Origin of the sequence: Streptomyces fradiae (assembly GCF_041270065.1) — a bacterium.
In the GTDB taxonomy this organism is placed as follows: Bacteria; Actinomycetota; Actinomycetes; order Streptomycetales; family Streptomycetaceae; genus Streptomyces.
Genome location: NZ_CP065958.1, coordinates 6877734 through 6933184, shown reverse-complemented (window position 1 = coordinate 6933184; position 55451 = coordinate 6877734). Strand labels below are relative to the sequence as shown.

The window sequence follows — 55451 nt, the reverse complement described above, 5'->3', positions numbered from 1 at the left end:
GGCAGCCGTACCGGTCGGCGACCGCCCGGACGTGCCCGTTGTAGGTGGCGATCTTGCCCCGCAGGTGCTTGAGCAGGGTCACGTCGCGGGTGTCGAAGCCGGTGGTCACCATGACGGTGCCGACGGCGGAGGTGAGGTCGGCCACGGCGCGCTCGAAGCGCTCGGCGACGTCGTCGGGGTCGGTGCCGGGGCGGATGATGTCGTTCCCGCCGGCGCAGAAGGTCACGAGGTCGGGGGCGAGTTCCTTCGCCCGCGGGACCTGTTCCGCGACGATCTGGTCCAGGAGGCGCCCCCGTACGGCGAGATTGGCGTACCGGAAGTCGTCGTGCTCCGGCATCTCGTCGGCGAGCAGGACCGCGAACCGGTCCGCCCAGCCGACGAACGACCCGTCGGGCCCGGGATCTCCGACGCCCTCGGTGAAGCTGTCACCGATCGCCGCGTACGACCCGAATGAGTTGTTTTCTGTAGATCTCGAATCGTCTGCCACGGGACCACATCTTTCCCCTCCCCGTGTGACCTACGCGACCGTAAGGAGGGGTTGACGCCGGGTGACATATGCCACCGATAAAGATTCCACCAAGCCGGAATACGCCGGAGGCCCGGCACGCAGGTGCCGGGCCTCCGGGTGCTGTCCGAACGCGTCGGATTGCCGACGTGGCGTCAGATGCTCACGCCGTGCTGGCGCAGGACGGCCAGCGGGTCGATGTCGGAGCCGTAGTCCGGCCCGGTGCGGATCTCGAAGTGCAGGTGCGGACCGGTGACGTTGCCGGTGGCGCCGGAGAGGCCGATCTGCTGGCCGCCGCTCACGGTCTGGCCGGCGGAGACGGACAGCGAGGAGAGGTGGCCGTACTGCGAGAAGGTGCCGTCGGCGTGCTGGATGACGACCTGGTTGCCGTAGGCACCGCCCCAGCCGGCGGAGTAGACGGTGCCGGGGCCGACCGCGCGGACGGTGGTGCCGGTGGAGGCGATGAAGTCGACACCGGTGTGGTAGCCGGAGGACCACATGGAGCCGGAGGCGCGGTACGGGGTGGAGATGCCGCCGCTGACCGGGGCGACCCAGCCGGAGGAGGAGGTCGCGCCGACCGAGGCGGACTCGGCGGAGGACGAGGAGGAGTCGGCGGCGGCCGGGGCCGCGGTGCGCTCGCTGCCGCGGGAGGCGCGGCTCGGCGCGGTGTCGCCGTTCTTGGCGGAGCTCTTCGGCGCGGCCTTCGGCGCGGGGGCGGCCTGGTGAGCGGGCGCGGCCTTGGCGGTGTTCTTGGCGCCGAGGGTGAGCTTCATGCCGGGCAGGATCAGCGAGGGGTTCTCGCCGACGACCTGGCGGTTGTCGCGGTAGAGCTTCTGCCAGCCGCCGGCCAGGTGGTGCTCGGTGGCGATCTTCGACAGGTAGTCGCCGCGCACGACGGTGTAGCTCGTGCCCTTGGCGGCCGGGGCCTTGGCGGGGGTGACGGCGGCGGGCGCCACGGCGGCGACGGCCGGGCGGGCGGCGGGGGCGGCCTGCTCGGCGGCGTGCGCGCCGGTCGCGCCGATCAGCGGGAGGGCGACGACGGCGCCTCCGGCGCCGGCGGCCACGAACCCGCGGGTGATCGGGTTGGCCTTGGTACGGCGGTGCTTACCCTTCGCGGGCATGGCGGTTTCCTCTCCGTCGCCTGCGAGGTGAGCTGTCGGGTTCGGACTGGAGATGTCCGGCCGCGCGGTCGCGCGGCTTCACCCCGAGCCGTCCTTCTCTCCGAGGGATCGGCGACTTACCTGGGTCCCCCGCTCCTGCCGTCTACGGGTGAGTGCGGATTCCGGTCGGCGGCAGGATTAGGCGGTCCGTCCGGAGTGAGCGCGACGCTAGACGAGCGGGGACGAGCGGAACAAGCCGCCGGTTCCATTCGATCTCGAATTCCGTGATATCCGTCCGGAATTCCGGTGACCCTCCGTCGATGACGGTCCCTCGATTTCCCTTTGCCGGGGGGAATTTGGAAAAGACGATCAGGCACGGTCCGTCACGTCTATGACGCTGCTCACGCCGCGGATCCCATCTCCCCTGCAACCAGGGCGCGTTATATCCAATCGCTCAATACGGACAGATCGCCCATTCCATCCCGATGGGGTGCCCACGCGGCCCGCCAGCCATGATGATTGCCGCAGGAACCGATCTCGAGAGCAGGAGCAACCGTGACGCGAGCGACGACCGAGCCCGAACTCACCGGCGTACGCAACTTCCGCGATCTGGGCGGACTGCCGACCGTGGACGGCCGGTCCGTGCGCCCCGGGCACCTCTTCCGCAGCGGTCACCTGGCGCACGCCACCGCCGAGGACGCGGCCTTCCTCACCACGCTGGGGCTGCACACGGTCTTCGACTTCCGCAACGAGGCCGACCGGCGGATCGAGGGCGCGGACGTCGAGCTCCCGGGCGTGCGAAATGTGAACATACCGCTCAACGACCCGGCCGACGGCAAGGAGTTCTGGAAGCTGGTCCGCGACGGCGACCTGGACCAGCTGCGCGGGATCCTGGGCGACGGCAAGGCCGCGGCCCGGATGTCCGACTCGTACCGGAAGATGATCGTCGAGCGGACCGCCGAGCACAGCCGGATCCTGCACGCGATGGCCGAGGACAGCGTCCCCGCCCTGATGCACTGCGCGGCCGGCAAGGACCGGGCCGGTCTGGCGATCGCGATCTCGCTGCTCGCGGTCGGCGTCGAGCACGAGGCGATCGAGGCGGACTACGTGAAGTCCAACGCCCCGCACCGCCGCTACAAGGTGCAGCGCAGCTCCACCGCCCCGGACGGGATGTCGCCGGAGGTGATGGAGCTGCTGGCGCCGCTGTTCGACGCGCGGGTGGAGTATCTGCGGGCCGCGTTCGGGACCATCGAGGAGAGCTGGGGCTCGGTCGACGTCTATCTGGCGGAGGGGCTGCGGCTCGCCCCGGAGACCCGGGAGCGGCTGCGCGGGCGGCTGCTCACCGAGGCGTAACCCCTCAGGTCGGGGCTACTTCCCGCCCATGGAGAAGAGCAGATAGAGGAACGCGGCGAAGACGTGGCCGGCGACCAGATAGGCGAAGAGCCGGAGCACCAGACCCTTGGGGAACTTGCCCTCACCGCGCTCCTCGCCGGTGACCGGTACGGACTTCTCGGACATGTCGGTCCTTTCTAGACCTCAGCGTCGATGCGGGGTCCCGCCGCCGAGGCACAGCTCGGCGGCGGGGCTCTGCATCAGGGTGTGGACGAACAGCAGCTCGGCCCCGGCCTGCGTCGCGGCGCCGATCCGGTGCGGGGTAAGCGAGTCGAAGTGCGCGCTGTCCCCGGGATCGAGCACGTGCACGGCGTCGCCGAGCGCGAGCCTGACCCGCCCCTCCAGGACATGGATCCACTCCTCGCCGGGATGGACCCGCACGATGTCCGCGCTGGTGGCGTACGGGACGTGGACGCGCAGCGCCTGCATGGCGCGGCCCGCGCCGCCGGCCTGCCGGTAGATCCAGCCGTCGGCCTCGACCGGCTCGGAGCGACCGGCCCGCACGACCGGGTCGCGCTCCGGTGGTGCCTCGCCGAGCAGCTCGGAGACCGTCGTACCGTAGATACGGGCGAGCGCGAGCAGCATCGGCAGCGAGGGCTGCCGGTTCCCCGTCTCCAGGCGCGACAGATGGGCGGGCGAGAGCCCGGCGCGCTGGGCGGCCGCCTCCAGGGTGAGCCCGCGCCGGCGGCGCAGGGCCCGCAGCTGCGGAGCGACGTCCGGCACGACGTCGGTGACGTGGTCCATGCGTCCATTGCGCCAGGATTGTGCCTCTGAGGCAACTTTCTTGCCTCAGAGGCAAATCCCGCGCCCCGGGGGACGCCGGAATCCGGTCAGCGCTGTGCGACCGCCTGCTTGACCAGCGTCTTTCCGAAGTCCCACATCAGTCCGCCGCCCGCGTGGGCGTCGTCCATCACCGCCGTGAAGGCGGTCACGAAGCGCTCCACGTCCGCTTCGTCGACGACCAGTGGCGGGATCAGCTTGATCACCTCCAGATGGTCCCCCGACACCTGGGTCAGGATGTGGTGGCGCTGGAGCAGCGGCACCACGACCATCTGGGCGAAGAGCCCCTTGCGGGCCGCCTGGAGCATGGTCCAGCGGCTGCGCAGGCCGAGCGAGGTCGGGCGGCCGAACTCGATGCCGATCATCAGCCCGCGGCCGCGGATCTCCTTCAGGAGCTCGTAGCGCGGGACCAGCTCGCGCAGCCGGCCGGCGAGCAGGTCGCCGGTCCGGCGCACGTGCGCCACGGTGTCCTCGGCCTCCATGACCGAGAGCACCGCGAGCCCGGCGGTCATGGCCTGCGCGTTCGCGCCGAAGCTGGCCGAGTGGACGAGGACCCGGTCCATCGAGGAGTAGACCTTCTTGAAGATCCAGTCCTTGCCCAGGGTGGCCCCCACCGGCACATAGCCGCCGGAGAGCGCCTTGGCGACGCACACCAGGTCGGGTTCGACCCCGTCCTCGTGCTGGTACGCGTAGAAGTCGCCGGTCCGCCCGAGGCCGGTCTGCACCTCGTCGGCGATCAGCAGCGCGCCGTGCCGGTGAAGCAGCTCCTGGGCGGCGCGCAGGAAGCCGGGCGGGGTCTCGTGCACGCCCTTGCCCTGGATGGGCTCGACGACGAAGCCCGCCACGTCGCCCTTGCGCAGCTCCCGCTCCAGGGCGTCGAGGTCGCCGAGCTCGATCGCCGTGTCGGGGAGCAGCGGCGCGAAGCCGTCCCGGAAGCCCTTCTCGCCGTTGACGGAGAGGGAGCCGGTGGTGAGGCCGTGGAAGGCGTGCGCGCAGTACACGATCCTGGGCCGGCCGGTGGCGTACCGGGCGAACTTGAGGGCGGTCTCGACGGCCTCGGTGCCGCTGTTGCCGAAGAAGACCCGGTCGAGGTGGGGGCTGTGCGCGAGCAGCCGCTCGGCGAGCAGTCCGGGCAGCGGCTGGCAGTCGAAGCGGGTGAGGTCGGCGAGCTGGGCGTCGAGCACGTCGTGCAGGGCCTGCCGCACGACGGGGTGGTGCCGGCCCAGGCCCATGACGCCGAAGCCGGCGAGCATGTCGAGGTAGTCGTTGCCGTCGGCGTCCCAGAAGTGGGCGCCCTCGGCCCGCTCGTAGACCCGGTCGAAGCCGATGGTGTGAAGCATCCGCGGGAGCTGGTGGTTGAGGTGGCGGGCGTGCAGCTCGTAGCGCTCGCCGCCGCGCTCGGCGAGCAGCGCCTTCAGGTCGAACTCACCGGTCATGGCGCGCTCGCTCACCCGTGGTTCCCGTTGACGGTCTCGCGGACCGCGCGGAGGGACTCCTTGAGCGAGCCCATGGTGGCGAGGACGGCGGTGGGCTCGTAGCCGCAGTGCGCCATGCAGTTGGCGCAGCGCGGGTCCCGGCCGCGGCCGTACTTGTCCCAGTCCGTCTCCTCGATGAGCTCGCGGTACGTCGGGACGTAGCCGTCGCTCATCAGATAGCAGGGGCGCTGCCACCCGAAGAGCGAGTAGTTGGGGATCGCCCACGCGGTGCACGGGAAGTCGGCCTTGCCCTCCAGGAAGTCCAGGAAGAGCGGCGAGTGGTTCAGCCGCCAGCGGCGCCGGTTTCCACCCGCGAACGCCTTCTTGAAGAGTTCCCTGGTCTGCTCGACACCCAGGAAGTGTTCCTGGTCGGGAGCCTTCTCGTAGGCATAGGCGGGCGAGATCATCATTTCGTCGACCTGCAGGTCGTCGTTGAGGAAGTTGAGCACCTCGATGATCGTCTGCGGGGTGTCGGTGTTGAAGAAGGTCGAATTCGTGGTGACCCGGAAGCCGCGCCGCTTGGCCTCCTTGATCGCCGCCACGGCCTCGTCGAAGACCCCCTCCTTCGCCACCGATTCGTCGTGCCGCTCGCGCAGCCCGTCGATGTGCACCGCGAAGGCGAAATACGGGGAGGGCGTGAACTTGTCCAGTTTCTTGCGCAGCAGCATGGCGTTGGTGCACAGGAAGACGTACTTCCGCTTGGCCACCAGCTGGCGCACGATCTCGTCGATCTGAGGGTGCATCAGCGGCTCGCCGCCGGCGATCGACACCATCGGCGCCCCGGACTCCAGGACGGCGCCGACCGCCTGGGCCACCGGCATGCGCTGCTTGAGCACACCGGCCGGGTGCTGGATCTTTCCGCAGCCCTCGCACTTGAGGTTGCACGCGAAGAGCGGCTCCAGCTCGACGATCAGCGGGAACTTGTCCCGCTTGCGGAGCTTCTGTTCGAAGAGATAGGTCCCGACCCGGATGGACTGACGGAGCGGCATGGCCATAACTCGTTCACCTCCTGGGGAGCAGCAAAGAACGGTGCCATTCGAAGAATGCGGGCAGGACCGCACGCAGCACACGGAAGGCCGATATTCCCCCGCGCACCGTGCCGATCCGGACCAGTTCATGTTCTGGAGCGTCCACGACCACCCGTACGGCCGCAACCGGGCGTGCTCCGGCGGCCATGGCGGTGCTCAGGGTGGCGGCCGACTCCATGTCGACGGCGATCGCGCCGCCGGCCCGCAGCGCGGCCCGCTCGGGGCCGCGCACCACGTGGTCGGAGCCGGTGAGCGGGCCGGTGTGGACGGTGCGGCCGGGCAGCGCCCGGCTGAGCGCCTTGACGAGCAGGTCGGTGCCGACGCACGGGGTGGTGCCGTCGGGGCCGCGGGTCTCCTCGGCGACGATCAGGTCGCCGGGGTGCATGCCGGGCGCGAGCCCCGCGCAGAAGCCGGAGGCGATGACGGCGGCGTCCCGCCAGGGCTCCCGGCCGAGGGTGCGCGCGACGGTCCGCCGGGCGTGCGCCGGGCCCATGCCGGTGCGCACCACCGTGACCGGGGCGGGCGCCCCGCCCCGGTCACCGCTGCGCAGCGCCAGCTTCTCGATGCCGAGCGCGCAGGCGACGACGAGCGGCGGCACGGCGGCTGCCGTGTCCCCGGCGGCTCCGGCGGCCGGTTCGCCGCCCATCAGCGGGCCTCCCGGCCGGGCAGGGCCGGCTCCCCGTTCACATAGCGGCCGAGCGCGGTGAGCGGGAAGACCTGGCGGTAGAGGTGGTAGTTGATGGAGAAGTCCCAGGGGAAGCCGGTGCCGGTGAACTGGGGCTCGTCCCAGGAGCCGTCCTCGCGCTGGGTGGCGGCCAGCCAGGCGATGCCGCGCCGGACCGCCTCGGACTCGCGCTCGCCGGCCGCGAGCAGTGCGATCAGCGCCCAGGCGGTCTGCGAGGCGGTGGACTCGCCGTGCCCGATCCAGCGCTCCTCGCGGTACGAGCGGAGGTCCTCGCCCCAACCGCCGTCGTCGTTCTGCACGGACCGCAGCCAGTCGACGGCCCGCCGGATCGCGGGGTGGCTGCGGGCGAGCCCGGCGGCGGTGAGCGCGGGCAGCACCGAGCCCGTACCGTAGATGTAGTTGACGCCCCAGCGCCCGAACCAGGCGCCGCCGGGCTCCTGTTCGGCGAGCAGCCACTCGATGCCCCGGCGGGCGCGAGGCTCGTCGGCGCGGCCCTCCCAGGCGAGCATCTCCACGACGTGGGCGGTGACGTCGGCCGAGGGCGGGTCGATGACCTCGCCGAAGTCGCAGAACGGCAGCCGGTTGGGGAAGGGGCTGGTGTTGTCGGCGTCGAAGGCCGCCCAGGCGCCGTTCCTCGACTGCATGCCCGCGGTCCACCGGGCGGCGCGGCGGACGGCCGCGTCCACCCGGGCCGGCTCGGGGTGCGCGACGCGGCGCAGCGCGAGGATCACCTCGGCGGTGTCGTCGATGTCCGGGTAGTTGTCGTTGTGGAACTCGAAGGCCCAGCCGCCCGGCGGGAGTTCGGGCCGGCGCACGGCCCAGTCGCCCTTGCGGACGATCTCCTCGCCGAGCATCCAGTCGGCGGCCTTCACCAGGGCCGGGTGGTCGGGCCGTACGCCCGCGTCGGCGAGCGCGATGGTGGCGAGGCAGGTGTCCCAGACCGGGGACTGGCAGGCCTCGATCATCCGGGCACCGTCCTCGCGCCACACGGCGAAGCGGTCGAGGGACTCCAGACCGGCCTTCATCACCGGGTGCTGCAGGTCGTAGCCGAGCAGATGCAGGGCGATGACCGAGTAGACGGCGGGCGGCTGGATGCCGCCCCAGCAGCCGTCGTTCTCCTGCCGCTCGACGATCCAGCGGGCGGCGACGTTCATGGCGATCTTCCGCAGCCGGCGCGGGGCCACCTTGCGGTAGAGGTGCAGTCCCTTGTCGACGCGCTGGAAGAAGCCGTCCCAACTGGCCGCCGGGGCGAGGGGCTTGCCGGGGTTGGGGCGGGCCGGGTCGGTGTGCAGCTCGTCCAGCGGGAACGGCGCGGGCCGCACCGGGCGCTGGGCGGAGACGACGGTGAGCGGCACGATCGTCTGGCGGGCCCAGCAGCCGAAGTCGTAGATGTTGAGCGGGAACCAGCTCGGCAGGAAGACCAGCTCGGGCGGGAGCTCCGGCAGGTCGTCCCAGCTCCACCAGCCGAAGAGGGCGAGCCAGATGCGGGTGAAGACGCGGGCCCGGGCGATGCCGCCCTGCTCGCGGACCCAGGCCGCGGCGCGGGCCATGTGCGGATCCTCGGGGGCGTCCCCGGCGAGCCGCAGGGCGACGTAGGCCTCGATGGTGGCGGAGAGTTCGGCGGGCCCGCCGTGGAAGGTGGCCCAGGTGCCGTCGGCGCGCTGCTCGCCGCGGATGTGCAGGGCGGCGGCGCGGGCGGTCTCCGGTTCGAGGATGCCCAGGAACCGGCGAAGGAGCAGGTCCTCGGCGTCCATGGTGACGTTGGTCTCCAGGTCGCCCTTCCACCAGCCCTCGGGGTCCTGGCGGCCGAGGAGGTGGGCGACGGAGCGTTCGGCCGCGCGGGCGGCGGCCTCGTCGAGGGCGCCCTGCGAGGTGAACGCGGGCGCGGTGGTGGTCGTGGTGGTGGTGCTGGCCGCGGCCGCTCGGGGTCCCATGGCCCCGGCGCTTCCGTCGGTCGTCGCTGTCATGGCTTCCCCTTCGTGCAGGCGGTGTACTCGGGCGTACTTTCTGCTTCTTCGGGTCTGCCGTCGGCCGGTGCCGGGTGGCACCGGCCGGCGACTGCGCACTCATATCAGAGCGATGGTGATCATCTCTTCCGTACGACGACGAAATCGGCCAGTGCCGTCAGCTGGTCCCGCACGTGGGCCGGGAGGTCCACGTCGTGCAGGGCGCCGATGGCGATCTCGTGCTGGCGGCGGGCCTCCTGGGAGGTCCACTCCCGGCCGCCGGCCTCCTCGATGAGGGCGGCGCGGGCGGCGAACTCGGCCTCCGAGAACGAGTCGAAGTCGGTGCTCTTGGCGTCGGCGGCGAGCAGGTCGCCGAGCCGCTCGGAGGCCGGGCCGCCGGCCGCGAGGGCGGCGACGACGGGCAGCGACTTCTTGCGCTGGCGCAGGTCGGACCAGGTCTGCTTGCCGGTGGAGTCCGGGTCGCCCCAGATGCCGAGGAGGTCGTCCACGGCCTGGAAGGCGAGGCCGAGGTGGTAGCCGTACTCCTCCAGCTTGTCGGCGGTGCGGTCGTCGGCGCCCGCGAGGACGGCGCCGATGGAGGCGGCGCAGGCGAGCAGGGCGCCGGTCTTGTTGCCCTCCATCTCCAGGCACTCCTCGACGGTAACCCGCTCGCGGTGCTCGTAGGAGATGTCCTGTGCCTGGCCGTCGATGAGCTTGCGGTTGGCGGTGGTCAGCCGGCGGGTGGCGCGGCCGGCCTCGACGGTGCCGAGTTCGAGCAGCACCTCGTTGGCCAGGGCGGACAGCGCGTCGCCGACCAGGATGGCCTGGGCGGGGCCGTACACCTTCCACACGGTGTCGCGGTGGCGGCGCTGCTCGTCGCCGTCCATGAGGTCGTCGTGGAGCAGCGAGAAGTTGTGCACGAGCTCCACGGCGACGGCGCCGGGGATGCCGACCTCGGGGGCGGCGCCGGCGGCCTCGGCGGAGATCAGGGCGAGCGCGGGGCGCACGGCCTTGCCGCTGTCGCCCTCGGTCGGGCGGCCCAGGGCGTCGATCCAGCCGAAGTGGTAGGCGGCCACGGTGTCCATGGGCGGCGCGAGGCGGTCGACGGCCGCCCGCATGACGGGCGTGGACAGGGCGCGGCCCCGCTCCAGCAGTGCGGCGACGTCCGCGGTGTCGACAGCCGGATTCCCCGGTGGCACGGTCGGCACGGTCTCTCCTCTGGTTCCGGTACTCACACTCATGCCGCCTCCTGCAGCGGATGGTCGTAGTGGCGGCCGAGTGCGGAGAGTGCGGCGCCCGCGGCGCTGAAGCCGCTGCGGACGGCACCCTCCATGGTCGCGGGCCAGCCGGTGGCGGTCCATGCGCCGGCCAGACAGAGGCCGGGCGCGCGGGTGCGGGCGCCGGGGCGGAGCCGGCCGACGCCAGGGGTGGGGGCGAACGTGGCGGTCCGCTCCCGGGTCACGAAGAAGTCGCGGATGCCGGCGCCGCGGGCGGCGGGCAGCAGCCGCTCCAGCTCCGGGAGGTAGCGCTCGCGGAGCACGGCAACGGGCTCGTCGATCTCGTCCTGGGCGGCGGACTGGGAGACCGCCAGGTACTGGCCGGGGCCGGTGAGTCCGGAGGACTCGGTGCGGTCGAAGACCCACTGGACGGGGCTGCCGATCGCGGTGAAGAAGGGCCGGCGCAGCACCTTGCGGTCGTAGATCACGTGCACGTTGAGGATGGGCGCGGTGCCGATGTCGAGGAGCCGGTCGGGGTCGTCGAGGGCGCCCTCGGGCAGCAGTTCGTGGGCCTCGCGCTGGGGGACGGCGAGGACGACGGCGTCGGCCTCCAGGGTCTCCCCCGGCAGCGTCACGGTCCAGCGGCCGTCGTCGGTGCGGGTGATGCGCTCGGCCTTGGCGCGCAGTTCGGTGCGGACGCCGAGGGCGTCGAGGGCCTTGCGGGCGAGGGTGTCGTGCAGTTCGCCGAGCGGGACGTGGGCCCAGCCGATGTCGGCGGCGCCGTTCTCGGACAGCAGGCCGGTCTTGAAGACCTTGGCGGCCAGACCCATGGAGGCGTCGGGCGCGACGGCGTTGAGGGTGGCCACGCCGACTAGGTCCCACAGCGCCTCGACGGCGCGGGCGGACTGGCCGTGCCGGCCGAGCCAGGTGCCGAAGTCGATGCCGTCCAGGGCCGGGTCGGCGGGGTCGAGCTTCTGCAGCGCGAGCGCCGCCCGGGCCACGCCGGCCCGCTCGCCGAGCGACAGATGCGGATACGTGGCGAGGCTGCGCGCCAGATGCAGCGGTACGGGCAGCGCGTCGCGCCGCAGCCGCCCGAGCCGCGGTCCGGCCTGCCGCCCGACGTCGAGCACGGGCACGTCGAGCCGCCGCTGCACGGGCGCCAGGTGCGCGCCGCCCACCCGGTCCAGGAACCAGCGGTAGGCGGTGCAGCAGCGCAGATACACGTGCTGCCCGTTGTCGACGGTGAGGTCCCCGCGCTTGAACGAGAACGCGAGCCCGCCGAGCCGCGGCCGGCCTTCCAGCAGCGTCACCCGCACCCCGGCCTCGGCCAGCTGCAGCGCACTGGTCACCCCGGCCAGCCCACCCCCGACCACAACGGCCCGCGCCGGCCGCCCCCCGTGCCCGCGCACGGCGGCGGTGGCTCCCCCGGTGACCCTGATGTCATCGGCGGTCATACGGCCTCCCCTCGGAACGTCGTGATCGGTGACGCGGTACGGGTACCGCGGGTTGTCCGGGACGCGCGGCCGGCCCTTGCTCCGTCGCTCACGCCGGCCTCCTGACCGTGCGCCGGGAGATGTGGCGGGCGTCCAGGCCGGAGAGGCCGCGGACCGCGACGTAGGCCTTCTCGCGGCCGGGGAGGGAGACGCGGCCGCGGAGGACGGCCTCGGGGTCGCGTTCGATGCGGTCGAGGAGGCGGCGGTAGATGCCGGCCATGGCGGCGACGCAGGCGCCGCTGCGGCGGTCGAGCATGGGGAGGAGGCGGTAGCCCTCGGCGAAGAGGGCGCGGGCGCGGCGGACCTCGAAGTGGACCAGGCCGGCGAAGTCGGCGCCGGGCGGCGGGGTGTCGGCGGCGAAGCCGGCGGAGCAGCCGAACTTGGCGAGGTCGTCGGCCGGCAGGTAGGTGCGCCCGTTGCCGGCGTCCTCGCGGACGTCGCGCAGGATGTTGGTCAGCTGCAGCGCGAGCCCGAGGGTGTCGGCGTACTCGGGCGCGCGGTCGGCCCCGGCGGCGCCGGGCTGGGTGCCGAAGACGCCGAGCGAGAGCCGGCCGATGGCGCCGGCCACGCACCGGCAGTAGACCTTGAGGTCGTCCCAGGTCTCGTAGGTCTCGCCGCGCACGTCCATGAGGACGCCGTCGATGAGCTCGTCGAGGCCTTCGAGCGGGACCGGGAAGCGGCGGGCGGTGTCGGCGAGGGCGACGGCCACCGGGTCGGTGTCGTCCTCCTCGATCTCGCCGGCGCGGATCCGGGCGAGGATCGCGCGGGTGCCCTCCAGGCGCTCCTTCTTGTCGGGGGGCGCGAGCGGCCCGTCGCCGATGTCGTCGACCCGCCGCGAGAAGGCGTACAGCGCGGACATGGCCTGGCGCTTCTCGGTCGGCAGCAGCCGGATCCCGTACGCGAAGTTGCGTGCCTGCTGTCCGGTCACGGCCTCGCAGTAGCTGTACGCGGCCTGGACCGGCGCGGACGGCTGGGACTGTACCTCCACGGTGCGGCTCACCCCTCTTTCCGCGCCGTGAGCAGGACGGCGCCCGCCCGGCGGATCAGACTCGGTTTGGCGGCCTTGGGCGGCCCGGGCAGGACGTCGAAGCCCGCGGCGGCGATCGCGTCGAGTGCCGCGTACCCGCCGCCGGTGAAGCCCGCGAGCAGCAGCCGGAGCCGGCCGCGGACGCTGCCGACGAGCGGGGCTCCGGAGTCGAGCAGGTCGCGGGCCCGGCCGGCCTCGAAGGCGATCAGGGCGCGCACGGAGGCCCCGGCGGTGGGGGCGGCGAGGTCGTCGGCCGTGACGTGGAACCGCTTGAGGTCCTCGGCCGGCAGATAGACCCGGTCGCGGGCCAGGTCCTCGGCGACGTCCTGGAGGTGCTCGACGATCTGGAGCGCGGTGCAGATCTCGTCGGAGCGGCGGATCCGCTCGGGCGTGGCGGTGCCGGTGATGCCGAGCACGAGCCGGCCGACCGGGTTCGCGGAGAGCTCGCAGTAGGCGAGCAGGTCGTCGTAGGTCTCGTACCGGCTGACCAGCTGGTCCTGCCGGTTGGCGGCGACCAGGCCGAGGAACGGCTCGGGGGGCAGCCCGCAGCGCTCGACGGTGGGGACGAGGGCGCGCAGCAGCGGGTGGTGCGGGCCGTCGCCGGCGGGGTCGAAGACGCGCCGGAGGTCGGTCTCGAAGGCGTCGAGGAGGGCGAGCCGGTCGCCGGCCCGCTCGGGGGCGACGCCGAGCAGCCGGGCGTCCGCGCCGCCGGGGGCGAGGTCGCCGTCGCCGATGTCGTCGACGAGCCGGGCGAAGCCGTACACGGCCATCAGGTCGTCGCGCCAGGCGCGCGGCAGGAAGAAGGGCGCCACGGGGAAGTTCTCGTCCGCGGCCTTGCCGAGAGTGGCGTGCGAGGTGTCCTGGTCTCGCACCTGCCGGATTCCGGTCACCGGCCGCTGCCCGACGCGGGGACGGCGACACCCTCGTGGAGCTGGAGATTCTGCGTCATGGCCGTCACATCTCCCGTTCTACACCGCGGATCGAATCCATCCTATTTCGGACACGCCGCCGAGCCCTGCCCGTGGCCCTCCGCCCGGGGCCCGGACGCCGCGGGGTATCGCCCCACTTGCCGCGAAACGGACCGGTACAGCTTACGTTGTACGGGGCCGGATGCCGCGTCGGGGGCCCGGGCGCCTGTGGACAACGCCGGGCGCGACGTCAACCTTCCCCGTACGGGCGGAAGTTCACCCGTTCTTGACCTTGTTGACCATGACTTGGGCGCGCCCTGGGGCGGCCCGTGGGCAGCCCGGGCGTCAGGGTACGCGGGTGCCGGAGACGACCATGGCGAGGGTGGAGTCGACGACGTCGTCCCGGCGCTGGGCGGGCAGCCGGCGCAGCGGCCCTTCGAGCAGCAGCAGCGACAGTCCGTGCACGGCCGACCACGCGGCGGCGTCGGCGGCCGGCCGGGCGGCGCGCGGCGGGCGCGCGGTGGCGCCGAGGGCGGTCAGGGCGTCGGTGAGCAGGGTGAAGGCGCGTACCTCGCCGGCCGGGGCCTCCGGCTCCGCGGCCTCGGTACGGGGGGTGCCGAAGGCGGAACGGTAGAGGCCGGGCTGCTCGACGGCGAAGGCCACGTAGCCGCGGCAGAGGGCGGCGAGCCGGGCCTCGGCGGCGAGGGCGGGGTCGTCGGCGCCGGGCATCCGGGCCGCGGCCCGTTCCATGGAGTCGGCGAGGGCCCGCCGGGCGTGGTCGCGGACGGCGGCGAGGAGCTCGCCGCGGCCCTCGAAGTGCCGGTAGGCGGCGGTGGGCGAGACGCCCACCCGGCGGGCGGCCTCGCGCAGGACGACGCGTTCGGGCCCCCCTTCGCCGGCGAGTCCGACGGCGGCGCAGATGAGGGCGTTGCGCAGGTCGCCGTGGTGATACGTCTTTCCTCCCGGGATCGCTGCCATGCGCTCATCCTGCCCGATGTTGACCGCATGAACATTCCGGGTGGCCGCGCGACGCGCGAAAACCGGACGTCCGTGAACGCACCGCCGCCCCCGCCGATCGGTTCGGCGGGGGCGGCGGTGGTGGCGCGGGGCGCGCGCAGGGGCGCCGGCCGTGCTACTTGCCGGTCTCGCGCTCGTAGGCGGCGATGACCTCGTCGGTCGGGCCGTCCATGAGCAGCTCGCCCTTCTCCAGCCAGAGCACGCGGTCGCAGGTGTCGCGGATCGACTTGTTGTTGTGGCTCACCAGGAAGACCGTGCCGGCCTCCTTGCGCAGCTCGCGGATGCGGGCCTCGGAGCGGTTCTGGAACTTGCGGTCGCCGGTCGCCAGGGCCTCGTCGATCATGAGGACGTCGTGCTGCTTGGCGGCGGCGATGGCGAAGCGGAGCCGGGCGCCCATGCCGGACGAGTAGGTCCGCATCGGCAGCGAGATGAAGTCGCCCTTCTCGTTGATGCCGGAGAAGTCGACGATGTCCTGATAGCGGTTCTTGATCTGCTCGCGGCTCATGCCCATGGCGAGGCCGCCGAGGATCACGTTGCGCTCACCGGTGAGGTCGCTCATGAGCGCGGCGTTGACGCCGAGCAGCGAGGGCTGGCCGTCGGTGTAGACCTTGCCGCTCTCGGTGGGCAGCAGGCCGGCGATGGCGCGCAGCAGGGTCGACTTGCCGGAGCCGTTGCTGCCGATGAGGCCGATGGCCTCGCCGCGGTAGGCGGTGAAGGACACGCCGCGGACGGCGTGCACCTTGCGCACCCCGCGCTCGGTCTGGCCCTTGCGGCGCCGGATGATGCGGCTGAGGGCCGCGGTGGCGCTGCCCTTGCCGCCGGCGCCGCCGTTGACCCGGTAGACGATGTGGACGTTGTCCGCGATGACGGTGGGGATCCGGCCCCGGTCGCTGTCAGCCACGGCCGTACCTCTCCTCGGCCTTCCAGAAGTAGACGAAGCCGCCCAGGCCGATCACGAGGGACCAGGCGAGGGTGACGAACCAGACGTGCGGCGGCAGGTTGGACGCGCCGTAGCCGTCGATCAGCGCGAACCGGATGAGGTCCATGTGCAGCGCGGCCGGGTTGTACTGGAGCAGGTCCGCGATCCAGGCCGGCTTGTCCTCCAGCATCACCGGGATCGAGAACATGACGCCCGACGCGTACATCCAGGTGCGCATGATGAACGGCATCAGCTGCGCGAGGTCGGGCGTCTTGGCACCCATCCGCGCCACGATCAGGGCGAGGCCCGCGTTGAACACGAACTGCAGCAGCAGCGCCGGGAGGACCAGCAGCCAGCTGAGCGAGGGGTAGCTGCCGAAGGCCACGGCGACGGCGACGAGCACCACCATCGAGAACAGCAGCTGCTGGAGCTGCTGGAGCGCGAAGGAGATGGGCAGCGAGGCCCGGGGGAAGTGCAGGGCCCGCACCAGGCCCAGGTTGCCGGAGATGGCGCGGACGCCGGCCATCACGGAGCTCTGGGTGAAGGTGAACACGAACACGCCCGTCACCAGGAACGGGATGTACACCGACCGTGACATGCCGCGGTCCGCGCCGATGATCACACCGAAGATCAGGAAGTAGACACCGGCGTTCAGGAGCGGGGTCACCACCTGCCACAGCTGGCCGAGCTTGGCCTGGCTGTACTGGGCGGTGAGCTTCGCCTGCGAGAAGGCCAGGATGAAGTGGCGCCGGCCCCACAGCTGGCGGACGTACTCCACGAGGCCCGGCCGGGCCCCGCTGACGGAGAGTCCGTACTTCGCCGCCAGCTCGGCCGGGCTCAGGCCGCTGTCGGCGGACGGTCGGGCGCTCGTCACGACCCCACCGTCCTGGGATGTGTCACTCACAGTCGAAACTTTCGTGTTCGGGATGCGCGGCAAGTCGGGTACCACGATGTCAGACGACGGGCGGGCGTCCCAGTCGGGTCAGCCGCCACACCGTACGCCACCTCATGGGGTGCCGCGGACCGCAAGGGATCCGCCAGCCCGCCCGGAATCCGCCGAACCACGCCTTGAGGGCCGGTACGGAGGGCCGCCGCGCCAGCGTGAGCAGCAGCCAGACGCCGAGATAGACCGGCACCAGGGGTGCGGGAAGATTGCGGCGGGCCAGCCACACTCGGTTGCGGGCCACGTTGAAGTGGTACGTCGCGTGCCGGGACGGCGGGGTGGTGGGGTGCAGCAGCACCATGTCGGAACGGTAATCGATCATCCAGTCGGCGTCGAGGGCCCGCCAGGCGAGATCGGTCTCCTCGTGCGCGTAGAAGAACGCGTCCGGCAGTCCGCCGACCTCGGCGAAGACCTTGGTGCGCACCGCGTTGGCGCCGCCGAGGAAGGTGGTGACGCGCGAGGAGCGCATCGGGTCCGAGGCGCGCAGCCGCGGCACGTGCCGGCGCTGGGTGCGGCCGGTCTCCGGGTCGGCGATCCGGAAGCTGATGATGCCGAGCCGCGGGTCGGCCGTGAAGGCCTGGCGGATCAGCTCCGCGGTGTCGTCGTTGGCGAGCAGGCCGTCGTCGTCCAGGAACAGCAGGGCGTCCACGTCGCTGCCGCCGGGCCCGAAGGCCTCGATGCCGATGTTGCGGCCGGCCGGGATGCCGACGTTCTCCGGGAGGGTCACCGAGCGGACGCCCGCGGGCAGCCCGGTGACCTCCACGCCCTGGCCCACCACGACCACCTCGACCGGTTCGCCCTGCTGCCGGGCGACCGAGTCGAGGAGGGCGCGCAGGTCGTCCGGGCGGTTGCCCATGGTGATGACGACCGCGCCCAGCTTCATCGGCCTGGTCATGGTGGCCGTCCTCACTTGAGCCTGCTGGAGGCCAGGATCGAGACCAGGTGCAGCACGGTCTGCAGCAGCGCGATGCCGGCGAGCACGGCGACGCCGAGCCGGGAGAAGAACAGGTCGCCCCGGACCTGGTCCGCGATCGCGAGGACCAGGATGAGGAGGGAGGCCTCGATCCCCAGGATCAGCCGGTGGAACTTGAGCGCGCCGGCGGCCCGGCGGGCCAGCGCCATGCCGGAGGAGCGCGGCTCGGACGCCGCCTCCTTGACCGGCGGCATCCCGTTCTGGTGGCGGGCGACGCCGACCAGGTCGGTCTCCGCCTTGATCAGGATGGCGCCGAGGGCGGCCAGGGTGCCGAGGAAGGCCCACAGCCAGTCGATCCGGCCGCTCCCCCACGGGTCGGCGGCGCGCAGGCCGAAGCCGACGAGCACGGCCGCGTCGCACAGGTAGGCGCCGACCCGGTCCAGGTAGACGCCGGCCAGCGAGTACTGCTTCTTCCAGCGGGCCAGCTCGCCGTCGACGCAGTCGAGCAGCAGATAGCCCTGGACGGCGAGGACGCCGAGCACGGCGCCCCAGATCCCGGGGATGAGCAGCGCGGGGGCGGCGAGGACGCCGGACAGCGTCATCAGATAGGTCAGCTGGTTGGGCGTGACCCGGGTGTTCGCCAGGTGGCGGGTGATCCGCAGCGAGATCTCCCGCATGTACAGGCGGCCGCCCCAGTGTTCGCCGCTCCGCCGGTCCTTCACACCCGGGGGGTGGACGACCGGTCGGAGCTCAGCTACCGATGGTTTTTGCATAGTCGGCGTACGCGTCCCTGATCTGGTCTGTGGACAGGTCGAGGTGCTCGAGGATGGTGAAGCGGCCCGGCCGGGTCTGCGGGGCGAACTCGACGGCCCGGACGAACTCGTCGACGGTGAAGCCCATCTCCTCGGGCAGCACCGGCAGGCCGTGCCGGCGCAGGGTGTCGACCATCTGCGCGGACTCCTCGCGGGCCCCGCGCAGGTGCATGGCGAAGGCCGCGCCGAGGCCGCACTGCTCGCCGTGGCTGGCCGCCCGGGTGGGGAAGAGCAGGTCGAAGGCGTGGCTGATCTCGTGGCAGGCGCCCGAGGAGGGGCGGCTGTCGCCGCTGATCGACATGGCGATGCCGGACATCACCAGGCCCTCGGAGAGGGTGACGAGGAAGTCGTCGTCACCGACGCCGCCGGGGTGGCGGAGCACGGCCTCGCCGGCGCTGCGTGCCATGGCGGCGGCCAGGCCGTCGACCTTCTCGCCGGTCTCGCGGTGGGACAGCTCCCAGTCGGCGATCGCGGAGAGGTTGGAGATGGCGTCGCCGATGCCGGAGCGGACGAAGCGGACCGGTGCGTCCCGGATCACGTCGAGGTCGATGACCAGCGCGATCGGGGTGGGCACGCCGTAGGAGCCGCGCCCGTTGTCGTTGTCCAGGGTGGAGATCGGCGAGCAGATGCCGTCGTGCGACAGGTTGGTGGCGATGGCCACCAGCGGCAGCCCGACCCGGGCCGCCGCGTACTTGGTCACGTCGATGATCTTGCCGCCGCCGAGCGCCACGACCGCGTCGTAGCGCTTGCCGCGCATGGCGTCGGCGAGCCGGACGGCCTCGTCGATGGTGCCGCCGGCCACCGGGTACCAGTCGGCGTCCGGCAGCTCGGGGGCGAAGCGGTCACGCAGCTTCAGGCCGGAGCCGCCGCTGATGGCGATGGCGATCCGGCCGTTGCTGGAGATCCGCTGGTCCGCGAGGAGCGCGGACAGGTCGTCCAGCGCTCCGCCGCGGATGTCGACGACGACCGGCGAGGGGATGAGCCGGGTCAGTACTGGCACGCGATCTCACGGCCCTTCGCGAGGTCGTCGTGGTTGTCGATCTCGACCCACGTGACGTCGCCGATGGGGGCCACGTCGACGGTGAAGCCGCGGTTGACCAGTTCCTGGTAGCCGTCCTCGTAGTAGAGGTCGGGGTCGCGCTCGAAGGTGGCCTTCAGCGCGTCGGCGAGCTCCTCGGCGGCCTCGGCCTCGATGAGGGTGACGCCGATGTACTCGCCGGTGGCGTCGGCCGGGTCCATCAGCTTGGTGATCTTCTGGACGCCCTTGCCGTCGGCGGTGACGACCTTCATCTCCTCGTCGGCGAGGTTCTTCACCGTGTCGAGGGCGAGGATGATCTTCTGGCCGTTCCCGCGGGCGGCGAGCAGGGTCTGCTCGACGGAGACCGGGTGGACGGTGTCGCCGTTGGCGAGGATCACACCGCGCTTGAGGACCTCACGCGCGCACCACAGGGAGTAGGCGTTGTTCCACTCCTCGGCCTTGTCGTTGTCGACGAGGGTGATCTGAAGGCCGTACTTGGCCTCCAGGGCGTCCTTGCGGTCGTAGACGGCCTCCTTGCGGTAGCCGACGACGATGGCGACCTCGGTGAGGCCGATCTCGGCGAAGTTCTTGAGCGTGCCGTCGAGGATGGTCAGCTCGTTCTCGGTGCCCTCGCCGGACACGGGCACGAGGGCCTTCGGAAGCGTCTCGGTGTAGGGGCGCAGACGCCGTCCGGCACCGGCTGCCAGTACGAGGCCGATCATGCTGTTTCTCCTTCGTCATGTACGGCGGGTGCTCCGGAGGAGACCCAGAAGCGGATGGACTCCGCGAGCACCACGAGACCCACGGCGACCGCGAGTGCGGTGAGGGCCCGGGTGAAGTCGTCGCCACGGTCCGCGAGGAGTGCGGCGAGCGCGGCCACCACGAGCGTGCGTCCCTCGTGGCCGCCGACGGTGCGCACCAGCCAGGCGGGCGGCGCGCCGGTGCCGCCGCGAATGCGGTACACCGTGTCGTAGTGATGGTAGGCGACCGCCGCGACCAGCCCGAACGCCGCGGGAAGGGCCTGAGCGGCGTCCGCCTGGGCCGCGAGGACGAGCACGGTGCCGTACTCGGCGGCGCGGAAGACCGGGGGGACGAGCCAGTCGAGCGCGCCCTTGAGGGGGGCGGCGACGGCCTGCCCGGCCAAGAAGGCGTACGCGACGGCGGCGCCCACCGTCGCCCAGCCGGGGCCGGTCACGGCGGCGCAGACAAGCACGCAGGCCGCGCCGAGCAGCGCGAACGCCGGCGCGACGAGGCCCCGGGCGCGACTGCGGCGGAACAGCCGGGCGACGCCCGAGGCGAGCGGCCCGGAGTCGGCGAGGTCGGCCAGGGCCTGGGCGGCCCGGTCGGTGCGCCTGGCCTTGCGGGTCACGGAACGCAGCACCCGGCCGGCCGTGGTGTAGCAGGCGCCGAAGGCGCAGCCGATGATCAGCGCCCAGAAGACGATCCGGGGGCTGGTGACGGCGGTGAGCACGGCGATCATCGCCCAGCGCTCGCCGATCGGCAGGATGATCATGCGCCGGGCCCAGACGGTCCAGCCGGCGCTGTCGAGCCGGGTGGAGAGGGCGGCGGTGGGGCTGGTGTTGGCGGTGGCGTCGTGGTTGGCCTCGTTGAAGGAGAAGTCCACGACGTGCCGGCAGGTCATGAGGATCATGGCGCCGAGCGCGAGCGCCCAGACGTCGTCGCCGTTGCGGGCCGCGCCGAGCGCGAGGCCCGCGTAGAAGGCGTACTCCTTGGCGCGGTCGAAGGTGGCGTCGAGCCAGGCGCCCATCGTCGAGTACTGCAGGGAGTAGCGGGCGAGCTGCCCGTCGGTGCAGTCGAGGACGAAGGAGACCAGGAGCAGCACGCCGGCCGCGATGTAGCCGGCGCGGTCGCCGGTGGCGGCGCAGCCGGCCGCGAGCAGCGCGGTGAGCAGGGAGGCGGTGGTGACCTGGTTGGGGGTCAGACCGCGGCGCGCGCACCAGCGGGCGATGTAGCGCGAGTACGGGCTGATGAAGAAGGTGGTGAAGAAGCCGTCGTGGGCCTTGACGGCCGACTTCAGGCGTACGGCTTCGTCGTCGACGGCCTCGACGGCGGCCCGGGCCTCGTGGCGGGCCTCCGGTCCTTCGGGCACGGTGGCGACGAGGGTGCCGAACAGGGGCCGGTGCACGGCCACGCCGTCGGCGTCGAGCGCGTCGGCGAGGGTGTCGGGGAGGCTGACGGCGAGCGCCTGGTCGCCGCCGGCGGCGGGCCCGGCGGGCGCGGCCTCGGGGCCCGTCTCCCGGTCGAGGGCGCGGGCCAGGGCCTGGCGGGCCTCGGGCTGCGCGGTGAGCGCGCCGGGCGCGGCGGCGGCCGGGAAGCGGGGGTCGGTCAGCGCGAGCCGCAGCGCGTGGAGGTGCCCGACGAAGCGGGGGTCCACGAGGGCGACGCGCTGTCCGGCGGGGACACGGGCCAGCAGGGCGCCGGTCTCGTGGGGGCCGGACGCGGTCTCGACGGTGAAGCCGAGGGACCGCAGATCGGCGTCGAGCGACGATCCGGGTACCGGCGGACCGGTGAGGATGGCGGTCGACAGGGCGAACTCACTCCTTGGAGCTGGCGGACGGGCCGGCGGGGCCCCGGCACGGCTGCGGACGCGGCGAGGCGGCCCGGCACCGGCGGCGGCACGTCGGCTGAGGCTATCGGATGACGGAAGCACGAGTTCACCGAGGTTTCGCGGGACGGTCTCCCCCATGCCGCCCCGTGTCCGCGCGGGTACGCCAGGTGCTGGAGAGATCATCATGGGCGATCCCCCGTCCGGGCGACAAACCGCGACCGCGCTCCCTCCTGGGGGTGGTTTCGGCCACTCGCAGTCCGGTTCACATAACCGCAGGTCAGAGCAGTTGACAACGGTGTTCAGTACCGTGTTGCACATACCCCCCACCCGTAGTTCACTGGCGAATCGGAGACATCACCGAGCAGGTAGCCGACACGACCCGGGAGGCCTTGTCATGGGGGCTGGACACGACCACGGACACAGCCACGGCGGGCCGCCGCCGACCGGCACCGCGGCCCTGGCCTACAGGAACCGACTGCGGATCGCACTCGGCATCACGCTCTCCGTGATGGTGGTGGAGATCGTCGGCGGCATGGTCGCCGACTCGCTCGCGCTGATCGCGGACGCGGCGCACATGGCGACCGACGCCCTCGGCCTCGGGATGGCGCTGCTCGCCATCCACTTCGCCAACCGGCCGCCCACCGGAAACCGCACCTTCGGCTTCGCGCGGGCCGAGATCCTCGCCGCGCTCGCCAACTGTCTGCTCCTGCTCGGCGTCGGCGGCTACGTCCTCTACGAGGCGATCCAGCGGTTCATCGAGCCGGCCGACACCCGCGGCGGACTGGCCATCGCCTTCGCCGTGATCGGCCTGGTGGCCAACATCGTCTCCCTGTCGCTGCTGATGCGCGGCCAGCAGGAGAGCCTGAACGTGCGCGGCGCCTATCTGGAGGTGCTCGCCGACGCCCTCGGCTCGGTGACGGTGATCGTCGCCGCCAGCATCATCCTGCTCACCGGCTGGCAGTACGCGGACCCGATCGCCTCGATCGTGATCGGCCTGATGATCGTGCCCCGCACGGTCAAGCTGCTGCGGGAGACCCTGGACGTGCTCCTGGAGTCCGCCCCCAAGGGCGTCGACATGGCGGAGGTACGGGCGCACATCCTGGCCCTGCCGGGCGTCGAGGACGTGCACGACCTGCACGCCTGGACGATCACCTCGGGGATGCCGGTGCTCTCGGCGCACGTGGTCGTCAGCCAGGACACCCTGGACGCGATCGGGCACGAGAAGCTGCTGCACGATCTGCAGGGCTGCCTGGGCTCGCACTTCGACGTCGAGCACTGCACCTTCCAGCTGGAGCCGGCCGGTCATGCCGAGCACGAGGCCAGGCTCTGCCTGTGAGTTGTTGCTAGGCTCATGGCGTACGTCGTACGTGTGCGGTGAGAGGAGCTGAGGTTGATGACCGTCGCGATGAAGGCTGCCCGCAGCGGCAGCGCCCGGTCGTCCCTCAACCTCCGGGTCTCCGGCTGACCTGACGCCTCACCTCGTCCTGTCGTCGGCCGGGACCCTCACACCCAAGGGTTTCCCACGTTGTCCGACAACGACATCACCGACTCCACCGACATCAACGACAACACCGTCTCCACCGAGGCGCTGCACGACGCCTTCTTCGCCCTGCACCACGGTCTCCCGCGGCAGGGCCCCGGCTCCGACGCCACCACCCGCCGGCTGCTCGCGCTCGCGGGCCCGCTGCCCGAGCGCCCGCGCGTGCTCGACCTGGGCTGCGGCCCCGGCCGCTCCGCCCTGCTGCTCGCCGCCGAGGCGGGCGCCGAGGTGACCGCGGTCGATCTGCACGAGCCGTTCCTGGCCGAACTGCGGGCGGCCGCCGCCGTACGCGGGCTCGACGACCGCGTCCGTACCCTCCGCGCCGACATGGGCGCGCCGGCCGAACTGCCCGACGGGTCCTTCGACCTGGTCTGGGCCGAGAGCTCGGTCTTCGTGCTCGGCTTCGACCGGGCGCTCGCCGAGTGGCGCCGGCTGCTCGCGCCCGGCGGCACGCTCGTGCTCACCGAGTGCGTGTGGACGAGCTCGGAGCCGGCGCCCGAGGCCCGGGCCTTCTGGGAGGAGCACTACCCGCTCCGTAGCGTCACCGCGAACGCGGCGGCGGCCGTCGCGGCCGGCTACCACGTCCTCGGCACCGTCCCGCAGCCCGAGAGCGACTGGGACGAGTACTACGGCCCGCTCGCGCGGCACGCCGACGCGGCGGACACCTCCGTGCCCGGCATGGCCGAGGCCGTCGCGGCGGCGCGGGCCGAGATCGCGATGCGGCGCGCGCACGGCGGCGACTACGGGTACACCGGCTTCGTGCTCCGGCCCGCCGACCCGCGCTGGCGGACCCGTGAGGAGACCGCGGCGGACATCCCTCTCGTACGGGCGATCAACGCGGCGGCCTTCCCCACCCCGGAGGAGGCGGGGCTCGTCGACGCCCTGCGCACCGACGGGGACGCCTGGCTGCCCGGCCTCTCGTACGTGGCGGAGGCTCCGGACGGCACGGTCGCCGCGTACGCGCTGATCACCCGGTGCCGGGTCGACGGCGTCCCGGCGGCGGCGCTCGCGCCGGTCGCGGTGGCTCCCGAGCACCAGCGGACCGGGGCCGGGCAGGCCGTCGTACGGGCGGTGCTCGACGCGGCGCGGCTGCGCGGAGAGCGGCTGGTCCTGGTGCTCGGCCATCCGGGGTACTACCCACGGTTCGGCTTCGCACGCGCGTCCGCGTATGGAATCCGGCCACCCTTCGAGGTCCCGGACGAGGCCATGATGGCGCTCGATGTGGAGGGTTCCGGCGCCGTGGCCAGGGGCACGATCACGTATCCCGCGGCTTTCGGGGTCTGACGAGGTCGCCGCTCCCGTCGCACCGGGGTGTACTCCGGTGCGGTGGGAGCGGCCATGTCCGGCCTCCGAAGTACGGACAAGCCGGTTTTGTACGGCAGACTGAGGTGGCCCGCGAGGGCCAGGACCGAAACCGAAGGATGGGTATGCCGACCACATCAGCCACCGTGGCTCACAACTCGTCGAACGGCGTGCGGCCGACCGAGGCCGAGGCGCCGATCATGCTCGAACTGGTCGACGAGAACGGCGTCACGATCGGCACGGCGGAGAAGCTCTCCGCGCACCAGGCGCCGGGGCAGCTGCACCGCGCGTTCTCGGTCTTCCTCTTCGACGAGGAGGGCCGGCTGCTGCTGCAGCGGCGCGCGCTCGGCAAGTACCACTCCCCCGGCGTGTGGTCCAACACCTGCTGCGGCCACCCCTATCCGGGCGAGGCCCCGTTCGCGGCGGCCGCCCGGCGCACCTTCGAGGAGCTGGGCGTCTCGCCCTCGCTGCTCGCGGCGGCCGGCACGGTCCGCTACAACCACCCGGACCCGGCCTCGGGCCTGGTGGAGCAGGAGTTCAACCACCTCTTCGTCGGCCTGGTGCAGTCGGGGCCGCGGCCGGACCCGGAGGAGGTCGAGGAGACCGCCTTCGTGACCGCGGCCGAGCTGGCCGAGCGCCACAAGGCCGCGCCGTTCTCCGCCTGGTTCATGACGGTGCTCGACGCGGCGCGCCCGGCGATCAGGGAGCTGACGGGTCAGGCCGGCGGCTGGTGACCACGGCCTGAGTCTGCGGCTGGGGCTGAACCTGGGGCTGGGTCTGGACCGTCGGAACCGGGGTCTGGACCTGGCCCTGAACCTGGACCTGGGCGGCGGCCTGGACCTGGGCGGCCTGGGCCAGGGGCCCGACCGGGGCCTGACCCGGCACGAACGGGTTGAGCGGCAGCGCCGCCCAGATGATCTTGCCGCCGCTCGCGGTGTGCTCGACGTCGCAGGCGCCGCCGGCCTCGCGGGCGATCTCCCGGACGAGGAGCAGCCCGCGGCCGCCGGTCTGGCCCCAGTCGGCCTCCAGGGCCTTGGGGCGGTAGGGGTGGTTGTCCTCGACGGACACCCGGACCCACTCCGCCCCGATGGCCACCTCGACCGCTATCTCCGGGGAGAGCAGCGCGGCGTGCTTCACCGCGTTGGTGACCAGTTCGGAGACGATGAGGAGCAGTCCCTGCACGGTGTCGTCGTGCACCGGGACGCTCTGCCGGACCAACAGGTCGCGGACGGCGTGCCGGGCCTGCGGCACGGACACGTCGACCGCGGGAGCGGTGAAGCGCCAGACCCCTTCGTAGGACGGTGGCCGGGCGGGGACGCTCCCGCGGCTCTCCATAGTCCGGCTCCCGCCCTCGTGCTCGATTGTCGCCACGGGTCGAGTCTTGGGAATCCGGCACCGCACCTCGGGATACTGACCAGAAGTCGACAGATATCGACCGGTTCCTGATCGGGTGAGTATGCCAACGTCAGTTGTTCGACTACTCCTGATCCCCCGCTGACGCCTTCGTCGTCGGCGCCGTTGGTGTGACCATACTGACGATACGGCGTCCCCCGACACCCATCGCGATCAGGCCGAGGCCGTCGAAGAGCAGCGCGAGCGAGAAGAACACCCCGAGCACGTAACGGCTGCTGTCGGGCCAGTCGAAGAGCACCAGGAGGCCGAGCAGCAGCCCGAAGGCGCCCTGCAACAGGGTCCAGCCGAACTGCGGCCCGCGCACCACCACGCTGCCCACGAGCCGGAACAGACCGCCGGTCAGGAAGAGCAGGGCGGCGAACATGGTCAGCGCCTCGGCCGAGCCCTCCGGATGCCGGATCACCACCACACCGGCGGCGATGTTCAGCGCCGCGACCACCGCCGCGAGCCAGAAGGAGCCGGTCCCGCGCGACGCGATCGCGTGCAGCAGACCGACCACGCCACCGATCAGCAGCAGCCAGCCGAACAGCAGCATCGAGGTGAGGGTGGCCGCCCAGGTGTAGATCAGACCGACGATCCCGCCGATGACGAGCAGCACACCGAGCGCGGCGAGCCACCCGAAGCTGCGGCTGAGCCGCTTCCCCTCACGGGCCAGGTCCTCCATGGGCCGGTCCCCCGTGCGGTGGCCCTCGGTGGGCCGGTCGTCCGTGGGGTGGTCCTCCGTGGGCCGGTCCTCCGTGGGCGGCGGGTCGGGGGTGTCCTCGCGGGCCATGGGCGTCTCCTCCTCGCACCCCCTTCTTGATCGTACGTAGCGGGCCCCCGGATAGCATCCGGCGCATGGAGCCGCAGCTGACCGTGAACATCGCCGACGAGGTCGCCACCCTCGTCATCGCCAACCCCGCCAAGCGCAACGCGATGACGGCGGACATGTGGCGGTCCCTGCCCGGGCTGCTCGCCCCGCTCGCCGCCGACCCGGCGGTGCGCGCGCTCGTGCTCACCGGCGCGGGCGACACCTTCTGCGCCGGGGCCGACATCTCGGCGCTGCGTGAGCCGGGTGACGAGCAGCAGTCCCTCGCCGTCCGCGCCGAGGAGGCACTCGCCGCCTTCCCGAAGCCGACCCTGGCCGCCGTGCGCGGCTACTGCGTGGGCGGCGGCAGCCAGCTCGCCGCCGCCTGCGACCTGCGGTTCGCCGAGGAGGGCGCGCGCTTCGGCGTCACCCCGGCGAAGCTCGGCATCGTCTACCCCGCCTCCTCCACCCGTCGCCTGGCCGCCCTGGTCGGGCCCTCGGCCGCCAAGTACCTGCTGTTCTCGGGCGAGTTGATCGACACCGAGCGGGCGCTGCGCACCGGCCTGGTGGACGAGGTCCACCCGGTGGGCGAACTCGACAAGCGGGTCGCCGAGTTCACCCGTACGCTCGTCTCCCGCTCGCTGCTCACCCAGTCCGCCGCCAAGGAGTTCGCCGACGGGCAGACCGGCCGCGACGAGCACTGGGCGGAGCAGGCGCGCGGCAGCGGCGACACCGCGGAGGGGGTCGCCGCCTTCCTGGAGCGGCGCGCGCCCCGGTTCACGTACGGGCGCTGAGCCGGCCGCTAGCCGAGTTCGTCCGTGGAACGGCCGCGCCACTGGGCGACGATCTCGGCCGGGGCCTTCTCGGGCGAGCCCGCGTCGTACGGCGGCTGCGGGTCGTACTCGGTGAGCAGCTGGATGGTCTGCGCGGTCGCGTCGCCGCCGATCCGGCCGAGGAGGTGGAGCGCCATGTCGATGCCGGACGAGACGCCGGCGGCCGTCACGTACTTGCCGTCGAAGACGACGCGCTCGCCGGTGGGTTCGGCGCCGAGCGCGCTCAGCTCCTCGTAGGCGAGCCAGTGGGTGGTGGCGCGCCGTCCGGTGAGCAGTCCGGCCGCGCCGAGCAGCAGCGAGCCGGTGCACACGGAGGTGGTCCAGGTGCTGGTCGCGTCGGCGGTGCGCAGCCAGTTCTGGATCTCCGGGTCGTCCTTGGCGGTACGGGCGTCCGGGCCGCCGGGGACGAGCACGATGTCCGGGCGCGGGACCTCGGCGAGGGTCTTGTCGGCGACCAGGGCGAGGCTGCCCTGGTCGTTGCGGACCGGTCCGGCCTCCTTGGCCACGAAGACGGTCTCGGCGCCGGGGAGGCGGGCGAGGAGCTCGTACGCGCCGACGGCGTCGAGCGTGGTGAACCCCGGGTAGAGCAGGACGGCGATCTGCATGCTGTGCGCTTCCTTTCAGCTGACGGGTGCGTGGTCTCGTACGGGTGCGTGGAAACGGCGGCGGTAGTCGGCGGGCGCGGTGCCGAGCGCCTTGACGAAGGCGCGGCGCATCGCCTCCGGGGTGCCGTAGCCGGCGGCGCGGGCGACCTCCTCGACGCCGTGCGCGGTCTCCTCCAGGAGCCGGCGGGCGTGTTCGAGGCGGATCCGGTCGACGTAACGGCCGGGCGTGACGCCGGTCTCGGCCCGGAAGGCGCGGGCGAAGTGCCGGGGCGAGAGCCGGGCCCGGGCGGCGAGGGACTCGACGGACAGGTCGCCGTCCGGGTGCTCGGCGATCCAGGCCTGGAGGTCCCTGAGCGGTTCGCGGCGGGCGGTCTGGGCGGCGAGCTGGGCGCTGAACTGGGCCTGGTTGCCGGGTCTGCGCAGGAAGACCACCAGATGGCGGGCCACGGTGAGCGCGGCCTCGCGGCCGAGGTCCTCCTCGACCAGGGCGAGCGCGAGGTCGATGCCCGCGGTGACGCCCGCGGAGGTGGCCACCCGCCCGTCCCGTACGAAGATCGGCTCGGGCTCGACCGTGACCGCCGGGTGGCGGCGGGCGAGCAGCTCGCAGGCCGACCAGTGGGTGGTCGCCCGGTGCCCGTCGAGCTGTCCCGCCGCGGCGAGCAGCAGCGCTCCGGTGCAGACGGAGACCAGGCGTTCGGCGTCCGGGGCGTGCGCGCGCAGCCAGGCGATCAGCGCCGGGTCGGGGCGGCGGGTGCCGCCACCGCCGGGGACCAGCAGGGTGTGCGGCGGCCCTTCGGCGACGGCCTCGTCGAGGGAACCGTCGGGCAGCAGGGTCAGCCCGCTGTCGGTGCGCACCGGCCCGCCGTCCAGCGAGGCGGTGCGTACGGGGCAGGCGTCGGGCCGCCCGACGGCCCGGGCGGCACCGGTGAACACCTCGACGGGTCCGGTGACGTCGATGCTCTGGACGCCGTCGAAGAGGACGACGAGCACGGGGCGGCGCTGGCTCATGGCTCCATCCTTCGCCGCGCCCGGCATGGCCGCAATGACGCCGACCCCACCTTTCCTGCCATGGTGATCGGCCCTGGCCGAAGCCGGCCGGTCGGGGATTCCCGGCGTACCGGCCGGTAGGTAGGGTGCGGATCATGACGACTCTGCCGCCGCTCGCCGGCCGCCGCTGCGCCCACCCCGTCAACCTGCTGCACGCGACCCTGTTCTTCTCGCCCGACCTGGACGCCGAGTTCAAGGGCCTGGGCATCGAGGACACGAGCGCGATACGGCTGGCCACGCGCAGCGCGCCGCTCGGCGCCGTCGGGGCCGGAACCGTGGCCGCGGCCTTCTACAACTACGAGCACGCGTTCCTCGCCCGGCATCTGCCCGCCGTCTGGGAGACCGCCTCCCCCGCCGCCGTCCTCGACGCGCGGCTGCGGGCCGTGGACGCCACCTATCGGCGGCTGCTCGGCGACGAGGCCGTGGCCTCCGCCGAGATGGCCGAGGCCGCCGAGCTCGCGCTGCGCGCCGCCGAGGCGTGCACCCGGCACGCCCGTCCGCTGTACTCGGGCAACGCCGACCTGCCGGTGCCGGACGCGCCGCACCTGCGGCTCTGGCACGCCGCCACGCTGCTGCGCGAGCACCGCGGCGACGGGCACGTGGCGGCCCTCCTGAGCGCCGGGCTCGACCCGGTGGAGGCGCTCGCCAGCCACACCGCCACCGGCAAGGGCATGGCACCGCGCTGGGTCCTCGGCACCCGCGGCTGGGGGCGCGCGGACTGGGACGCGGCCGTGGCGCGGCTGACCGAGCGCGGGCTGCTCGACGCCGAGGGCGAGCTCACCGAGGCCGGCACGGCCCTCCGGGAGGCCCTGGAGGTCGAGACCGACCGTCTGGACGCCGCGCCGTACGCGCACCTGGGCGCGGCGGGCACGGCCCGGCTCACCGAGCTCGCCAAGGGCTTCCTGGTGACGGCGGCCGGCGCGGGCGCGTTCCCGGCGGGGCTCACCGGCAAGGGCTGAGGCACCCCGGAGACCCCGGAGAGAGGGCAGGGCGGGTCGGTTGCCGCGTACGGGTGACCGACCCGGCAGAATGCATCCGCAAGCTTGAGGCACGAGAAGGCGGGTCGGACATCGTGACGACGTCCATCGAGGCAAGGATCGCCGAGGAGCTCGGCGTACGCGAGCGACAGGTGAAGGCGGCCGTCGAACTGCTCGACGGCGGTTCGACCGTGCCGTTCATCGCGCGCTACCGCAAGGAAGCGACCGAGATGCTCGACGACGCGCAGCTGCGCACCCTGGAGGAGCGGCTGCGGTATCTGCGCGAGCTGGAGGACCGGCGCTCCGCCGTCCTCGACTCCGTACGGGAACAGGGCAAGCTGACGCCCGAGCTGGAGGCGCAGATCCGGGCCGCCGACACCAAGGCGCGCCTGGAGGACATCTATCTGCCCTTCAAGCCCAAGCGGCGCACCAAGGCGCAGATCGCCCGCGAGGCCGGTCTGGAGCCGCTGGCGGAGGGCCTGCTCGGCGATCCGACGGTGGAACCGCTGGCCGCCGCGGCCGCGTTCGTCGACGCCGGCAAGGGCGTCGCGGACCCGGCGGCCGCCCTGGAGGGCGCGCGGGCCATCCTCGCCGAGCGCTTCTCGGAGGACGCCGACCTGATCGGCGAGCTGCGCGAGCGGATGTGGGGCCGGGGCCGGCTGGCCGCGAAGGTGCGGGAGGGCAAGGAGGAGGCGGGCGCGAAGTTCGCCGACTACTTCGACTTCGCCGAGCCGTTCACGGCGCTGCCCTCGCACCGCATCCTGGCGATGCTGCGCGGCGAGAAGGAGGACGTCCTCTCCCTGGACCTGGAGCCGGAGGAGCCGACGGACGCCCCCACCTCCTCGTACGAGCCGATCGTCGCCCACCGCTTCGGCGTGGCCGACCGGGGCCGGCCCGGCGACAAGTGGCTCCTGGACACCGTCCGCTGGGCCTGGCGCACCCGGATCCTGGTGCACCTCGGCATCGACCTGCGGCTGCGGCTCCGCACGGCCGCCGAGGACGAGGCGGTGCGGGTCTTCGCGGCGAACCTGCGCGACCTGCTGCTCGCCGCCCCGGCGGGCACGCGGGCGACGCTCGGCCTCGACCCCGGTTTCCGTACGGGTGTGAAGGTGGCCGTGGTCGACGCGACCGGCAAGGTCGTGGCCACCGACACGATCTACCCGCACGTGCCGGCCAACAAGTGGGACGAGTCGCTGGCGAAGCTGGCCCGGCTCGCGAAGGAGCACGCGGTCGAGCTGGTCGCCATCGGCAACGGCACCGCGTCCCGCGAGACCGACAAGCTCGCCGCCGAACTCATCGCCAGGCACCCCGAGTTGGCGCTGACGAAGGTGATGGTGTCGGAGGCCGGCGCCTCGGTCTACTCCGCCTCCGCCTTCGCCTCGCAGGAACTCCCGGGCCTGGACGTGTCGTTGCGCGGCGCGGTCTCCATCGCGCGGCGGCTGCAGGACCCGCTGGCCGAGCTGGTGAAGATCGACCCGAAGTCGATCGGCGTCGGCCAGTACCAGCACGATCTGTCCGAGGTGAAGCTCTCGCGTTCGCTCGACGCAGTGGTCGAGGACTGTGTGAACGGCGTCGGCGTCGACGTCAACACCGCCTCCGCGCCGCTGCTTTCGCGGGTCTCCGGCATCGGTGCCGGGCTCGCCGAGAACATCGTCGCCCACCGCGACGCCAACGGCCCCTTCCGGTCCCGCAAGGCGCTCAAGGACGTGGCGCGGCTCGGCCCCAAGGCGTACGAGCAGTGCGCGGGCTTCCTGCGGATCCGCGGCGGCGACGACCCGCTGGACGCGTCGGCGGTGCACCCGGAGGCGTACCCGGTGGTGCGGCGGATGGTGAAGACGGCGGGCGGCGAGGTCGCGGCGCTCATCGGCAACACGGGTGTGCTGCGCTCGCTGCGGGCGAATGACTTCGTCGACGAGACCTTCGGTCTGCCGACGGTCTCCGACATCCTGAAGGAGCTGGAGAAGCCGGGCCGCGACCCGCGCCCCGCCTTCAAGACGGCCACCTTCAAGGAGGGCGTCGAGAAGATCGGCGACCTGGTGGCGGGCATGGTCCTGGAGGGCGTCGTCACCAACGTCGCCGCCTTCGGCGCCTTCGTCGACGTCGGCGTCCACCAGGACGGCCTGGTGCACGTCTCCGCCATGTCCAAGACCTTCGTCAAGGACCCGCGGGACGTCGTCAAGCCGGGCGACGTGGTCAAGGTCAAGGTCCTGGACGTCGACATCCCGCGCAAGCGGATCTCGCTGACGCTGCGGCTGGAGGACGAGGCGGCCGCGTCCGCCTCCGGCGCGGAGCCGGGTGCGCCGAGGCGCGGCGACCGGGGTGACCGCGGCGGCCGCCCGCCACAGCAGCGCCGCGGCGGCGGTGGCGGCGGCGGTGGCGGTCGTGACCGCGACCGCTCCCAGGGCGGCGCCCCAACCCCCGCGAACAGCGCGATGGCGGACGCCCTGCGCAAGGCGGGCCTGCTGAACGAGGGCGGCTCGGGCGACCGGCGGGGCCGCGGCAAGCGCTGACGCGCCCGGGGAACGGTGCGGGGCCGGCACGCTTCCGAAGGGAAGGGTGCCGGCCCCGGTCGTTTCACGGCGGGTGCTCTGTCGGTCAGCCCGCCGCGCGGTACGCCTCCGTCAGCTTCGTCACCGCACCCACCACGTCGCCGCTCAGCAGCAGGTGGTCCGCGTCGGCGAAGGGCTTCGCCGAGCGCTCGGTGATGTGGCCGCCGATGCGGTCCTGGACGATCAGGCGGGCGCGGAGCGCGAGTTGGCGGGCCGCGGGGGACTTGGACTGGCCGGTCTTCTGGAGGGCGCGGGCGGCGAGGGCGAGCGCGCGGAGGGCCGGTTCGCCGCCCTGCGGGGTGGCGCGGAGGGTGGTGAGGCCCCAGCCGTACGGGAACTGCGGGTCGTACGACGCGTCGCCGACGTTCAGCGGGAGCTGGGTCTCCGACTTCGGCCAGCTGACCGGGAGTTGGCCCGTGAAGGGCTTGCGGCCGTAGAGGACGTCGGCGACGCCGTCGCCCTCCGTGCCGGGCAGCCAGGACGCGACCAGGGCGTCGATGGCGGGCAGCCGGTCGCCGAGGAGCTGGGGGCGGCCGGAGACGACGAGGACCGCGCAGGGCATGGCGGCGCAGACCCGGTCGACGGCGGCCTGGTCGGCGGCGCTGAGCTTCAGGTCGTGGCCGTTGCCGACGTCGCCCATGCCCTCGGCGTACGGCGTCTCGCCGACCACGACGACACCCACGTCATGGCCCGCGGTGGGCGCGGAGGCGTCCTTGGACCAGGTGAGCGTGGCGCCGGGGTCGGCGGACTTCTTCATGGCCTCCAGGATCGTGGTGCCGGTGGTGGTCCGGCCGGAGGCGCCCTGCCAGGTGACGGTCCAGCCGCCGGCCTGGTTGCCGAGGTCGTCCGCGTTGGAGCCGGCCACGTACACGTTCTGGGTCGGCTTCAGCGGAAGGACACCGCCCGCGTTCTTCAGGAGCACCTGCGAGGCGGCGGCCGCCTCGCGCGCCACCGCGCGGTGCTCGGCCGAGCCGACGCCGGCCAGGTTCGCGGTGTCCGCGTACGGCTTCTCGAAGAGGCCGAGGCGGAACTTCTGGGTGAGGATGCGGGCGACGGCGTCGTCGATCCGGGCGGTCGGGATGCGGCCCGCCTGCACCTCGGCCACCAGGGTCCGGGTGAACTCCTGGTAGTTCGTCGGCACCATGATCATGTCGAGGCCGGCGTTGACCGAGGTGCGGACGTCGCTCGGGTAGTCGCCGGGGATCTGGTCGATGGCCTGCCAGTCGCTGATGACGAAGCCCTCGAAGCCCATCCGGTCCTTGAGGACGCCGTTGATCATCTCGGCGTTGGCGTGCATCTTCACGGGACCCTGGTCGTCGCCGAGGATGTCGAGCGAGGAGTACGAGGGCATGACGGTGCCCACGCCGTGCTTCACGGCCTCGGCGAAGGGCGCGAGGTGCACCGCCTCCAGCTCCTGACGGGTGACCCGGGTGACACCCTGGTCGATCGTGTACGAGCCCGTCGTCGACGACCCGAACTCCGTACCGCCGTCGCCGACGAAGTGCTTGGCGGTGGTCAGCACCTTGTCGTTGCGGTCCAGGTCGCGGCCGTCCCGCGCGCCCTGCATCCCGTCGATGACGGTCTCCATGGCGTTGACCAGCGCCGGGTCCTCGCCGAAGGACTCGTAGGAACGGCCCCAGCGTTCGTCCCGGGTCACGCACAGGCAGGGTGCGAAGTCCCAGGGCACGCCGGTGGCCCGGACCTCCTTCGCCGTGACGGCGCCGGTGCGGGCGGCGAGGCCGGGGTCGCGTCCGGCGCCGATGCCGATGTTGTGCGGCATGATCGTCGAGCCGATGACGTTGTTGTGCCCGTGCACCGCGTCCACGCCGTAGATCAGCGGGATCTGCAGCCGGGTGGCCCGGGTGCGCAGCTGGTACGCGTCGACCATCCGGGCCCAGGCCTCGGCCGTGTTCGGCGTGGGCACCGAGCCGCCGCCGGAGAGCAGCGAGCCGAGGTCGTAGCCGGCGATGTCGCCGGGCGAGCGCAGGGCGTTCCGCTCGGCCTGGGTCATCTGGCCGGCCTTCTCCTGGAGCGTCATCCGGGAGAGCAGGTCGGCGACCCGCTTCTTCACCGGCAGCCGCGCGTCCAGGTACGGCAGTCCGTGCGCGTTCACCGCGACGACCGGGGTCTCCGTGGGCGCCTTCGCGCCGTCGACCGTGAGCTTCACCGGGATCGTCTCGGCCTCTTCACCGGACCCGTCCTTCAGGGTGGTCACGGTGATCGAGCGGGTCGTCCCGGAGGGCGTCCCGGCGGGGAAGACGAGGGTGCCGCTGACCGGCGTGTAGTCGGTGCCGGGCGTCGCCGGCCCGCTGTCGTCCGTGGTGTACGCGACGGTGACCGGCTCGCCGGTCGGCTGGGAGGCGGTGGTGGCGACCGAGACGTCGATCCGGGCGGTGCCGCCCTCGTCGACCGGGTGCACCACCGCGCCCGTCACGACCCGGGTGTTGAGGGCCGGGTCGGCCTTGCCGTACAGCTCGACGCCGTCGAGGGCGAAGCGCCCGCCGGGCGTGCCGGTGGGCAGGGTGACCGCGTAGCCCCACATCCTGTCGAGGCCGAGGACCTGGTCGATGCCGCCGACCGGCTGGTAGTCGGCGCGGTAGTGGAAGTCGGAGAAGGGGATCTCGACGAGGTGCCAGCCCTCCCAGTCGTCGGTGAAGGAGGTGGTCCAGAGCTCGGAGGCCTCGCCGTTGGCGCCGCCGTCCTTGATCTCGAAGTTGATCCGCTTGCCGGAGCCGGGCGGCAGCGGGGCGGTGTTCTGCCCGTACCACCAGAAGCGGATGCCCTTGTACGCGGTCCAGTCCTGCGCCGGCCGGTCGAAGGCGAAGTCGTGGGTGAAGCCGCCCCACCCGCTGATGTCGTAGCGGCCTTCGAGCACCTTGGCGCCCTCGGGGGCGTCGGCGCGCTCGGCGAGGCTGAGCGCCGGGTGGTCGTCGGCGTCGCTGCCCCAGGTGAACAGACCCTCGGCAGGCGGCCCGGCGAAGGGGACCTCGCCCTCGAAGCGGTCGACGGCCCGGGGCGCCGGGTCGGCCTCGGCGGCGGAGGCGGCGGACGCGGCAGCGCTCGGGACGGCTCCGGCGAGCAGTCCGGCGAGGACGGTGGTGGCGAGCGCGGCGGCGCTCGCCCTTCTTCGGTGGCGCGGGTGCGGCATGCGGGCTCCTCTGAGGAGGGGTACGGGGGGTGCGGGGGCGGGTGGCTGCTGGTGCGTCAGGACGGCTGGTGGGTCCACTTCTGGTTGGCGGCGCCGGTGCAGGTCCAGATCTGGGTGCGGGTCCCGTCCGCCGAGCTGTTGCCGGTGACGTCGAGGCACTTGTTCGCCGCCGTGTTGACGACGTCGTGCGTCGTGGCGTTGTACGACCAGCGTTGTGCGCCCGTGCCGTTGCAGGTGTAGAGCTGGACCTTGGTGCCGTCTGCGGTGCCGGCGGCGGTGACGTCGAGGCACTTGCCGAGGGCCCGGATGCTGCCGTCGGCGGCGAGGGTCCACCGCTGGGCGTCGGTGCCGTTGCAGGTGTAGAGCTGCACCGGGGTGCCGTCGGCGGTGGCCGCGCCGGCCACGTCCAGGCACTTCCCGGCGAGACCCGTCAGCGGCCCGGCCGGCGCGCTCGCCGTCGTACCGGACCAGGTGAAGGTGGCGGTGGTGCGGGCGGGCAGGTTGTACGTGAAGGACTGGCCGCCCCAGTCGACGCGGACGGACTGGGCGGAGGCGCCGCCGTTGTGGGCGATGAGGGCCTTGGAGCCGTCGGGGTTGCGCCAGGCGACGTTCTGCACGGTGGAGTCGGCGGTGGAGGCGATGCGGTACGCGCCGGGGCGCACGAACTTGGTGAGGTGGCCGGTCGTGTAGTACTCGATCGTGTAGTCGACCTGTCCGGCCCGCGGGCCACCCTCCTGGACCGTGATCAGCCCCGTACAGGTGCCGCAGCCGCCGTTGTGCGGGCCCATGTCCTGGTTGAGCGCCAGGCTCCACTTGGTCAGGCTGCTGCTCCAGTTGCGGGCGTAACTGACGATGTCCTTGAGGTCCTCGTTGTGCTGGTTGCCGATCCAGGTGCCGCCGGAGTGCTCGGTGCTGAACTGCTTCACGGTCGGGTACTGGTCGTGGACCTGGGTGCCGACGGCCGGGTCGCCGAAGTAGCCGTGCCAGGCGATACCCCCGAAGAGCGGGTCGTTGCGGACGCCCGTGTCGTTCAGGACGCCGGAGCCGAAGTTGGCGTAGTCGCCGTAGTTCCAGTCGTGCACGAGGACCTTGGTGGTGATCCCGGCGGCCCGGAAGGCCGGGTAGACGTGGTTCTTGGTGAACTCGACCAGACCGGAGGGGTTCCAGCTCATGCCCGGGTAGTTCATGGCGGTGGGGTTGCTCGCCTGGCAGCAGTTCGGCTCGTTCTGGACGGAGAGGTAGTCGACCTTGACGCCGGCCGCCTGGTAGCTCTGGATGTACTTCACCAGATACTGGGCGTAGAGCGGGTAGTACTCCCACTTCAGCCAGCCCATCTGGTCCATCCGGCCGTTGTCCTTCATCCAGCCGGGTGCACTCCACGGCACGGCCTTGAGCCGGAGCGCCGGGTTGAGCTGCTTGGCCTGGACGGTCAGCAGCCGCACGTTGGTGTCGTAGCCGTTGGTGCCGAAGTCGGCGAGGTCGCAGCAGGTGTCGTCGAGCGAGACGTTGCCGGGCCGGGAGAGGTCGGAGGCGCCGATCGGGTTGCGGACGAAGGAGAGGCCGATGCCGTCGGTCGGCGAGAACAGCTTGCGCATCACCTCGTCGCGGGTGGCGGCGCTGATCGCGCCGCCGCGCAGGAGGTGCGCGGTGGTGTCGGTGATCGACGCGCCGCCACCCTCGAACTGCTGGTAGGTGGTGTTCTCGTCGACGGTGATGGTGCGGTTCGCGGTGCCGCCGGCGGGGCCGAAGGCGATCGGCGCCTGCGGGGCAAGTCCCCGCGTGACCGTACGGCCTCCGGCGTCGGAGGTGGTGGTCAGCCAGACGTCGACCCGCTCGCCGGCGGCCTCGGCGACGCCGGGACCGGTCATGACCAGGCCGCTCGCGAGGAGGGCGCCGCTCAGGAGGGCGGCGAGGCGGCGGGGGCGGCGCCCGGCGCGGGCGGTGCGGCCGGCGCGGGCGGTGCGGCCGGCGCGGGCGCCGAACCAGGACCTGCTTCTGTAGTGCACCTGACAGACCTTTCGATGGGGGCCCAGGCCTTCGGGCTTTCTTTAAGGTGTGAAGCTATGGAGGCCCCTCGTGCGCGTCAACCCCTCCCGCGTACAACTCCCGAACACAGAACACCGGTTGGGAGCGGATTCGGCCCAAGGTCTTGTCGGCTTGGTCCGGACCATGGCACTCTTCGTTGCCGTCCACGACCCTCCCCCACGTCGGCGGTGACAACGATGTCCGCACCCCCCTCTCGACGATCACGGCTTCTGCTTGCCCTCGGCCTCGGCTGCGCCACCGTGGCGGCCCTGGTCAGCCCCACGGCACAGCCCTCCGCGACCGCCGCCACCGCGGCGACGTCGTCGGCCACGGCCGAAGTCGGCGTCCAGGCCACCACGTTCAGCGACGAGTTCAACGCCCCGGCCGGCACGCCGGTCGACGGCTCCAAGTGGAATCTGGAGACCGGCGACAACGTCAACAACCACGAGCGGCAGTACTACACGAACTCCACCAGCAACGCCGTGCACGACGGCCAGGGCAACCTGGTCATCACCGCCCGGCGCGAGAACCCGGGCAACTACAACTGCTGGTACGGCCGTTGCGAGTACACCTCGGCCCGGCTCAACACCTCCGGCAAGTTCACCCAGACGTACGGCACCTTCGAGGCCCGGATGAAGATGTCGCGCGGCCAGGGCATGTGGCCCGCGTTCTGGATGCTGGGCAACGACATCGGCAGCGTCGGCTGGCCGCAGAGCGGCGAGATCGACGTCATGGAGAACGTCGGCTTCGAGCCGAACACCGTGCACGGCACCATCCACGGCCCCGGCTACTCGGGCTCCGGCGGCATCGGCGCCCCCTACTCGATCGGCTCGCCGTTCGCCGACGCGTTCCACACCTTCCGGGTCGAGTGGTCGCCGAACAAGCTGGTCTGGAAGGTCGACGGCGTCACCTACCAGACCCGGACGCCGGCCGACCTCGGCGGCCGTCAGTGGGTGTACGACCACCCGTTCTTCCTCATCCTCAACCTCGCCGTCGGCGGCTACTGGCCGGGCGACCCGGACGGCAGCACCCCGATGCCGAACACCCTGACCGTCGACTATGTCCGGGTCACCAACGACCAGTCGGCCCCGCCGACCGGCAGCGGCGGCCCGATCACCGGCCTCGCCGGCAAGTGCGTCGACGTGGCCGGGGCGAACACCGCCAACGGCACCCCGGTCCAGCTCTACGACTGCAACGGCACCGCGGCCCAGCAGTGGACCGTGAACGCCGACGGCTCGATCCGCGCGCTCGGCAAGTGCCTGGACGTCACCGCCGGGTCGACGGCGGACGGCGCCAAGCTCCAGCTCTACGACTGCAACGGCACCGGCGCCCAGAAATGGCGGGTCGAGGCGGCCAAGGACATCGTGAACGTCGCCGCGAACAAGTGCCTCGACGTCCCGAACAGCAACTCGGCGAACGGCACCCGGCTGCAGATCTGGACCTGCAACGGCACCGCCGCCCAGAAGTGGACCGTGGGCTGAGTTCCCGGACGCGGTGCGCGCAAGCGTGAAGGCCCGGTCGACGGCGGTCGACCGGGCCTTCACCATGACCGGCTCGGCTTACGGGACGAAGCGCAGCGCCCACTCCGCCCGGTTCGCCACCGTCAGGTCGGCGTCCTCCGTCAGCGGGCGCAGCAGGCGCTCCGCGCCCTTCGGGTCGGCCTGCACCAGGTCGACGATCTCCGCGGCCAGGCCGTCCTGGTCGTCACCGAGGTCGACGGCCGAGGCGCGGACCAGGACCGGGAGGCGGTCGGGGCCGCCGAGGGCGGCGATGAGACCGCCGAGGAGCTCCCGGCCGTAGGAGTTGCGGTCGGCGACCGTCCGGTCGAGCTCGGACTCCAGGCGCGGGAGCAGCTCCCGGTCGCCGGTCGCCGCGATCTCGTCGGCGAGGTCGATCGTCTCGTCGACATCGGCCTCGAGGTCGTCGAGCATCGCGACGAGGCGCGTCACGCGGGAGTCGTCGGTGGTCATCGTGCTGCCTCCTGGAAAGCGCCGTCCACGAGGACGGGGACGGCGGTCGACGCGTCGATCTCGGCGGCCACCTCCACGTCCTGCGGATAGCCGTACTCGTACAGTTCACGGCCCGACGCGCAGCCGTGCAAGGCGGCGACCGGGTCCTTCGTGGCGGTCCACAGCGTGGCCGCCGCGGTCGCCTCGGGGGTCAGGGCGGGCCCGGCGGTCTTCTCCTGGAGGGCGGCCAGGACCGCGCCCGCGCCGAGGAGGTCCTCCAGGGCGGGGCGCAGCGAGCCGTCGGGCCACCGCTCGCCGGAGGCGATGACGGCGACACCGGCCGGGGTACGTTCGCCGAGCCACCGGGCGACGGCGCCGGCATTGCGCAGCGAGGCGGCGACGACGGTCGCGCCGGAGCCCGCAGCCTCGGCGGCGATGGTGGAGCCGTTCGGGGACGGCAGCACCAGGCGCTCCGGGACCGGCGCGGCGCGCAGCGCGGCCGGGGAGAGCGACCACGGGTGCTCGGGGGTGGCCGCGCGGCGCCCGACGGCGAGGACGGCGTCCCGCTCGCGGGCGTACGCGACGGCGGTCTCGTCCCGCCAGCGGTACGGGTGGACGACGGCGCCGCGCTCCACGGCGACGCCGACGGCGGTCGTGAAGGAGAGCACGTCGACCACGACCACGTACGCGGCGGAGGAGGCGAGGGCCCGTGCCTCGACTGGGCCCCACCCGAACGAGACCGTCATCAGAGCTCGGTCACCTTGCCGTCCGCGACCTCGATGCGGCGGGTGGTGCGGACCGCGTCCAGCATGCGCCGGTCGTGGGTGACGAGCAGCAGCGTGCCGTCGTACGAGTCGAGGGCCGACTCCAGCTGCTCGATCGCGGGCAGGTCGAGGTGGTTGGTCGGCTCGTCGAGGACGAGCAGGTTCACGCCCCGGCCCTGAAGCAGGGCGAGTGCGGCGCGGGTGCGTTCGCCGGGCGACAGGGTGGTGGCGGGCCGCAGCACGTGGTCGGCTTTGAGGCCGAACTTGGCGAGCAGGGTCCGGACGTCCGCCGGCTCGGTGTCGGGGACGGCCGCGCAGAAGGCTTCGAGCAGGGTCTCGGTGCCGTGGAACAGCTTGCGGGCCTGGTCGACCTCGCCGACGACGACGCCGGGGCCGAGGGCCGCGTCGCCGGAGTCCAGCGGCAGCCGGCCGAGGAGGGCGGCGAGCAGGGTGGACTTGCCGGCGCCGTTGGCGCCGGTGATGGCGACCCGGTCGGCCCAGTCGATCTGCATGCTGACCGGCCCGAAGGAGAAGTCGCCGCGCTTCACGGCGGCCTCGCGGAGGGTCGCGACGACGGCGCCGGAGCGGGGCGCGGCGGCGATCTCCATGCGCAGCTCCCACTCCTTGCGGGGCTCGTCGACGACGTCGAGGCGCTCGATCATGCGCTGGGTCTGGCGGGCCTTCGCGGCCTGCTTCTCGCTGGCCTCGCCGCGCAGCTTGCGCCCGATCTTGTCGTTGTCGGTGGCCTTGCGGCGGGCGTTGCGGACGCCCTTGTCCATCCAGTTGCGCTGCATGAGGGCGCGCGATTCGAGGCCCGCCTTCTTGTCGGCGTACTCCTCGTACTCCTCGCGGGCGTGCCGCCGGGCGGTGGCCCGCTCCTCCAGATAGGCCTCGTAACCGCCGCCGTACAGGGTGATCTGCTGCTGGGCGAGGTCGAGCTCCAGGACCTTGGTGACGGTGCGGGTGAGGAACTCGCGGTCGTGGCTGATGACGACGGTGCCGGCGCGCAGCCCCTGGACGAAGGCCTCCAGGCGTTCGAGGCCGTCGAGGTCCAGGTCGTTGGTGGGCTCGTCGAGCAGGAAGACGTCGTAACGGGAGAGGAGCAGCGAGGCGAGTCCGGCGCGGGCGGCCTGGCCGCCGGAGAGCCCGGTCATCGGCTGGTCGAGCCCGACGGTGAGGCCGAGCGAGCCGGCCACCTCCTCGGCGCGCTCGTCGAGGTCGGCGCCGCCGAGGTCGAGCCAGCGCTCCAGGCTGACGGCGTACGCGTCGTCGGCGCCGGGCGTGCCGTCGACCAGGCCCTGGGTCGCCTCGTCCATGGCGGCCTGCGCGGCGGCCACGCCGGTCCTGCGGGCCAGGAACTCCCGGACGGTCTCCCCTTCGCGCCGCTCCGGCTCCTGCGGGAGGTGCCCGACGGTGGCGGTGGGCGGCGAGAGCCGCAGCTCGCCGTCCTCGGGGGCGTCGAGCCCGGCGAGCAGCCGCAGCAGGGTGGACTTGCCGGCGCCGTTGACGCCGACGAGGCCGATGACGTCCCCGGGGGCGACGACGAGGTCGAGCCCGGAGAAGAGGGAGCGTTCGCCGTGGCCGGCGGCGAGGTTCTTGGCGACGAGGGTGGCAGTCATCAGGGGATGAATCCTAGGCGAGAGTCGCCAGGGAGTGTCGCGGTGGAGGTGGTGGTCGGCCTGCGCCCGGCGGCGCAGCCCGCCGAGCGTGGGCTGCGGGTGCGGGTGCGGGTAGTACGGGTGCGGATCCGGACGCGGGTAGTACGGGTGCGGGTCCGGACGCGGGACGCGCCGGGCAGGACGACCTCGGCGGTCGCGGCGGACCTGTCCTGGCCGGCCCGGGACCGGGACCCGTACGCGCGCGCCCGCCCCGGAGCCGTACGACTCCGGGGCGGGCGCGTCGGATCAAGAACGCCGGGCGGTTCCTAGCGCGGGAACGGCTTCGGCGCGGTGTCGTCCGCGGCCTCGCAGGCCTTGGCCTTGCGCTCCAGGGCGGCGGCCTGGTCGCGGGCCTTGCGGGCCGCGGCCTTCTCGCCGAGACGGTCGAGCTTGGCGGCCTTGCTGCGCAGCTGGGCGGCCTGCTGGCGCAGTTCCGCCACCTTGCAGACGACCGTCTTGCCGGCCGCGTGGGCGGTCGGGGCGGTCGCGGTCTGGCCGAGCAGCAGGCCCCCGGCCAGCAGCGTCGTGGCGGCCAGGGCCGTCAGGGTGCGGCGCAGCGGCGTCGCGTTCGTCATGGTTCACTCCAACTTCCGGGCCGGTAGCGCCCGTTCAGGTATGGTCAATACCGATTGGCGACCCTAACCCGGAATGATCATCCGACCCGCACGCCACTGACGCCGCTCACCGCCTTCTCACCACGTCCTCAGCACTTCTCCACAGGTGCTCCGCGAGTGAGCCCGTACGCGGCCCGCGGGTCGAGCAGCAGCGGCACGAGGGCGCGCTGCGACTGGCGCAGCGGGACGAGCGCCCCGCCGTCCGCGCGGGGCACCACCGTGATGCCGTGGAGGTCGAGTTCGTCGCCGGCCTCCGCATACTGATCCGCCGTCAGGCGGTAGGCGCAGGGCGGGTCCTGGAGGATCTCGGCGGGTTCGGCGGGGTCGTTGTCGGCGCCGCCGAGGAGGACCGGGCCACGGTCTGCGAGGCCGGTGCGGCGGGCGTGGAGGGTGGCCGCGGCGAGCCGGCCGCCGTGCTCCGCCACGTACCCGAACGCGCCCTTGAGCGCGGCGCGTTGGGTGGCGACCCGGCGCAGGTGGTTACGGGCTGGGTCGTCCTTCTCGGCCGGGTCGAGGGCGTCCTCGCGGGTCTCGACGAGCAGGCCGACGGCGTGCTTGAGGCCCGCCGTGTTGCGCAGGATGCGCTCCTGGCCGTCGCCGGCGACCTGCCTGACCGGTTCGCCGGTGTAGGGGTCGGTCCAGATGCCGTAGATGCCGCTGCTGAAGCCCGCGCGCCCGGCGGCGGGCCGCACGTACGCCTCGGAGAGGGTGTGCGACTCCGCGTGGACGGCGGGGTCGGTGTTGAGGTTGCGCGGCCAGAGGGCGAGCAGGTCCTTGTCGTAGTACGGCGGGGTGGCGCCGTACTCGTGGAGGTCGTAGACGAGTTCCGGCCGTCGGTCGCGGAGGACGGCGGCGAGGGCGCGGGCCTCGGCGGTGCGCAGCGCGAGGTGGTCGCGGTTGATGTCGATGCCGGCGCTGTTGCCGCGGGTGTTCGCCTCGCGTCCGTCGGGGTTGGCGGTGGGCACCACGAGCAGGGTGGTGCGGGCCAGGAAGCGGCGGGTGGCCTCGCTCCGGTCGTGGGCGAGATCGCGCACCGTACTCAGACAGGCCTCGCGGCCCGCGGGTTCGTCGCCGTGCTGGGAGCAGATGAGGAGCACGGGCGTCGGGCCGGTGCCGAGGGTGGCGAGCCGCAGCGGGCGGCCCTGCGCGGTGGTGCCGACGGTGCGGACGGCGAGCCGTTCGCTGCCCCGGTCGACGGCGGCCAGGAACGCCGTCTCCTCGGCCTCGCTCGTCCAGCGGGCGCCGCCGCTCTCCTCGAAGCCGGTGCGCGGGGGCGGCGGTGGCAGCGCGCTGCCCGCGGCGGGGGTCGGGGCGGCGAGGAGCGGCAGCGCCAGGGCGGCGGCGCACGCCGCGATGAGGAGCGCGCGCCGGGGACCGCGGAAGGTGCGGGTCGTCGTCATCGACATGGGGCGGAACGTACCGCTGTCGACTGCCGCGCAAAAGAGGGCCGTCACGGACAAGGGGTGCGGATGCGACGGCCGGAACGGGAGGTTCATGTCGGCCGAATGGCGTTCATGTGACAGGGGGTGCTCTGGACGTGACGGGCCGTCGGGGCTCTGAATAGTGTCGCTAAGGACCGACGACCACCTGTGCGTCTTACCTCTCTGACGACCGGACCACTAGGGGAGCACCTGTGCACCGCAGAATCATCGTTCCGAGCGCCCTCGCGGCCTCGCTGCTGCTGGCGATCCCGGCATCGGCGGCCGACTTCGTTCCTGGCGCGCCGGGCATCGGCGACTCCTACTACCCCGCCAGCGGCAACGGCGGCTACGACGTCTCCCACTACGACCTGCGGCTGAAGTACCAGCCCGCGACCGACCTCCTGGAAGGCACGGCGACGCTCGTCGCCACGGCCAGGCAGAACCTCTCCCGCTTCAACCTCGACCTCGGTCTGAAGGTGAGCGACGTGCGGGTCAACGGGCGCCCGGCGGCGTTCACCACCTCCGGCGAGCACGAGCTGGAGGTCACCCCGGCGACCCCGCTCGCGAAGGGCAAGTCCCTCTCGGTCGTGGTGCGTTACGCGGGCAAGCCGTCCGATCTGAAGATCGGCGGCTGGACGGCCTGGCACCGCACCCCGGACGGCGGCGTGGCCGCGCAGGAGCCGGATTCGGCCGTCTGGTGGTTCCCGTCCAACGACCACCCGCTGGACAAGGCCACCTTCGACGTGTCGGTGCTCGTCCCGGACGGCACCCAGGCGATCAGCAACGGCGTGCTGCAGTCGCAGTCCACCAAGCTGGGCTGGACCCGCTTCAACTGGCGCTCCAACAAGCCGCAGGCCACCTATCTGGCCACGCTGGCGGTCGGGAAGTTCGACATCACGACCGACACGACGGCGAACGGCCTGCCGGTCCTCAACGCCTACAGCAAGGACCTCGGCGACATCGACGGCGCGGCGCGCGCCTCGATCGAGCGCACGGCCGAGGTCGCGGAGTGGCTGGAGTCGGTCTACGGCCCGTACCCCTTCAACTCCCTCGGCGGCTACGTCCCCAATGTGACCAGCGGCTACGCCCTGGAGACCCAGACCCGGCCGTTCTACAGCCCGCGGCAGTTCGCGAACGGCGCGAACGTCTCGGTGGTCGTGCACGAGCTGGCCCACCAGTGGTACGGCGACAGCGTGTCGGTCGCCGACTGGAAGGACATCTGGATCAACGAGGGCTTCGCCCGCTACAGCCAGTGGCTGTGGTCGGAGAAGGAGGGCGAGGGGACGGCGCAGGAGCTCGCCGACTACGTGTACCGGTCGCGGGCGGCGGACGACCCGTTCTGGACGGTGAAGCCGGGCGACCCGGGCGCGGAGAACCAGTTCGACATCGCCGTCTACGACCGGGGCGCGCTGGCGCTCCAGGCGCTGCGCGACGAGGTCGGCGACGAGGACTTCTTCGCGATCCTCAAGGGCTGGCCGCAGGAGCACGCGTACGGCAACGCGCACGTGGCCGACTTCGTGCGGTACGCGGAGCGGGTCTCGGGCAAGCCGCTCGCCGGCCTCTTCGACACCTGGCTCTTCCAGCCGGTGAAGCCGGCGGGGACGGCGGCCGCGGCGGCGGGTGTGGCCGGCCTGGCCGCCGTGCCGCGCACGCCGGTGGCTCCGAAGTCGTGGAAGAAGATCGCGGCGACGAACACGATTCACGAACACGACGAACACGACGAGCACGAGCACGGCGAGCACGGCGGGCGCTGACCCGCACCGCACGGCACGGTCCGGCGCCCTCGTCCCACGGTCGGGTGGGACGGGGGCGCCCCGCGTGTGCGGGGTTCAGGCGCGGCGGGCCTGCCACTCGTGGGCGAGGAGGCCCCAGAGCTGCTTGTCATGGCGGGCGCCGCCGTACGGCCAGGCCTCGCGGCGGGTGCCCTCGAGGGTCATGCCGAGCCGTTCGGCGACGGCGGAGCTGCGGGCGTTGTCGGCCCGGCAGTGCCACTCGGCGCGGTGCAGCCCGCGCTCGCCGAAGGCCCAGTCGAGCAGCCGGGCGCAGGCCTCGGTGACCAGTCCGTGCCCCTCCCCCGCCGGTTCCAGCCAGCAGCCCAGCTCGCAGCCTCCGGAGGCGGCGTCGAAGGCGACGAACATGACGCCGCCGACGAGGGTGCCGTCGAGCCAAAGACCGTAGAGGCGTCCGCCGTCGGCCGCGCGGCGCTCGCCGTACCGGACCAGGGTGTCGCGGGCGCCCGCGACGTCGCCGGTGACGAAGGCCGGGCCGACCCACGGCCGGATGTGCTCGCGGGCCCGGTCCAGGTGGGCGGCGAACTCCTCGGCGTGCCAGGTCTCCAGTGGGCGGAGCTCGGCGTTGTCCCGCAGCGGGAGGGTGAACATCGTGACCCCATTCACACAACAAGCGTTATGACTATTACCGTAGCAGCATGGCACGCACCAAGGGAGATCACGAGGCCCGCCGCCGCGAGGTCTCCGAGGCCGTCTGGCGGGTCCTCGCCGCGCAGGGCTTCGACGGGCTGACGCTGCGCGCGGTCGCCGCCGAACTGGGCGCCACGACGGGGCTGCTCACCCACTACTTCCCGGCCAAGCGCGACCTGGTCCGGCACGCCCTCGACCTCCTCGACGAGCGCACCGCCGCCCGACCGCGCCGCGCCGGGGGCGAGGGCCTGGCCGCCGTGCGCGCCGCACTCCTCGACATCCTGCCGCTCGACCCCGAGGCCACGGCGAGCAACCGGATCTGGGTCTCCTCCTGGGACACCGCCCTCGCCGACCCCACCCTGAGCAGCGACCACGCCGCCCGCTACGCCCGCGGCCGGGCCCGCCTCGCGGAGCTGATCGCGACGGCCCAGTCCCGCGGCGAACTCCCGGCCGGCGACCCGGACCGACTGGCCCTCGGCGCCCAGTCCTTCGCCCTCGGCCTGGTCGTCCAGGCCCTGCTCGCCCCGGCGGAGTTCCCGCCCGAGCGACAGGCCCGACTCCTCGACGACTACCTCACCGCCCTGGCCGCCGGTCCGCCGCTGTCCTCTTAATCGCGTAGGGTCCCGGCATGCGGCACGGGCGCCCGGAGCAAGGGGCACAACACAAGGGCATGGAGGGGGTGTTCGCGACCCCCGGGATCAATGCCGGGCTCGATTCCCGGATCGACGCCATCAGCCGGGCCGCCCTGGAGTACGCGTACGGCTCCCCTGCCCGCCGGGTTCGCGGCGCCCGAACCCGCCCTGCGGGCCCGGGCGGCGGGGGCCCGGACTGCGCGGCGGCCCCGGCCCGGCTCACCGGGGCCGCCGGGCCCGCTCTCGCGGCCGTACAGGCGAAGCCGGAGGCCCTCGCCCGGCGGACCGCCGCCGCGCGGATGGCCGTCGAACTCGGGCCGCTCGCCGGGGAGTTGCCGCCCCTCGCAGTGGAGCGGCCGACCGCCCCGGGCCGGGAGAGCCGGGCGGCGGCCGGCACCGCGCTCCGGCGGATCACCGGCCGGGCCGAGGACACGGCGCCGCTCGTACGCCCCGCACCACGTCCAGCTCGCCTCGCTGCGCGGCCTGCGGGCGATGGGGGTGCTGCCCACACGGGCAGTGGACGCTCGCGTGTGGTCACCGCGCCCGGGTGGGATGCGCCGGCACGTTCGCAGGGCGGCCGCACCCGGACGTCGAGGCCCGGCGCCTCGCGCGCGAACCGCTGTCCGCCACGAAGACCGTACAAGCACCAGGCACAAGGGAAGATGACGCATGACACCGATCACCGGGCTCGACCTCACCGGATTCAGCGCGCTGGAGCCGGGGGTGTGGACCGACGGGCAGGGGCTGCTGCTCTCCGTCCACTTCTTCGATCTCGTGCCCGACCTGCCCGCCTCGCTCGGCGAGCCGGACCGGCTCCGGTACGGTCTGGCGTGGTCGGCCGCCAAGGCGGGCGCCGGGCTGATCGAGGCCGAGCTCGGCGAGGTGGACTCGCTGCCCGCCGTACGTCAGCTGGTCAAGGTGCCGCAGACACAGGGCCACGGGCAGGCGTTCGTCGGCTCCTGGACCATCCCGCGGGCCCGGTGCAGCGCGGTGGTGAAGGTGCAGGCGGGCGAGGGGCGGACGACCGGGCTTCGTGAGGCCCTCATACTCAACGAGGTCGGCCCGATGCACTACTTCACCGCCCACCCCTACGGCGCCGACATCACCGGCGGCCTGCCGTCCCACGCGGCGGACGACGAGCGCTGGGACGCCCGCTTCCCCGACCATCCGCTGACCCGGGTACGGGCCGTGCTGCGCCGGATCACCCCGAGCCTGGCCCTCCACGAGAGCTTCAAGGGCCTGCCGCCCTTCGCCGCTCCCGCTGCCCGGTCATAGCGCGCGACGGCGTGCCTCCGCCCTGGCCTTCCGGGCGAGCGGGAGGTAGCGGAGCCGTTCCGGCAGGACGGGGACGACCGCGCGGACGATCCGGCCGAGGCGGCGCAGCCGGCGCTCCTGGGCGGGGGTCCAGTCCAGGCCGATGGCGGCGCGGGCCTCGGGCGGCATCAGGCCGACGGTGAGGAAGGCGCGGGCGCGCAGGAAGGGCCGGCGAAGCAGCGGCCAGAGCGCGCGCAGGGCGAGGCGGACCGGGAGCGGGCCGCGGTCGGGGGCCGGGACGGGGAGGTCCGTGGCGAGCAGTTCGCGGACGACGACGGTGGCCTCCAGCTCCTCGTCGAGGATCCGGCGGTAGTACGGCCAGAAGTCCTCGATCGTCTGCGGCATGTCCCGGTCGTGGATGCCGAGGATCCGTCCGACCTGGAGCCACTCGGCGTAGAGCAGCCGCTCCTGCTCCTCGGTGAGCGGGCGGAAGAGATAGCCGAGGCCGTGGCGGTAGACCGGGTAGCCGGTGGCGTGCACCCAGGCGTAGTAGGCGGGGTCGAGGGCGTGGTAGCGGCGTCCGTGGGCGTCGGTTCCGCCGATCGTCTTGTGGAGCGCGCGCAGCCTGCGGCCCTCCTCGGCGGCGTGCTCGCCGCCGTAGATCCACAGCTGGAGCGAGCGCAGGGAGCGCTCGCCGCGGCCCCAGGGGTCGGTGCGGAAGACGGAGTGGGCGTCGACGCCGGCGCCGACCGCGGGGTGCGCGACCTGCATGGTGAGGGCGGCGGGCAGCATCATCAGGGCCCGGACGTCGCCGGCGAGGGTCCACAGGGCGCCGCCGGCGGGCGGCGGGACGGGTTCGGCACGGCGGGCGGGGTCACGGCGCGGGGCGGTGGCGGTCGCCGTGCGCGCGTGCTCGGCGTCCTCGCCTTCGAAGGACTCGCCTTCGAAGTCCCTGCCATGATCGCGGCCGTGGTCCGTCAACGCGTTCTCCTCTCGTTCTTCCAGGCTGCCCGGGTCACCCGGGGGCGGGCAAACGCGCTCCGGGCGCGGATACGACGCGGGGCCGCGGCCCGGGCCTGCTGAGCGGCCCGGGGCGCGGCCCCGTACGGATGTGCGTGCGGTGCGTCAGGCGCGGTCGGCGCCGACCGGCTCGCCGACGATGCGGCCGGCCAGGGCGTGGGCCCAGGCGTCGACGTCGGCGGAGAGCTCGCGCTCGGCGGCGTCGCGCTCGGCGGCGATCTTCTCGTGGCCGGCGGCGAGGATGGCCTCGCGCTCGCGGACGCCCTCGGCGCGGGCGGCGGCGATGGCGGCCGAGCCCTCCTCGGTGGCCTGGGAGCGGATGCGGGCGGCGTCGTGGCGGGCCTCGGCCAGCTCGGCCTCGTACTGCTCGCGGATCGCGGTGGCCTCGGCGCGCAGGTCGTCGGCGCGGTCGGTGCCGCCCTCGATGGCGTCCTCGCGCTCCTCGAGGGTGCGCTTGATCTTCGGGAGGATCCCCTTGGCCAGGATCAGGAAGGTGAGGCCGAAGAGGACGGCACCGAGGATGAGCTCCGCCCACACCGGGTTCAGGGGGCCCAGGTCGGTGGGAAAGATCTTCGAGTTCTGCGCGAGGGTCATGAGCGCATCTTACCTGGTCGCGAAACTCGCAATTCGGACAGTTGCCTAAGAGTTGGCGCGATTGTGCGAGCGGCGAAAGATTCGTGGCATCCGACGGCTACCGGAAGGTAACCACGGCTGATTGTATGTGCCGCGCCCGAGCCCAACCCCCCACTCTCCGTTGGGAGTTTCACGTGCAGTTCTCCGCTCTCCGCCGCATGTCCGGCGCGGCCCTCTCGATCGCTGTGGCCGCCGCCACCCTGACCGGGACCGCGACCGCCGCCTCGGCCGCCACGGCCGCGGACACCGGGACCGCCACCGCGACGCCGAGCCTGAAGGTGCTCACGTACAACGTCTTCCTGATGTCCAAGACGCTCTACCCGAACTGGGGCCAGGACCACCGGGCCGCCACCATCCCCACGACGTCCTTCTTCCACGGCAACGACGTCGTCGTCCTCCAGGAGGCCTTCGACAACTCCTCCTCCGACGCCCTGAAGACGAAGGCGGCGGCGGAGTACCCCTACCAGACCCCGGTCGTGGGCCGCTCGAAGTCGGGCTGGGACGCCACCGGCGGCGCCTACTCCACCACCACGCCGGAGGACGGCGGCGTGACGCTGCTCAGCAAGTGGCCGATCGTGCGCAAGGAGCAGTACGTCTACAAGGACGCCTGCGGCGCCGACTGGTACTCGAACAAGGGCTTCGTCTACGCGGTGCTCGATGTCAACGGCACCAAGGTGCACGTGGTCGGCACCCACGCCCAGTCCACCGACCCGGGCTGCTCGGCGGGCGAGGCGGCACAGATGCGCAGCCGCCAGTTCAAGAACATCGACGCCTTCCTCGACGCCAAGAACATCCCGGCGAACGAGCAGGTCATCGTCACGGGCGACATGAACGTGGACTCCCGCACGCCCGAGTACGGCACCATGCTCGCCGACGCGGACCTGGTCGGCGCGGACGCCCGCACCGGTCACCCGTACTCCTTCGACACGGCGATGAACTCGATCGCCCACGACCGCTACCCGACCGACCCGCGCGAGGACCTCGACTACGTCCTCTTCCGGGCCGGCCACGCCCGCCCGGCGGGCTGGACGAACAACGTGGTCCCGGAGACGACCGCGCCCTGGACGGTCTCCAGCTGGGGCACGAAGTACACCTACACCAACCTGTCGGACCACTACCCGGTGACGGCCTACTCGGCGGGCTGACCGCCCCCGCCCCGGCCGGCGGCGCCGCGGGACCCGGCGAGGGTTCCGCGGCGCCGCCGCGCGTCCGGCGCGGTGCGGCGCGGTGGGTCCGGTGCGGCGCGTGCCTAGTAGGCGCCGCCGAAGACGCTGTACGCCCAGAGGACGACGACACCCCCGACGCACAGCAGCACCACCCACGAGCCGATGCCCGTGTGGCGCCCCGCGCGCGGCCCCCGCGGCGCCTTCGCCTTCGTCTTCGTCTTCCCCTTCGTCGCGCGGGCGGCCCTGGGCGGCCGGGCGGCGCCGGCCATGGAAGGCGCGGCGTCCGCCGCGGTCTCCGCGAGCAGCCGGCGGCAGACCGCGGCCAGCTCGGCGGTGCCGGACGCCAGGTCCACGACGACCTCCAGGCGGGCGGGCGCGGTCGTCCCGCCGTCCAGGATCCGCCCGGCGCGCATCAGCGCCTGGTCCTTGCCCCCGGTCGGCGCCAGGCTTATCCACCGGCGCACATGATCGCCGCGGATCACCACGCCGCCGCCGCGCTCGCGGTAGACGGTGTGCTCCTTCCACAGGACCTCGGCCAACTCGGTGGCTTTCTCCCTGAGTTGCGCCTGCATACCCCTCCCCCTGTGTCATGCCCCTGATTCGAACAGGCGCATGACTCTAGCGCCCGCCGTGCCACGCCCCTCGCCAGGGGCGTGCTACGCCCCCGTGTCGTACACGGTGACCGGTGTCCCCCGCGCCACCAGGCGCTCCGATATCAGCGGCTCGATCCGCTCCCAGCGCCCGCCGGCCAGGCCACAGCCGATCCGTGGCATGTGCACGGAGGCCCCCAGCTCCGCCGCCTTCGCGGCGAGCAGCGCGAGCGCGGCGTCGATCGCCTCGTACCGCACCGGGACCCCGCTGCTCCGCCCCGTCCGTATCCCCCGCTGACCCACCAGATTGGCCACCCACACATACGGCTCGACCCGGACGAACTGCGCGGCGCCGAGCCCGAAGTCGTTCCGCGCGCGCTCGCGGTGCCAGCGGCGGTAGGCCGCCTCCGGCTCCGGCCAGCGCCGCGACACGGCGAGCACGAAGCCCTTTCCCCAGCCGCCCAGGTCGTTGCAGACGTGCGCCACGATCTTGACGCCCTTGCCGCGCGGCGCGGTGGCGTCCCCCCGTACGTACTCGATCGCGTTCATGAAACAACCGTACGGGCAGGGTCTGACAACGGCCGGGGACGCCTATGTGACGGCGAGGAACCGGCGCACGGCGTCGGCGAAGCCGGTGGGGTCGGTGGCGTGGACGGTGTGGCCCGTGGGCAGTTCGACAAGCCGGGTGCCGGGGCGACGCTCGGCCATCACGCGCGCGTGCTCCGCGCCGAGGACACCGCTCCGGGTGCCGCGTACGAGCAGGGCGGGACACTCGCCGGCCAGCCAGTCGTCCCAGTGCACGCCGTTGAGCGCGCGCTGTGAGACGACCATGTCCTCCGGCCGGAAGGCGAGCCCCCAGCCGTCGGGGTGTTCACGGACCGCGTCCGTCAGATAAGGCGCGGACCCGCCGAGGCCCGCGAGGAGAGCGGCGCGGGTCGGGGCCCGGCGCGGCCAGTCGAGGCAGAAGGACAGGTCGCCGTCGACCTCGGCCCCGATGTCCTCCACCACCAGCGCCCGCACGCGCGCGGGGTGCCGGGCCGCGAACTGGTACGCGTTGACCCCGCCGAGCGAGTGCCCGAGCAGGTCCACCGTCCCGAGCCCGAGGTGGTCGAGCAGCGCGCCGACGTCCGCGACGTACCCCTCCCGGGAGTACTCCTCCGCCCGGTCGGAGTCGCCGTGCCCCCGCTGGTCCAGCGCGATCACCCGGTGCCCCGGCCCCAGCGCCCGCGCGAGCCCGGCGAAGGTGCGCCCCTCGCCGAAGTGCCCGTGCAGGGCGAGCAGGATCCGCCCGGGCCCCCCGTGGTCGAGGTAGGAGAGGCGGCGCCCGTCGATCTCCAGGTCGCCCCGCGCGGGCCCGTCCGGCCGGCCGTTCGTCGTCATGGGCGCAAGGCTGCCACGGGGCCCGGGTCACGGGTACGGGCACGGGCACGGGCACGGGCTCAGCGGACTTGAGCGCCGCGCCGCGTCCGCCGTACGACCGCCGCGGCCAGGCCCGTGGCCAGCGCGCCCACCAGCAGGGCGACGTACGCGCCGCCGAGGCCGTTGCCGGTGCCGAGGCCGCCGTCGGCGGTGGTCGCGACGAGGGCGCCGAGGGCCATCGCGAAGAGTCCGGCGGTCAGTGCGGGGGCTCCGCCGAAGCGGCCGAGCCGGCTGGTGGGGCGGATCAGGGCGCGCCAGGCGGTGACGGCGGCGGCGAGGCCGATCAGTGCGGCGGCGCTGGCGCCGATCCGGCCGGCGCTGAGGGTGTAGACGTTGGCGGCGAGCGTGGTCAGGTCGGACATCGTGGGCTCCTCATCTCTCCTGTCGAGGTCTGTCCCGAGCCTGTCCCGCGCGCCCCCGTCCGGTCGTCCGGCGGGCGTGGACTCTTTCCCTGCCGCGCCCGCGGCAGCGCACGCGCCGGCTACCGCGTTCGTGGTAGCCGGGCCCGGTCCGTGCGGAGGATCCGGGGACGCGGGGCGGCCGGTTAGGGTGCGCGCATGAAGGCAGGTGCGGCGGGTGCGGCGGGTGCGGCGAGGCTGTGGGCCCGTTTCGGGGATCCGGTGATCGCGGTCGGCGTGGCGGCGGCGCTGGTGGTCACCGGGGTGTCGGAGCGGCCGGCGCAGGGGACGACGTGGGTCGGCCTGGTCGGGTACGGGCTGCTGGCGGCCGGCGGTCTCGCGCTGGTCGCGCGCCGCCGTGCCCCGGTCGCGGTGCTCGTGGTGACCGGGCTGTGCGCGGTGGGGTATCAGGCGGCGGGCTTCGACGTGCCGGTGGTCGGCTATCTCTGCGCGGTGTACGCGGCGGTACGGGCGGGCCATCGCGCCGTGACAGCGGCCGTGAGCGTGGCCATGATCGCGGCGCTGCCGGTGGCGGCCCTGGTCTCGGGCCTGGACGACACGGGCGAGGCGTTCGCGCGGGCCCGCGGCGCGCTCGAACTCGCCTGGCTGATCGCGGCCGGCGCGGCGGGCGAGGCGCTGCGCCAGGCCGAGCGGCGCGCGGACGAGGCCGAACGCACCCGGGAGGAGACGGCGCGGCGCCGGGCCGACGAGGAGCGGCTGCGGATCGCCCGCGAGCTGCACGACTCGCTCACCCATCAGATCTCGGTGGTGAAGGTGCAGGCGGAGGTCGCCGTGCACGTGGCGCGGCGGCGCGGCGAGGAGGTGCCGCCGGCGCTGCTCGCGATCCAGGAGGCGGGCCGGGAGGCGAGCCGGGAGCTGCGGGCGACCTTGGAGGCGTTGCGGGACGACGACACCGCGCCGCCGCGCGGGCTCGACGCGGTGCCGGAGCTGGTGGAGCGGGCGCGGGCGTTCGGTCTGGACGCGACGCTGACGGTGGAGGGCGGCGGGCAGACGGAGGGGCGGCGGCCGGAGGTGCCGGCCGCGGTGGACCGTACCGTCTACCGGATCGTCCAGGAGTCCCTGACCAATGTCGCCCGGCACGCGGACGCCCGCACGGTGTCGGTGCGGGTCGCCTGCCGACCCGACGCCGTGTCCGTACGGGTCGAGGACGACGGCAGGGCGCGGCCGGGCCGTGCACCGGCGCCCGGTCTGGGGCTGCTCGGCATGCGGGAGCGGGTGACGGCGCTCGGCGGGCGGCTGCGGGCCGAGCCACGCGCGGAGGGCGGTTTCGCGGTGCGCGCGGAACTTCCGGTGGCGCCCGAGCCGGCGGTCGAGCGCGCTGTGGGGCGGGGGCGGGCGTCGTGATCCGGGTCCTGCTGGTGGACGACCAGCCGCTCATCCGCAGCGGGTTCCGCGCGCTCCTCGACCTGGAGGACGACATCGAGGTGGTCGCGGAGGCCGCCGACGGCGCCGAGGGCCTGGCCCTGGCCCGCGCGCACGTGCCGGACGTGGCCCTCGTCGACATCCGGATGCCGCTCGT

51 protein-coding genes, 1 pseudogene and 1 riboswitch (2 of these 53 cut by a window edge) are annotated in these 55451 nt (G+C 73.1%); of the genes and pseudogenes, 14 read left to right on the top strand and 38 right to left on the bottom strand.

What is annotated here, in order from left to right; genetic code table 11:
* Positions 1–487 carry the 5' portion of an SGNH/GDSL hydrolase family protein gene (locus tag JAO84_RS31515; protein WP_265863105.1) on the bottom strand. Its footprint begins 308 nt before the window's first position, so 487 of the gene's 795 nt are visible here — the first part of the coding sequence; it begins with the start codon at positions 485–487; the stop codon falls past the left edge of the window.
* A gap of 173 nt (positions 488–660) precedes the next feature.
* A complete protein-coding gene (locus JAO84_RS31510; RefSeq protein ID WP_370415877.1) occupies positions 661–1626 on the bottom strand; it encodes a peptidoglycan DD-metalloendopeptidase family protein in 966 nt (321 codons plus the stop codon).
* A 4-nt stretch (positions 1627–1630) separates the two neighbouring features.
* A riboswitch (cyclic di-AMP (ydaO/yuaA leader) is annotated at positions 1631–1787 on the bottom strand.
* A gap of 373 nt (positions 1788–2160) precedes the next feature.
* On the opposite strand from JAO84_RS31510, the gene JAO84_RS31505 reads away from it, so the two are divergent.
* A complete protein-coding gene (locus tag JAO84_RS31505; protein ID WP_265863108.1) occupies positions 2161–2958 on the top strand; it encodes a tyrosine-protein phosphatase in 798 nt (265 codons plus the stop codon).
* A gap of 15 nt (positions 2959–2973) precedes the next feature.
* Here the strand turns inward: JAO84_RS31505 and JAO84_RS31500 are convergent, their stop codons facing one another.
* The 18 genes from JAO84_RS31500 to JAO84_RS31415 form a co-directional block, all read right to left on the bottom strand.
* Positions 2974–3123 carry a DUF6126 family protein gene (locus JAO84_RS31500; RefSeq protein WP_265863110.1) on the bottom strand — a complete coding sequence of 50 codons (150 nt, stop codon included), beginning with the start codon at positions 3121–3123 and terminating at the stop codon, positions 2974–2976.
* 18 nt (positions 3124–3141) lie between these two features.
* Positions 3142–3741 (bottom strand): helix-turn-helix domain-containing protein, encoded by a 600-nt coding sequence (locus tag JAO84_RS31495; RefSeq protein ID WP_370415876.1) that lies wholly within the window; start codon positions 3739–3741, stop codon positions 3142–3144.
* Positions 3742–3827: 86 nt separating this feature from the next.
* The gene (locus JAO84_RS31490; protein WP_370416921.1) at positions 3828–5213 is read right to left on the bottom strand and encodes an aspartate aminotransferase family protein; all 1386 of its coding nucleotides are present in this window, start codon (positions 5211–5213) and stop codon (positions 3828–3830) included.
* Positions 5214–5224: 11 nt separating this feature from the next.
* Positions 5225–6247 (bottom strand): adenosyl-hopene transferase HpnH, encoded by a 1023-nt coding sequence (gene hpnH, locus JAO84_RS31485; RefSeq protein WP_370415875.1) that lies wholly within the window; start codon positions 6245–6247, stop codon positions 5225–5227.
* Positions 6248–6254: 7 nt separating this feature from the next.
* Complete coding sequence (locus tag JAO84_RS31480; protein ID WP_370415874.1) at positions 6255–6926, bottom strand: 1-hydroxy-2-methyl-2-butenyl 4-diphosphate reductase; 672 nt, start codon at positions 6924–6926, stop codon at positions 6255–6257.
* Positions 6926–8932, bottom strand: a complete 2007-nt coding sequence (shc, locus tag JAO84_RS31475) for a squalene--hopene cyclase (protein ID WP_370415873.1) — start codon at positions 8930–8932, stop codon at positions 6926–6928. The genes JAO84_RS31480 and shc overlap by 1 nt, the downstream gene beginning before the upstream one ends.
* A 119-nt stretch (positions 8933–9051) precedes the next feature.
* On the bottom strand, positions 9052–10152 hold the full coding sequence (locus tag JAO84_RS31470; RefSeq protein ID WP_370415872.1) for a polyprenyl synthetase family protein: 1101 nt from the start codon (positions 10150–10152) through the stop codon (positions 9052–9054).
* Positions 10149–11582, bottom strand: a complete 1434-nt coding sequence (gene hpnE / locus JAO84_RS31465) for a hydroxysqualene dehydroxylase HpnE (RefSeq protein WP_370415871.1) — start codon at positions 11580–11582, stop codon at positions 10149–10151. Before hpnE ends, JAO84_RS31470 begins: the two co-directional genes overlap by 4 nt.
* Positions 11583–11670: 88 nt before the next feature.
* Positions 11671–12621, bottom strand: a complete 951-nt coding sequence (gene hpnD, locus JAO84_RS31460) for a presqualene diphosphate synthase HpnD (RefSeq protein ID WP_370415870.1) — start codon at positions 12619–12621, stop codon at positions 11671–11673.
* A complete protein-coding gene (gene hpnC, locus JAO84_RS31455) occupies positions 12618–13538 on the bottom strand; it encodes a squalene synthase HpnC (RefSeq protein WP_370415869.1) in 921 nt (306 codons plus the stop codon). The genes hpnD and hpnC overlap by 4 nt, the downstream gene beginning before the upstream one ends.
* A gap of 363 nt (positions 13539–13901) precedes the next feature.
* Complete coding sequence (locus JAO84_RS31450; RefSeq protein WP_265863123.1) at positions 13902–14534, bottom strand: TetR/AcrR family transcriptional regulator; 633 nt, start codon at positions 14532–14534, stop codon at positions 13902–13904.
* Positions 14535–14688: 154 nt separating this feature from the next.
* Positions 14689–15474 (bottom strand): ABC transporter ATP-binding protein, encoded by a 786-nt coding sequence (locus JAO84_RS31445; RefSeq protein WP_265863124.1) that lies wholly within the window; start codon positions 15472–15474, stop codon positions 14689–14691.
* Positions 15467–16396 (bottom strand): ABC transporter permease, encoded by a 930-nt coding sequence (locus JAO84_RS31440; RefSeq protein WP_370415868.1) that lies wholly within the window; start codon positions 16394–16396, stop codon positions 15467–15469. Before JAO84_RS31440 ends, JAO84_RS31445 begins: the two co-directional genes overlap by 8 nt.
* Positions 16397–16445: 49 nt before the next feature.
* The gene (locus JAO84_RS31435) at positions 16446–17330 is read right to left on the bottom strand and encodes a glycosyltransferase family 2 protein (protein WP_265863126.1); all 885 of its coding nucleotides are present in this window, start codon (positions 17328–17330) and stop codon (positions 16446–16448) included.
* A gap of 11 nt (positions 17331–17341) precedes the next feature.
* Positions 17342–18121 (bottom strand): CDP-alcohol phosphatidyltransferase family protein, encoded by a 780-nt coding sequence (locus tag JAO84_RS31430; RefSeq protein ID WP_370415867.1) that lies wholly within the window; start codon positions 18119–18121, stop codon positions 17342–17344.
* Positions 18099–19160, bottom strand: coding sequence for an iron-containing alcohol dehydrogenase family protein (locus JAO84_RS31425; protein ID WP_370415866.1), 1062 nt, complete (start codon positions 19158–19160; stop codon positions 18099–18101). Before JAO84_RS31425 ends, JAO84_RS31430 begins: the two co-directional genes overlap by 23 nt.
* Positions 19148–19900, bottom strand: coding sequence for a sugar phosphate nucleotidyltransferase (locus JAO84_RS31420; protein ID WP_370415865.1), 753 nt, complete (start codon positions 19898–19900; stop codon positions 19148–19150). The genes JAO84_RS31425 and JAO84_RS31420 overlap by 13 nt, the downstream gene beginning before the upstream one ends.
* Entirely contained in the window at positions 19897–21726 is a 1830-nt protein-coding gene (locus JAO84_RS31415) for a DUF5941 domain-containing protein (RefSeq protein WP_370416920.1), read from the bottom strand. Before JAO84_RS31415 ends, JAO84_RS31420 begins: the two co-directional genes overlap by 4 nt.
* Positions 21727–22141: 415 nt before the next feature.
* Here JAO84_RS31415 and JAO84_RS31410 point away from each other — a divergent pair, with 415 nt between their 5' ends.
* From JAO84_RS31410 to idi, 3 genes are all read left to right on the top strand, one after another.
* Entirely contained in the window at positions 22142–23083 is a 942-nt protein-coding gene (locus JAO84_RS31410) for a cation diffusion facilitator family transporter (RefSeq protein WP_370415864.1), read from the top strand.
* Positions 23084–23287: 204 nt separating this feature from the next.
* Complete coding sequence (locus JAO84_RS31405) at positions 23288–24571, top strand: GNAT family N-acetyltransferase (RefSeq protein ID WP_370416919.1); 1284 nt, start codon at positions 23288–23290, stop codon at positions 24569–24571.
* Positions 24572–24714: 143 nt separating this feature from the next.
* On the top strand, positions 24715–25323 hold the full coding sequence (gene idi, locus JAO84_RS31400) for an isopentenyl-diphosphate Delta-isomerase (protein ID WP_370415863.1): 609 nt from the start codon (positions 24715–24717) through the stop codon (positions 25321–25323).
* A gap of 154 nt (positions 25324–25477) precedes the next feature.
* On the opposite strand, the pseudogene JAO84_RS31395 reads toward idi, so the two are convergent.
* A pseudogene (locus JAO84_RS31395) lies at positions 25478–25924 on the bottom strand (ATP-binding protein); the annotation flags it as partial.
* A gap of 142 nt (positions 25925–26066) precedes the next feature.
* Complete coding sequence (locus tag JAO84_RS31390) at positions 26067–26666, bottom strand: HdeD family acid-resistance protein (protein ID WP_370416918.1); 600 nt, start codon at positions 26664–26666, stop codon at positions 26067–26069.
* Positions 26667–26839: 173 nt separating this feature from the next.
* Between JAO84_RS31390 and JAO84_RS31385 the strand changes: the two genes are divergently transcribed.
* On the top strand, positions 26840–27583 hold the full coding sequence (locus JAO84_RS31385) for an enoyl-CoA hydratase/isomerase family protein (RefSeq protein WP_370415862.1): 744 nt from the start codon (positions 26840–26842) through the stop codon (positions 27581–27583).
* Positions 27584–27591: 8 nt separating this feature from the next.
* On the opposite strand, the gene JAO84_RS31380 is transcribed toward JAO84_RS31385, so the two are convergent.
* Positions 27592–28227, bottom strand: coding sequence for a DJ-1/PfpI family protein (locus JAO84_RS31380; protein WP_370415861.1), 636 nt, complete (start codon positions 28225–28227; stop codon positions 27592–27594).
* Between the two features lie 15 nt (positions 28228–28242).
* Complete coding sequence (locus JAO84_RS31375) at positions 28243–29235, bottom strand: GlxA family transcriptional regulator (RefSeq protein ID WP_370415860.1); 993 nt, start codon at positions 29233–29235, stop codon at positions 28243–28245.
* Between the two features lie 134 nt (positions 29236–29369).
* Here JAO84_RS31375 and JAO84_RS31370 point away from each other — a divergent pair, with 134 nt between their 5' ends.
* The gene (locus JAO84_RS31370) at positions 29370–30233 is read left to right on the top strand and encodes a hypothetical protein (RefSeq protein ID WP_370415859.1); all 864 of its coding nucleotides are present in this window, start codon (positions 29370–29372) and stop codon (positions 30231–30233) included.
* A 113-nt stretch (positions 30234–30346) separates the two neighbouring features.
* Positions 30347–32761, top strand: coding sequence for a Tex family protein (locus JAO84_RS31365; RefSeq protein ID WP_370415858.1), 2415 nt, complete (start codon positions 30347–30349; stop codon positions 32759–32761).
* Between the two features lie 85 nt (positions 32762–32846).
* Here JAO84_RS31365 and JAO84_RS31360 read toward each other — a convergent pair whose 3' ends face one another.
* Both JAO84_RS31360 and JAO84_RS31355 read right to left on the bottom strand, forming a co-directional pair.
* Positions 32847–35948, bottom strand: a complete 3102-nt coding sequence (locus JAO84_RS31360) for a glycoside hydrolase family 3 N-terminal domain-containing protein (RefSeq protein WP_370415857.1) — start codon at positions 35946–35948, stop codon at positions 32847–32849.
* 56 nt (positions 35949–36004) lie between these two features.
* Positions 36005–37849 (bottom strand): ricin-type beta-trefoil lectin domain protein, encoded by a 1845-nt coding sequence (locus tag JAO84_RS31355; RefSeq protein WP_370416917.1) that lies wholly within the window; start codon positions 37847–37849, stop codon positions 36005–36007.
* A gap of 321 nt (positions 37850–38170) precedes the next feature.
* On the opposite strand from JAO84_RS31355, the gene JAO84_RS31350 reads away from it, so the two are divergent.
* On the top strand, positions 38171–39454 hold the full coding sequence (locus tag JAO84_RS31350; RefSeq protein ID WP_370415856.1) for a lectin: 1284 nt from the start codon (positions 38171–38173) through the stop codon (positions 39452–39454).
* A 78-nt stretch (positions 39455–39532) separates the two neighbouring features.
* Here JAO84_RS31350 and JAO84_RS31345 read toward each other — a convergent pair whose 3' ends face one another.
* The 5 genes from JAO84_RS31345 to JAO84_RS31325 form a co-directional block, all read right to left on the bottom strand.
* The gene (locus JAO84_RS31345) at positions 39533–39943 is read right to left on the bottom strand and encodes a hypothetical protein (RefSeq protein ID WP_265863148.1); all 411 of its coding nucleotides are present in this window, start codon (positions 39941–39943) and stop codon (positions 39533–39535) included.
* The gene (locus tag JAO84_RS31340) at positions 39940–40668 is read right to left on the bottom strand and encodes a 2-phosphosulfolactate phosphatase (RefSeq protein ID WP_370415855.1); all 729 of its coding nucleotides are present in this window, start codon (positions 40666–40668) and stop codon (positions 39940–39942) included. The genes JAO84_RS31345 and JAO84_RS31340 overlap by 4 nt, the downstream gene beginning before the upstream one ends.
* Positions 40668–42305, bottom strand: coding sequence for an ABC-F family ATP-binding cassette domain-containing protein (locus JAO84_RS31335; RefSeq protein ID WP_370415854.1), 1638 nt, complete (start codon positions 42303–42305; stop codon positions 40668–40670). The genes JAO84_RS31340 and JAO84_RS31335 overlap by 1 nt, the downstream gene beginning before the upstream one ends.
* A gap of 305 nt (positions 42306–42610) precedes the next feature.
* Positions 42611–42919, bottom strand: coding sequence for a hypothetical protein (locus tag JAO84_RS31330; RefSeq protein ID WP_370415853.1), 309 nt, complete (start codon positions 42917–42919; stop codon positions 42611–42613).
* A gap of 128 nt (positions 42920–43047) precedes the next feature.
* A complete protein-coding gene (locus JAO84_RS31325) occupies positions 43048–44358 on the bottom strand; it encodes a M14 family metallocarboxypeptidase (protein WP_370416916.1) in 1311 nt (436 codons plus the stop codon).
* A 233-nt stretch (positions 44359–44591) separates the two neighbouring features.
* Between JAO84_RS31325 and JAO84_RS31320 the strand changes: the two genes are divergently transcribed.
* Positions 44592–46133 (top strand): M1 family metallopeptidase, encoded by a 1542-nt coding sequence (locus JAO84_RS31320; protein WP_370415852.1) that lies wholly within the window; start codon positions 44592–44594, stop codon positions 46131–46133.
* Positions 46134–46208: 75 nt separating this feature from the next.
* On the opposite strand, the gene JAO84_RS31315 is transcribed toward JAO84_RS31320, so the two are convergent.
* Positions 46209–46760, bottom strand: coding sequence for a GNAT family N-acetyltransferase (locus JAO84_RS31315; RefSeq protein WP_370416915.1), 552 nt, complete (start codon positions 46758–46760; stop codon positions 46209–46211).
* A gap of 47 nt (positions 46761–46807) precedes the next feature.
* Here JAO84_RS31315 and JAO84_RS31310 point away from each other — a divergent pair, with 47 nt between their 5' ends.
* Complete coding sequence (locus tag JAO84_RS31310; RefSeq protein WP_370415851.1) at positions 46808–47410, top strand: TetR/AcrR family transcriptional regulator; 603 nt, start codon at positions 46808–46810, stop codon at positions 47408–47410.
* Positions 47411–48100: 690 nt separating this feature from the next.
* Entirely contained in the window at positions 48101–48706 is a 606-nt protein-coding gene (locus JAO84_RS31305; protein ID WP_370415850.1) for a hypothetical protein, read from the top strand.
* Here JAO84_RS31305 and JAO84_RS31300 read toward each other — a convergent pair.
* On the bottom strand, positions 48701–49480 hold the full coding sequence (locus tag JAO84_RS31300) for an oxygenase MpaB family protein (protein ID WP_370416914.1): 780 nt from the start codon (positions 49478–49480) through the stop codon (positions 48701–48703). The genes JAO84_RS31305 and JAO84_RS31300 overlap by 6 nt on opposite strands.
* Positions 49481–49810: 330 nt before the next feature.
* A complete protein-coding gene (locus JAO84_RS31295; protein ID WP_370415849.1) occupies positions 49811–50299 on the bottom strand; it encodes a hypothetical protein in 489 nt (162 codons plus the stop codon).
* Positions 50300–50496: 197 nt separating this feature from the next.
* Between JAO84_RS31295 and sph the strand changes: the two genes are divergently transcribed.
* On the top strand, positions 50497–51483 hold the full coding sequence (gene sph, locus JAO84_RS31290) for a sphingomyelin phosphodiesterase (protein ID WP_370416913.1): 987 nt from the start codon (positions 50497–50499) through the stop codon (positions 51481–51483).
* 104 nt (positions 51484–51587) lie between these two features.
* Here the strand turns inward: sph and JAO84_RS31285 are convergent, their stop codons facing one another.
* The 4 genes from JAO84_RS31285 to JAO84_RS31270 all read right to left on the bottom strand — a co-directional run bounded on the left by JAO84_RS31285 (position 51588) and on the right by JAO84_RS31270 (position 53875).
* Positions 51588–52076 carry a hypothetical protein gene (locus JAO84_RS31285; protein WP_370415848.1) on the bottom strand — a complete coding sequence of 163 codons (489 nt, stop codon included), beginning with the start codon at positions 52074–52076 and terminating at the stop codon, positions 51588–51590.
* An 84-nt stretch (positions 52077–52160) separates the two neighbouring features.
* Positions 52161–52643, bottom strand: coding sequence for an Appr-1-p processing protein (locus JAO84_RS31280; RefSeq protein ID WP_370415847.1), 483 nt, complete (start codon positions 52641–52643; stop codon positions 52161–52163).
* A 42-nt stretch (positions 52644–52685) separates the two neighbouring features.
* The gene (locus tag JAO84_RS31275) at positions 52686–53474 is read right to left on the bottom strand and encodes an alpha/beta fold hydrolase (RefSeq protein ID WP_370415846.1); all 789 of its coding nucleotides are present in this window, start codon (positions 53472–53474) and stop codon (positions 52686–52688) included.
* Positions 53475–53533: 59 nt separating this feature from the next.
* Entirely contained in the window at positions 53534–53875 is a 342-nt protein-coding gene (locus JAO84_RS31270; protein ID WP_370415845.1) for a DUF6223 family protein, read from the bottom strand.
* Between the two features lie 195 nt (positions 53876–54070).
* Between JAO84_RS31270 and JAO84_RS31265 the strand changes: the two genes are divergently transcribed.
* Complete coding sequence (locus JAO84_RS31265; RefSeq protein ID WP_370415844.1) at positions 54071–55276, top strand: sensor histidine kinase; 1206 nt, start codon at positions 54071–54073, stop codon at positions 55274–55276.
* Positions 55273–55451, top strand: partial view of a response regulator gene (locus JAO84_RS31260; RefSeq protein ID WP_370415843.1) — the beginning only. The gene runs 508 nt beyond the window's last position; 179 of the gene's 687 nt are visible here — the first part of the coding sequence; its start codon is at positions 55273–55275; its stop codon lies beyond the right edge, outside the window. Before JAO84_RS31265 ends, JAO84_RS31260 begins: the two co-directional genes overlap by 4 nt.

What these genes read in the sequence shown, in the direction of transcription:
- JAO84_RS31510 (WP_370415877.1), bottom strand. Translation starts at nt 1,626, where the DNA reads ATGCCCGCGAAGGGTAAGCACCGCCGTACCAAGGCCAACCCGATCACC.
- JAO84_RS31500 (WP_265863110.1), bottom strand. Translation starts at nt 3,123, where the DNA reads ATGTCCGAGAAGTCCGTACCGGTCACCGGCGAGGAGCGCGGTGAGGGC.
- JAO84_RS31495 (WP_370415876.1), bottom strand. Translation starts at nt 3,741, where the DNA reads ATGGACCACGTCACCGACGTCGTGCCGGACGTCGCTCCGCAGCTGCGG.
- JAO84_RS31490 (WP_370416921.1), bottom strand. Translation starts at nt 5,213, where the DNA reads ATGACCGGTGAGTTCGACCTGAAGGCGCTGCTCGCCGAGCGCGGCGGC.
- hpnH (WP_370415875.1), bottom strand. Translation starts at nt 6,247, where the DNA reads ATGGCCATGCCGCTCCGTCAGTCCATCCGGGTCGGGACCTATCTCTTC.
- JAO84_RS31480 (WP_370415874.1), bottom strand. Translation starts at nt 6,926, where the DNA reads ATGGGCGGCGAACCGGCCGCCGGAGCCGCCGGGGACACGGCAGCCGCC.
- shc (WP_370415873.1), bottom strand. Translation starts at nt 8,932, where the DNA reads ATGACAGCGACGACCGACGGAAGCGCCGGGGCCATGGGACCCCGAGCG.
- JAO84_RS31470 (WP_370415872.1), bottom strand. Translation starts at nt 10,152, where the DNA reads ATGAGTGTGAGTACCGGAACCAGAGGAGAGACCGTGCCGACCGTGCCA.
- hpnE (WP_370415871.1), bottom strand. Translation starts at nt 11,582, where the DNA reads ATGACCGCCGATGACATCAGGGTCACCGGGGGAGCCACCGCCGCCGTG.
- JAO84_RS31450 (WP_265863123.1), bottom strand. Translation starts at nt 14,534, where the DNA reads ATGGCAGCGATCCCGGGAGGAAAGACGTATCACCACGGCGACCTGCGC.
- JAO84_RS31435 (WP_265863126.1), bottom strand. Translation starts at nt 17,330, where the DNA reads ATGACCAGGCCGATGAAGCTGGGCGCGGTCGTCATCACCATGGGCAAC.
- JAO84_RS31430 (WP_370415867.1), bottom strand. Translation starts at nt 18,121, where the DNA reads ATGCAAAAACCATCGGTAGCTGAGCTCCGACCGGTCGTCCACCCCCCG.
- JAO84_RS31420 (WP_370415865.1), bottom strand. Translation starts at nt 19,900, where the DNA reads ATGATCGGCCTCGTACTGGCAGCCGGTGCCGGACGGCGTCTGCGCCCC.
- JAO84_RS31410 (WP_370415864.1), top strand. Translation starts at nt 22,142, where the DNA reads ATGGGGGCTGGACACGACCACGGACACAGCCACGGCGGGCCGCCGCCG.
- idi (WP_370415863.1), top strand. Translation starts at nt 24,715, where the DNA reads ATGCCGACCACATCAGCCACCGTGGCTCACAACTCGTCGAACGGCGTG.
- JAO84_RS31390 (WP_370416918.1), bottom strand. Translation starts at nt 26,666, where the DNA reads ATGGAGGACCTGGCCCGTGAGGGGAAGCGGCTCAGCCGCAGCTTCGGG.
- JAO84_RS31385 (WP_370415862.1), top strand. Translation starts at nt 26,840, where the DNA reads ATGGAGCCGCAGCTGACCGTGAACATCGCCGACGAGGTCGCCACCCTC.
- JAO84_RS31380 (WP_370415861.1), bottom strand. Translation starts at nt 28,227, where the DNA reads ATGCAGATCGCCGTCCTGCTCTACCCGGGGTTCACCACGCTCGACGCC.
- JAO84_RS31375 (WP_370415860.1), bottom strand. Translation starts at nt 29,235, where the DNA reads ATGAGCCAGCGCCGCCCCGTGCTCGTCGTCCTCTTCGACGGCGTCCAG.
- JAO84_RS31370 (WP_370415859.1), top strand. Translation starts at nt 29,370, where the DNA reads ATGACGACTCTGCCGCCGCTCGCCGGCCGCCGCTGCGCCCACCCCGTC.
- JAO84_RS31360 (WP_370415857.1), bottom strand. Translation starts at nt 35,948, where the DNA reads ATGCCGCACCCGCGCCACCGAAGAAGGGCGAGCGCCGCCGCGCTCGCC.
- JAO84_RS31350 (WP_370415856.1), top strand. Translation starts at nt 38,171, where the DNA reads ATGTCCGCACCCCCCTCTCGACGATCACGGCTTCTGCTTGCCCTCGGC.
- JAO84_RS31345 (WP_265863148.1), bottom strand. Translation starts at nt 39,943, where the DNA reads ATGACCACCGACGACTCCCGCGTGACGCGCCTCGTCGCGATGCTCGAC.
- JAO84_RS31340 (WP_370415855.1), bottom strand. Translation starts at nt 40,668, where the DNA reads ATGACGGTCTCGTTCGGGTGGGGCCCAGTCGAGGCACGGGCCCTCGCC.
- JAO84_RS31335 (WP_370415854.1), bottom strand. Translation starts at nt 42,305, where the DNA reads ATGACTGCCACCCTCGTCGCCAAGAACCTCGCCGCCGGCCACGGCGAA.
- JAO84_RS31330 (WP_370415853.1), bottom strand. Translation starts at nt 42,919, where the DNA reads ATGACGAACGCGACGCCGCTGCGCCGCACCCTGACGGCCCTGGCCGCC.
- JAO84_RS31325 (WP_370416916.1), bottom strand. Translation starts at nt 44,358, where the DNA reads ATGACGACGACCCGCACCTTCCGCGGTCCCCGGCGCGCGCTCCTCATC.
- JAO84_RS31315 (WP_370416915.1), bottom strand. Translation starts at nt 46,760, where the DNA reads ATGTTCACCCTCCCGCTGCGGGACAACGCCGAGCTCCGCCCACTGGAG.
- JAO84_RS31310 (WP_370415851.1), top strand. Translation starts at nt 46,808, where the DNA reads ATGGCACGCACCAAGGGAGATCACGAGGCCCGCCGCCGCGAGGTCTCC.
- JAO84_RS31305 (WP_370415850.1), top strand. Translation starts at nt 48,101, where the DNA reads ATGACACCGATCACCGGGCTCGACCTCACCGGATTCAGCGCGCTGGAG.
- JAO84_RS31300 (WP_370416914.1), bottom strand. Translation starts at nt 49,480, where the DNA reads ATGATGCTGCCCGCCGCCCTCACCATGCAGGTCGCGCACCCCGCGGTC.
- JAO84_RS31295 (WP_370415849.1), bottom strand. Translation starts at nt 50,299, where the DNA reads ATGACCCTCGCGCAGAACTCGAAGATCTTTCCCACCGACCTGGGCCCC.
- sph (WP_370416913.1), top strand. Translation starts at nt 50,497, where the DNA reads ATGTCCGGCGCGGCCCTCTCGATCGCTGTGGCCGCCGCCACCCTGACC.
- JAO84_RS31285 (WP_370415848.1), bottom strand. Translation starts at nt 52,076, where the DNA reads ATGCAGGCGCAACTCAGGGAGAAAGCCACCGAGTTGGCCGAGGTCCTG.
- JAO84_RS31280 (WP_370415847.1), bottom strand. Translation starts at nt 52,643, where the DNA reads ATGAACGCGATCGAGTACGTACGGGGGGACGCCACCGCGCCGCGCGGC.
- JAO84_RS31275 (WP_370415846.1), bottom strand. Translation starts at nt 53,474, where the DNA reads ATGACGACGAACGGCCGGCCGGACGGGCCCGCGCGGGGCGACCTGGAG.
- JAO84_RS31270 (WP_370415845.1), bottom strand. Translation starts at nt 53,875, where the DNA reads ATGTCCGACCTGACCACGCTCGCCGCCAACGTCTACACCCTCAGCGCC.
- JAO84_RS31265 (WP_370415844.1), top strand. Translation starts at nt 54,071, where the DNA reads ATGAAGGCAGGTGCGGCGGGTGCGGCGGGTGCGGCGAGGCTGTGGGCC.